We start from the raw sequence: 57,671 nt of genomic DNA on the forward strand, positions 1-57,671 counted from the left end.
TGAACGCCTTCGCTGTTGCGGGTGCAAAAGTACCACACTTATTCAGTTAAACAATACTTTTAAACCCCTTTTTTTATCCTTTTTTTGAATTATTTCTTAACTAACTGATAACTCCTTATTTACAAAACAACTTTTTTTAATATATTGTAAGTATTTTCCTTAACCACACGCCCTTTTGATAGTTTTTAGCCTTTTTGATATCTTGATTTTGTCAAGTTTTTCTGGTTTGGGGCGCTTTGATCAACTTATATCAAATTATAAAAAAACCTTTTCTTCCCTTTTTACCTATTTATAACACAGCAAACATCCAAAAGTTATCTTCTTTCATCGTTTTCTTCCTGAAATAATCTTCTATTTAACAAAATCTACCTCCGAAAAAACATACCATAGCAACGATAGAAGCCTAAATCATTTTCTACAGGGGTTCGGCACTAAAGATTCTAGCACATAGAGGGAGTAAGCTTCTTATTAAATTCAAAATTTTTAAAATCCAAATCTTAAAAAAACTTTGAGTTCGCTATGCAGGACAATTGACTTTTAAAACATCAATGAAACTTCGTTTAAATTTACCCTTAAATATTATAGTATGCTTTTCTACTTTATATATATGTACAAAAAAAATAAACCCCGCAAGTTTTCTAAAAAAAACTGCCGGGGTTGAGTCCTATATATCATAGTAGAAAACAAAAAACCGACAAGCTTCGAAACTTATCGGTTTTGTTTTTATTTTTTAAGGTTTATTTCTTAACAGGAAACTTCCAGTCAAATTCATCTTTGTCATTAATGATAGCTCCAATTTCAAATTTCACTACTTCATCAAATTCCGTTTGTAAAATAAACCAGTTCTCTTCGTTGAAATAGTTTTCGAAAGTATCAAAAGTTTCCTGATTGTATTTCGTAATTCCTTTAGTCGCTAGATCTTTTTTTACATCTGCAATTTTTCTTCCTATTAACTTAAATCCGAAAACCTCTAAATCAGTACTGGAAGCAACAGCATATCCTAATTTTAATTCTTCTTCCTGATAAAAGGTCAATCTAATTTTTTGCGCATTGTACACAAAAATCACATTATCATCTTCATCCTTGTAATTCTTATCAGGTTTTCCTAAAGCTGCTGTTACATCATTTTGCTTCATACCGAAAAGCAATTTATCAATTCCTGATTTTAGATTTATTTTCATATTTCGTTATTAATTTTAAAAATGTAAATTTCGTGAAGTTTTTTATAAACTCTTCATTTTTTGTTTTAGTTTTTCTTTGACTTCTTCAAACCATTCGTTTCTAAGAATACTTAAGACGATAGAATCGCGGCGAATTCCATTTTCTATAGTTGGCATATGACTTCGCAAAACGCCTTCTACTTTACAGCCAATACTTTTCATTGCAGCAATACTTCGCTCGTTATTATTATCAGCACGGAATTCTACGCGTTCCAATCCGAGAGTTTCAAATGCAAATTGAAGCAATAAAAATTTACAATGTTTATTAAGTCCGGTTCCCCTAAATGCAGAACCGTACCAGGTATATCCTAATTGGAGAGTTTTAAAATCTAAGTTTATATCGTAAAAGCGGGTTGAACCTGCGTATTTTTGGGATTTTTTATCGAAAACTATAAAAGGAAATTCTTTTTTGGCTTTTCTTGCTTTTACAGCAGACTGAATATAATTGATCAGATTTTCTTTTCCGTCAGCGCCTACTAAAGAATATTTCCAGGTTTCGGGTTCGTTGATGGAAATTTCTAATAAATTTTCAACGTCTGATTCCTGCAAAGGACGCAAAAGAACCAAATCGTCTTCTAGAATAATATTGTCTGAGAAATTGAAATTCATTCAAAAATTAGTTATAAATTGAAGATATAATTTTAGATTAAAAAAAACTAAAAATCAATTAAGATATTTATCAATTTCTTTTGTTTTATATTTTTGAATATTATCTAATTTCTGAAAGTAATCCAGAAAAATTGGTTCAAAATTAGTTAAATTTTGATTTTGAAAATTTCCATTACTAAACAAACTAATATTATTAAATAAAATACATTTATATAATTCATTCAAAAGTGAGGTCAGTTCAGCATCTATGAGAGCAGAGTTTTTAAAAATCAGATCAATTTCTAATTTTGCCTCGTTAGATTGCAAAAACAGATGTTTAAACCAATTGGTTCTTCCTAGTACAATATAAAGCTGATTTGGAAAAATATCGTTAGGATTAATCTTCATTAAAACTTCCTTTAAATCATCTAAGATTAAACTATCAAAATTTTCCTTTTCAGATATTTTATTTAATGTAACAGATAAAGACTGTCCTTGATTCAATAAAAAATTTAAATTTTTACTCAAAACTTTATAATAATTTCTTTTTTCATTTTGTCTTTTAAAATGAACAACTAAATAATAAAATATTAATGCCGAAATGTATGAATAGCATAATCGAAGTATAATATTGCCAATTATATTTGCTTTTGGAAATATCTCAGGTATGTCAAATAAAATAAATTCTATTAGAAATATGAAAAAAAAACATAAATACAATAACCATTTTAATTCAGATCTTAAGGTCTTATAATTTTCAAAATAAACTTTCATAAAAACAATTATTGTAAAAATTTAATTAAATCAAAAACTACTCGCTCATTTCGTCATAGCGTTCCGGAACTTGCGGATCATATAAAGGACATTTGAATTCTTCCAGTACATCTACCAGTTTGTTCATTGTTTTACCTTCGGTTCCGTAACAGTCTATTTTAATGCTTTGTGGTGTAGTGATAATTTGAAAAGCACCTTTTCCTGTATTATTTTGCCAGCTGTTTTCATCCACTTTTTCCCATTCTGAGAAAACAGAACTAATTCGGTTAAGGATTACCTGTATGGGAAGAATTTCAAGACCTTCAACTTCCTTCTTTTCAAGTAAAGCTTCATAAACTTCCTGATTGTTCAGGTAAATTTCGTCTAAATATCTCCAAAAAAGCAGTTCATACATATCTTTAAATTAAAAGATTAAAACATTGAAAGATTTAAAAATTCAGATCCTGAAAATTACGGATAACCACTGTAATTCTTATGAAACTATAATTTTAGCCCCGATAGAAGTGAAAATCCTTTTGCTTTTTTCTTTAAAAAGCAAAAGATTGTAACGAATAGCGGGATTAGCTCCTGAAAAAGCTAAAATTATTATATATTCTAAATGTAATCTGAAGGAGAGTTGAGGCTTTAAGAAATAAAGAGCTTCGACTCCGCTCAGCCTGACAAATTATATTTTAATATTCGAAAGTTCCGTATTCGCTGGTGATGGTCAGTTTTTTAGCATCAGCAGCTTCTACTCTTCCTACGATTTGTGCATCAACATTGAATGATTTTGAAATCGCAATAATATCCTGAGCAATATTTTCAGGAACGTAAATTTCCATACGGTGACCGCAGTTGAAAACCTGGTACATTTCTTTCCAATCTGTTTTTGATTGCTCCTGAATCAGTTTGAACAATGGCGGAACCGGAAATAAATTATCTTTTATAATATGTAAATTTTGAACGAAATGTAAAATTTTAGTCTGTGCTCCTCCACTGCAATGCACCATTCCGTGAATATCGTCTGGCGAGTAAGTATCTAAAATTTTCTTGATGATTGGGGCATAGGTTCTGGTTGGCGAAAGCACCAATTGACCTGCGTTTATTGGACTGTTTTCAACTTCATCAGTCAAATTAACCTGACCTGAATAAATTAATTCTTCAGGAACAAGTGCATCAAAACTTTCAGGGTATTTTTTAGCTAAATATTTTCCGAAAACATCGTGACGTGCAGATGTTAATCCGTTGCTCCCCATTCCGCCGTTATAGCTTTTTTCGTAAGTTGCCTGACCAAAAGAAGCCAAACCAACGATTACGTCTCCGGCTTTAATGTTTGCATTGTCTACGACATTGGAGCGTTTCATACGGGCTGTAACAGTCGAATCTACAATAATAGTACGAACTACATCCCCGACATCAGCAGTTTCGCCTCCTGTTGAATGTATAGTTACTCCAAAAGATTTTAATTCGTTGATTAATTCTTCGGTTCCGTTGATAATTGCAGAGATAACTTCTGCAGGAATTAGGTTTTTATTTCTTCCAATAGTGGAAGAAAGCAGAATATTATCGGTTGCTCCAACACACAATAAATCATCAATATTCATGATCAAAGCATCCTGAGCGATTCCTTTCCAAACTGAAATATCTCCGGTTTCTTTCCAATACATATAAGCCAAAGACGATTTTGTACCGGCTCCGTCAGCATGCATAATCAGGCAGTGTTCTTCATCCTGTGTTAAATAATCAGGAACGATTTTACAGAAAGCCTGCGGAAATAAACCTTTATCAATATTTTTTATGGCGTTGTGTACGTCTTCTTTTGATGCCGAAACACCTCTTTGTGCGTACCTTTTGCTAGAATCTGAACTCATGAAACTTAGTTTGTGTTGAATGTGGTGCAAAGATAATCTCTTTTTTTAATTCTGTGTGCAATTCGAAAATTGATTCACAAAAAACTTCTAACCTATTACTGTATTACCAATCTATTTCTTTCGATCCTTTCACTTTCAGGAAAGCATTTGTCTGGCTAAAATGTTTGTTCCCAAACCAAAACCCTCTGTTAGCACTTAAAGGCGAAGGATGTCCTGATTTTAAAATATGATGTTTAGAAGCGTCAATCAAAGTTGCTTTTTTCTGAGCAAATCCTCCCCAAAGCAGGAAAACGACATTTTCTTTTTCGGCAGAAATTTGTTTGATAACGGCATCTGTAAATTTCTCCCACCCCTTTCCCTGGTGGCTTCCGGCCTCAGATTGTCGAACTGTCAAAGTTGCATTTAAAAGAAAAACACCCTGATCTGCCCAACGTTCTAAATTCCCAGTTTTAGGAAGCGGTTTATTTAAATCGGTTTCAATTTCTTTAAAAATATTATGCAAAGAAGGGGGAAATGGAATTCCGTTATTTACAGAAAAACACAATCCATTTGCCTGATTTGGACCGTGATAAGGATCTTGTCCGATAATCACCACTTTTACCTGATCGAAATGACAATGATCGAAAGCGGAAAATATCTGACTTTCTTCCGGATAACAAACTTTTGTCGTGTATTCAGATTTTACAAAAGAAATCAATTCGCTAAAATAAGGTTTTCCGAATTCTTCATTCAAAACCGGCTTCCATGAATCATGTATTTTAACGTCCATACTTTTTTTATGCGAATTTCAGATTTTTTTTATTGAAATCATATTTACAACTAATAAAATTAGATCAAAACTTTACCGTTCTCAATGCTACTATTTTTTGTATTTTTGCCTTCACTTTCTTAAAGAAATTAAATGATCAGTATTACCGAAAAAACATTACAAGACTTACAATTTCCAACTGTTCTCGAAACCATTTCAGATGGATGCAATACCGATATTGGAAAAGAAAAAGCTTTACAAATAAAACCATTTAGAGACAAAGAAACTTTGATGCAGGCCTTAATGCAGACCTCTGAATATGTTTCGTCTTTTGAAAATAACAACGCCATTCCGAATCACGGATTTGACGCCATCACGCATGAAATTAAGTTTTTGGCAATTGAAGACAGTTTTCTTGAAGTAGGAAGTTTCAGAAAAATTGCCAATCTTTCTGCAACGACAAATGTCTTATTGAATTTCTTACGAAAGTTTGACGATTATTATCCAAACTTAAATGCAAGGGCGTCACGTGTAGAGCTGACCAAAGATATCATCACTTCGATTGACGCCATTGTAGACAAATATGGAGAAATTAAAGACAATGCTTCTCCAGCTCTGTTAAGTATTCGGCAAAACATGAATTTGGTTCGCGGAAAAGTAAACCAAAGTTTTGGTGTTGCATTAACCCAGTACAATGGTTTAGGTTATCTGGATGATATTAAGGAGAGTTTTGTACAAAACCGTAGAGTTTTAGCGGTTTTGGCTATGTACCGCCGTAAAGTGAAAGGTTCTATTTTAGGAAGTTCTAAAACCGGAAGTATTGCTTATATCGAACCTGAAGCTACACTGAAATATTCTCGTGAATTAGCTAATTTAGAATACGAAGAGAAAGAAGAAATTACGAGAATTTTAAAGAATTTATCGAATGTGATTCGTCCGTACCTTTCTTTATTAATTGAATATCAGGATTTTTTAAGTGATATTGATGTCGTTGCAGGAAAAGCAAAATACGCTAACAGAATTAACGGAATCTTACCAACAATTACAGAAGAAAGAAGATTGTTCTTTAGAGAAGCGTATCATCCAATTTTGTATCTAAACAACAAACAAAAACAAGAAGTTACGCATCCGCAGACCATCGAACTGAAACAAGAAAACAGAATTATTGTAATTTCAGGCCCAAATGCGGGTGGAAAAACAATTTCACTAAAAACTGTCGGCTTACTACAACTAATGTTGCAATCCGGGATTTTAATTCCGGTTCATGAAAGAAGTGAAACCTTCTTATTTGACAGAATTTTAACTGATATTGGAGATAATCAGTCCATTGAAAATCATTTAAGCACTTACAGCTACCGATTAAAAAACATGAATTACTTTTTGAAGAAATGCAATCATAAGACCATGTTTTTAATTGATGAATTCGGTACAGGTTCTGATCCCGAACTGGGAGGTGCTCTGGCTGAAATTTTTCTTGAAGAATTTTATCACCGGGAAGCTTTTGGAATCATTACAACGCATTATTCTAATTTAAAAATTCTCGCAAACGAATTGCCATACGCAACCAATGCGAATATGATGTTTGATGAAAAGTCATTGGAACCGATGTACAAACTGGCTTTGGGTCAGGCAGGAAGTTCGTTTACTTTTGAGGTTGCACAGAAAAATGGAATTCCGTTTGGATTGATTAATCGTGCGAAAAAGAAAATCGAAGTGGGTAAAGTTCGTTTTGATAAAACTATTGCAACGCTTCAGAAAGAAAGGTCAAAACTGGAGAAAACTTCTTTAAATTTAAAAGAAGAAGAAACCAGAGCGCGTGAGGAAAGTAAAAAGATGGAAAACATCAATACCAGAATCCAGCAGAAACTGGAAAGCTACCAGGAATTGTACGACAGCAATCAAAAGATAATTTACATCGGACAAAAAATCGATGATATTGCCGAGAAATATTTCAACAACAAAAACAAAAAGGAACTTATTGGCGAATTCCTGAAAATTGTTGAAATCGAAAACTCAAAACGTAAAAAAGCAACTCCAAAAGAAGTGAAGGCAAAAGTTGAAAAACAAAAAGAAGTCATTGCCGAAGTACAAGTAAAAGTGGAAGAAATTCGTCAAGAGAAAAAAGAGAAGAAACTTAAACCTGTTGTAGAAAAACCAAAACCAATTTTAAAAGTTGGTGACCGCGTGCGAATGCTTGATGGAAGATCTGTTGGAAGTATTGATGTTATTGAAAAAAATAAAGCAACCGTAAATTATGGCATTTTTACATCTAAAGTAAGCCTGGATGAATTGGAATTGGTTGAAGCTGTGAAGAAGTAACGTCCGCAAAGTCCTTGCGAGGAACGAAGCAACCACACTAACATGAGCAAACCTACATGACACTAAGTGAGATTGCTTCGTTCCTCGCAAAGACAAAATAAAATATGAAACCAGGATTTGTTTACATTCTTATTAATAAATACCAAACAGTTGTTTATACTGGTGTGACTTCAAATCTTCCTGAAAGAATTTTAGAACACAAAAGCAAAAAATATCCAAAATCATTTTCAGCTCGTTATAATGTAAACATTTTAGTTTATTATGAGCAATTTCAATGGATTGAAGATGCCGTTACAAGAGAAAAACAAATCAAAGCAGGTTCAAGAGAAACAAAAAATGAATTGATTCGTGCAATGAATCCAACTTGGAAAGATTTGTTTGAAGAAATAGAAAATATAATGTTTGAATAATGCAAATTAAAATGGAAGTACATAGTGAGATTGCTTCGTTCCTCGCAATGACTGCCGGGAACAAAAAAATAATCCTCTTTGACGGTGTTTGCAATCTGTGCAACGGAGCAGTTCAATTCATTATCAAACATGATAAAAAAGATATTTTTCGTTTTACAGCCTTGCAATCTGATTTGGGAAAAGAAATTTGCAGTTATATTGGTGTTGATCAAACTAAAATTGACAGTATCATTTTGTATAATCCCGGAGTTGCTTATTACTACAAGTCATCCGCAGCTATTGAAATTGCTGAGGAATTAGGCGGTATTTACAGTTTAATTTCAATATTTAAAATTTTACCAGAAAAAACTCGAAATTACATTTACGATTATATTGCTAAAAACCGCTACAAATGGTACGGTAAAAAAGAGAGCTGTATGATTCCGATACCTGAGTTGAAAGCTAAGTTTTTATAAAATTCCAAATCAAAAATTCCAAATTCCATTTTCACAAACTTGTTATTTCGACAAATTAGAAATTTTCGTAAGTAATTCTAAAAAGTTTTTCAAATCTTTGTCGAATTTCTAGTGTGATTTCTCCTTACGTCGAAATGACAAAAAACAAAAAATCCCAAATTTCAAATCTTTTACAATTTGGAATTTGGGTTTTTAAAAAATTGGAATTTATTTTTAGAAAACTATCTAATCAATTTTCTGTATTTCAAACGTTTTGGAGTTAAATCACCACCCAGACGTTTCTTTTTGTTTTCTTCGTAATCAGAGAAACTTCCTTCGAAGAAATAAACTTCAGAATCTCCTTCGAAAGCTAGAATATGCGTACAAATTCTGTCTAAGAACCATCTGTCGTGCGAAATAATTACAGCACATCCTGCAAAATTCTCTAAACCTTCTTCAAGCGCACGAAGGGTGTTTACATCAAGATCATTCGTAGGCTCATCCAGTAAAAGTACGTTTCCTTCTTCTTTTAAAGTCATTGCTAAGTGCAAACGGTTACGCTCACCACCAGATAGCATTGATACTTTTTTGTTCTGTTCACCACCGCCAAAGTTGAAACGAGATAAATAAGCTCTAGAATTAACTTGCTTTCCGCCCATCATAACCAATTCCTGACCGTCTGCAAAGTTTTCCCAAATAGATTTATTCGGATCAATGTTAGAGTGAGACTGATCTACGTAAGCTATTTTTACCGTTTCACCAACTGAAAATTCACCGCTGTCTGTAGCTTGTTCACCCATAATCATTTTGAAGATAGTCGATTTACCAGCACCGTTAGGCCCGATAATTCCAACAATTCCGGCTTGTGGTAAAGTGAAGTTCAGGTTATCGTACAATAATTTTTCTCCAAATGCTTTGGCAACATTTTTAGCTTCAATAACGTTCGTACCTAAACGTGGACCGTTTGGAATATAGATTTCCAGGTTTTCGTCCAGTTGTTTTTGGTCTTCGTTTAATAATTTATCGTAGTTCTGTAAACGTGCTTTTTGTTTTGTCTGACGACCTTTTGCACCCTGACGAACCCATTCTAATTCTCGCTCCAACGTTTTTCTGCGTTTAGAAGCTACTTTTTCTTCCTGAGCCATACGGTTTGATTTTTGGTCAAGCCAAGAAGAGTAATTTCCTTTCCATGGAATACCTTCTCCTCTATCCAACTCCAGAATCCAACCTGCTACATTATCCAAGAAATATCTATCGTGCGTTACAGCAATCACAGTTCCTGCATATTGTGCTAAATGTTGCTCTAACCATAAAACTGATTCAGCATCCAAGTGGTTGGTAGGTTCATCCAGAAGCAATACATCCGGTTGCTGCAATAACAAACGACATAAAGCGACACGACGACGCTCTCCTCCTGAAAGATTTTTGATTGGCGTATCTCCTTCCGGCGTACGCAATGCATCCATTGCAATTTCTAATTTGGTATCGATTTCCCATGCCCCAAGCGCATCAATTTTGTCTTGCAAAGCTGCTTGTCGATCCATTAATTTATCCATTTTATCCGGATCTGAATAGTTTTCTTCAAGACCAAATAAATCATTGATTTGATTGTATTCTTCTAAAACTGCCATAGTTTCAGCAGCTCCTTCACGAACAATTTCGATAACGGTTTTAGAATCATCAAGAATAGGCTCCTGCTCTAAATATCCAACTGTGTATCCTGGTTGGAAAACCACATCTCCCTGATAATTTTTATCAACTCCTGCAATAATTTTTAAAAGAGAAGATTTCCCTGAACCATTAAGTCCCAAAATACCAATTTTAGCTCCGTAAAAGAAACTTAAATAAATATTTTTAAGTACCGGTTTGTCCGCTCCCTGATAGGTTTTACTCAATTTTTGCATTGAGAAAATTACTTTCTTATCGTCTGACATTTTTTATGTTTTTTATTTATTATTTTTATTTATCTCTTAAAATTAATTTGATATTGAGTTTTGCAATTGATATTTTTTTTTAAACCCTTCCTTTCAAAGCATTGAAAACCCAGGCATTGGCAAAAAAACCAACTCCAACAGCGGCAAATCCCCAGCCAGAAACATCACTGTATCTAAAAATTCCAAGGCCTATAAGCAACAATCCCATAAGTACCATTATAAAAGTAGCCCATCCTAAAACGGTATTTTTATTCATTCCCATAATTGTGTAATTAATTTAAAGTGGTATTATTTTTAGAAATGCAAATATCGTTAATTTTAACGGCTTAATTAAAAATTTTATACAGCATTTCTTTTAACAAATCCGATTGGGGTAAAGCATTGGCTCCAACTCCTTTACTTTTTACATCAACATCTCTTAAAGCGCCAACAATCTGACTTACTTTTCGCATTGGATAATTCTTTATAGCCAAATCATATTCCTTAAGGAAATAAGGATTTACGCCAATTGCTGCGGCTACGTTTTTTGGATTTTTATCTTTTAATCCGTGGTATTTTAGAAGCTGAACAAAAAAACCAAAAACCAATCCGGTTGTCATTACTAAAGGGTATTCTTTTGGATTGTGAGCGAAATTTTCGGCAATTTTATACGCTTTTAATTGGTTACGTTCCCCAATTGCTTTTCGAAGTTCAAAAACATTATAATCTTTACTGAAGCCAATATTTTCCTCAATGTGCTGAGGCGTAATCATAGTTCCTTGCGGTAAAATGATTTGAAGTTTCTCTAATTCATTATTGATTTTACTTAAATCTGTTCCTAAAAACTCTACCAGCATGGCATTTGCTTTCGGGTCAATAGTATATTTTTTTCCTGCCAGAACTCGCTTGATCCAGTCTCCAACCTGATTTTCGTACAGTTTTTTACTTTCATAAACGATTCCGTTTTGTGCTAATAATTTGGTGACTTTTTTACGTTTATCAAGCGTTTTGTATTTATAACAAAAAACCAAAACCGTTGTTTCCATTGGATTATTAACATAGGATTCGATTTTGTCTATTGTTCTGGATAAATCCTGTGCTTCTTTTACAATAACAACCTGACGGTCTGCCATCATTGGATAACGTTTAGCTGTTGAAACAATATCTTCAACAGAAACATCTCTTCCGTATAAAACCGTTTGATTAAATCCTTTTTCTTCTTCCGAAAGGACATTCTGTTCAATATATTCCGATAATTTATCAATATAATAAGGTTCCTCACCCATTAAAAAATAAATTGGTTTTATATTTCCCGCTTTTATATCATTAACAATTTTTACAACTTCGTCCATTCAAATTCTTTTGTTTCAGATTTCAAGTTTCAGGTTGGTTCCAATTAACTTGAAACTTTAAACTTGAAACCTTAAACTATTTTAATATTTTTGCGTTATGCAGCGATTAAATTTTCCAATCTATAATTTTCGATTCAAAAATAGCGAAAATAAAGTGTCTATTTTTGATGAAATCAGAAAAAAATTTATAATTCTTACCCCGGAAGAATGGGTACGTCAGCATGTAGTTCATTATTTAATGAATGAAAAAAAATATCCAAAATCGCTCATAAACGTAGAGAAAGCTCTAACGGTCAATGGTTTACGAAAACGCTATGATGTTGTCGTTTTTAATTCGGACGGTTCTATACATATATTGGTAGAATGCAAAGCACCGGAAGTAAAAATATCTCAGGCAACTTTTGATCAGATTGCCCGTTACAATATGACAATGCAGGCACGGTTTTTGAAAGTTACAAATGGTCTGCATCATTATTATTGTCAGATGGATTTTGAAAACGAAAAATATGAGTTTTTAAAATCGTTACCGGATTACAAAGAGATTTATTAAAATTATAAAAAGATTACTTTTGGATAAAATTGCAGTTGTCATTTTAAATTGGAATGGAATAAAATTATTAGAACAATTTTTGCCATCAGTAATTCAATTTTCACAAGACGCTACTATATATGTAGCCGATAATGCTTCAACAGATGATTCAGTAAATTTCGTTCAGCAGCATTTTCCAACAGTTAAAATCATCAAAAATACCGGCAACCATGGTTTCGCCAAAGGTTATAATGATGCTTTAAAAGCTGTAAATGCCGAAATTTATGCCTTAGTAAATTCGGATATTGAAGTAACCGAAAATTGGCTTAAACCAATAATTGATACTTTCGAAGCAGAAAAACAAACCGCCATTATTCAGCCTAAAATACTTGATTTTAAAAACAAGGAATATTTTGAGTATGCAGGAGCTGCCGGAGGCTTTGTCGATAAATATGGATATCCATTTTGTCGGGGCCGAATTTTTGATACTTTAGAAAAAGACAATGGCCAATACGATGATAATTGTGAAATATTCTGGGCTTCAGGAGCCTGTATCTTTATCAGAAAAGAAGTTTATGATGAACTTGAAGGATTTGATGAATCGTTTTTTGCTCATCAGGAAGAAATTGATTTGTGCTGGCGTGCTTTAAACGAAGGACATATCATCAAATATAATTCTAAATCTGTTGTTTATCACGTAGGAGGAGCTACTTTACAACAGGGAAATCCTAAAAAGACTTATCTGAATTTTAGAAACTCATTGTTGATGCTGGTAAAAAATCTTCCGAAAAGAGGATTGTTTTTTATTATTTTCTTCAGAATGGTTCTGGACGGTATTGCCGGAATCCGATTTTTAACACAAGGAAAACTGAAACACACTTTAGCAATTTTACATGCACATTTTTCATTTTACTGCATGTCAATCGCTTATCTAAAAAAGAGAAAAGATTTTCAAATACAGAAATACTACACTATAAAAAGTATCGTTTTCATATATTATATAAAGAAATTGGTTTTTTTTAAAGAAATCTTTAACACTAATCAAAATATTAAAAACTAAATTTGTAAACAACGTCTAATTAAATTTAACATTTATGAGAAAAATAGTAATCGCACTATCCGTACTAATGGCTTTAACATCTTGTGTATCTAAAAAACAATACGCAGCATTAGAAGCTAAAAACAAAGAGACTCAAGATTTATTAAATTCTTGTACTGTAAAATTAAATGCTTGTCTGGAAGAAAAAGCTGGTTTGGCTGCTACAGCTGCAAGTTATAAAGAACATAATCAGGATTTAATAAACAGTTCTAAAGATTTAACTGTTTTAACGACTAAAGGTGCTGAAAATCTTGAAAAATCATTAGAAAGTTTAAAAGAAAAAGATTTAAAAATCTCCAGACTTCAAGATGCTCTTACTAAAAAAGACAGTGTAACATTAGCATTAGTTACAAGCTTAAAAGGTGCAGTTGGAATCTCGGATCCGGATATCGAAATCAACGTTGAAAAAGGAGTTGTGTTTATCTCTATCGCTGATAAATTGTTATTTAAAAGCGGAAGCTATGATGTAACTGATAAAGCAAAAGGTGTTTTGGCAAAAGTTGCAAAAGTGGTAAACGACAAACCTGATTTTGAATGTATGGTTGAAGGTCATACAGATAGCGTTCCTTACAAAAGCAACGGTGTTTTGTTAGACAACTGGGATTTATCTGTAAAACGCTCAACTTCGATCGTTCGTGTATTGACTAATGATTTAGGAGTGAATCCTGCAAAATTAATTGCTGCCGGTAGAAGTTCATACATTCCTTTAGTAGCTAACGATACTGCAGAAAACAAAGCCCGTAACAGAAGAACCCGTATTGTTGTTATGCCAAAAATCGATCAATTCTATGATATGATTGAAAAAGAAATGAAAAAGCAACAACAATAATATACATCGTATTTTTTATACAGAAAAAGCAGGTCAAAATGACCTGCTTTTTTAATTTCCTAACTAATGAAGGACAACACTATTTTAATTAACTAACTAAATTTAACTGGTATTAAAGTTACTTAATATTTTTTTAAAAATTACTCAGTTTAAGTTTTTTTTTACAAAATACCAACATCACCTTTTCCTTCTCTTACAATTATAGGTTCATGTTCAGAAAGATCAATAATAGTTGAACCTACATTATCTCCGTACCCACCATCAATAACCATATCAACAAGGTTTTGCCATTTTTCAAAAATCAATTCAGGGTCTGTCGTATACTCAATTACATCATCTTCATCCCGAATTGATGTTGAAACTACAGGATTACCTAATTGTCGGACAATTTCTAAAATAATATTATTATCAGGCACACGAATTCCAACTGTGGTTTTCTTTTTAAACTCTTTAGGTAAATTATTATTTCCAGGCAAAATAAATGTATAAGGCCCAGGTAATGCTCTTTTTAAAATCTTAAAAGTAGAAGTATTGATCTGACGAACATAATCTGACAGATTACTCAAATCGTGGCAAATAAAAGAAAAATTGGCTTTCTCTAATTTAACCCCCTTAATTTTTGCAATTTTTTCTAAAGCTCGTGAATTGGTAATATCACAACCTAAACCATACACTGTATCGGTTGGATAAATAACCAAGCCCCCATTCTGAAGTACTTTTACCACTTTTGCAATAGCAGCTTCACTTGGTTTATCAGGATATATTTTTATAAATTCGGCCATTTTCGTTTTGGTTTCAAGTTTTATTTGTTTCAGGTTTCAAGTTTTACGCTTCAACAACTTGAAACTTCAAACCTGAAACTTTATTTATCCTACAACATCTAATTTAGCAAATCTCAGCAACAATTTTTTGATTCCGCCTACCTCAAATTTTATTTCAGCCTTTTTATCTGCTCCAACACCTTCTAAATTTATCACCTGCCCTTTTCCAAATCGTTCATGCATTACCACATTTCCTATTGTCAATTTGTTATCAAATAAATTTGGAGCCCCTTCATTAGGATTAGTTCCTGTAACAGGTTTTAGCTTTCTGATGTTTAAATCCGGCTTTGGACTATTATCTGTAATATGTTTTGGAGGTGTTCCTCCTACTGGTTTTGCCAGTCTTAATTTGGATTTATCAACATCTCCAAAAATATCTCCATCAATTGGCGATTTATAGCGATAATTACTTTCTGAAGGCGTTAAATATTCTAAATATTGACCGTCAATTTCTTCAATAAAACGCGACGGTTCACTATCTGTCAGTTTCCCCCAGCGGTAACGTGATTGTGCGTAGGTTAAATAAGCCTGATGTTCTGCACGTGTTAAAGCTACATAAAATAAACGACGTTCTTCTTCCAATTCACTTCGGGTACTCATACTCATGGCACTCGGAAACAAATCTTCTTCCATTCCGACCACAAAAACGTGTGGAAATTCCAACCCTTTTGCTAAGTGAATCGTCATTAGAGCCACACGATCTTCATCAGAAGTATCCTTATCCAAGTCTGTAGCCAGCGCAACATCTTCCATAAATTCAGATAAAGCGCCTCTTGCACCGTCAATTTCTTTTTGCCCTTCGGTGAAATCTTTGATACCGTTTAAAAGTTCTTCAATATTCTGAATCTTAGCCATTCCTTCAGGAGTAGCATCTTTTTTCAGTTCCTGAACTAAACCGGTTTTTTTGGCAACGTGATCTGTAATATAAAAAGCATCCTGATTTTGATCGATAACCTGAAAACTCTGAATCATGGTTACAAAATCTTTCAGTTTATTTTTTGTACCTGCATTCAGTTTTAAATCAATTTTATCGATATTTACCATTACTTCCCAAATCGAACGTTTGTAATGATTGGCAGCAATGGTTAATTTTTCAACAGTTGTATCTCCAATTCCTCTTGCCGGATAATTGATTACACGAATCAGTGCTTCTTCATCCTTTGGATTAATTACCAAACGCAAATAACACAAAACATCTTTTATTTCTTTGCGCTGATAAAATGATAAACCACCGTAAATTCGATACGGAATATCACGTTTTCTTAAAGCATCCTCCATTGCACGTGACTGTGCATTAGTACGATACAAAATCGCAAAAGCTCCATTATGAAGCTGATTCTGCATCTTTTGTTCAAAAATTGTACTCGCTACAAAACGTCCTTCCTCTGCATCAGTCAAACTTCTGTGAACTTTTATTCTGGGACCAAATTCATTGGCTGTCCAAACTACTTTGTCTAGTTTGGTTTTGTTGTGCTCCATTACCGTATTTGCGGCTTCCACAATATTTCTTGTCGAACGGTAATTTTGCTCTAAACGATACATTACCACACCTTCGTAATCCTTTTGAAAATTCAGGATATTATTAATGTTTGCACCCCGGAACGCATAAATACTCTGTGCGTCATCACCAACGACACAAATATTTTGAAATCTGTCTGATAAAGCCCTAACAATCAAATACTGCGAATGATTGGTATCCTGGTACTCATCAACCAAAATATAACGAAAACGATCCTGATATTTCGCCAAAACCTCCGGAAACCGAGTCAATAATTCATTGGTTTTCAACAACAAATCATCAAAATCCATTGCTCCGGCTTTAAAACAGCGTTCTACATACTGCTGATAAATTTCGCCCAAACGAGGTTTTTTTGCCATTGCATCTGCTTCCATCAATTCAGGATTGTTGAAATAAGCTTTAACAGTAATCAAACTATTTTTATAAGTCGAAATTCTTCCTAAAATCTGTTTCGGTTTATAAATATCACGATCCAGCTGCATTTCTTTTATGATGGAAGAAATCAGTCTGGCTGAATCCTGAGAATCGTAAATTGTAAAATTGGAAGGATATCCTAAATGTTCTGATTCTGAACGAAGAATACGTGCAAAAACAGAGTGAAAAGTTCCCATCCATAAATTCTTCGCTTCACTGGCTCCTACAATTGAAGAAATCCTGTGCTTCATTTCACGGGCAGCTTTATTGGTAAACGTGAGTGAAAGTATGTTAAAAGCATCGATTCCCTGATGCATCAAATAAGCAATTCTGATTGTTAAAACACGCGTTTTACCCGAACCTGCACCTGCTATAATAATCATTGGCCCGTCTTTTTGTAAAACAGGCTGGCGTTGTGCTTCGTTGAGCTGGTCAATATAATTCTGCATGAAATTGTTCTCCTTTTATGCAAAAATAAGAATTAAACTCTTAGAATCTTAATTCTGTAAAAATCAAAATTATTTTAAGAAGAAAAAGCCCTAAACAAAAAACCACTTCATAGTAGAAGTGGCTTTTCGATTTAAGAAAGTGGTTTTATTTTTTTTTATTGCACAATTACTTTTATCGATTTTTTTATTCCTTCCGATACGATCGTAAGAATATACAAACCACTGGTAATGTTGTTTTTGCTTACAGAAATAGTATTTATTCCTGAATCTAAATACTGTTTTTTTGAAAACACCAACTGTCCGGTTAGATTTGTCAACGCAATATTTGCTTGCTGCACCTGAAGAGAATTGACAAATAAATTAATAATCCCAACCGCAGGGTTTGGAGAAACATAAGCTTCAAAAACATTCTGTTCAAAATTATCTGTTGCTAATGTTGCTGTCTGGCTGGCACACGATTCTGCCAACGGAGTTTCACCTGTTATTTCTACCCAGTCAATATCTGCAAATGCAGAAGCCACAGTTGTCTCTAAACGGATTATATTTACCCCCTGACCTAATGTGATATTGGCAGCTGCTGTTAATGCAAAAGTTGTAGTACTTGTTGTTTTTGGAAATGATAAAGCCGCAATTGCATCTGAACCATTTACTTTTAATTTTGCTGTAGTTGAATTTCCTGAACTGCTGTTTACATATCTGAAAACGACACTGTAAACACCTGCTGTTGGAACTTTAATAGTGTAGCTTACCCCTTTTCCAAGACTGTTCGAAAAATTAGTAACATACCCGTTATCTGCACCTGTATTTGTAGATCGAGCACCTTCAAAACCGCAATAACCAGATGTAAATGTAGCCGAGTCTTCAATTCGTAACGTTTGTGTTCCGGTAACCGGCAATGTAAACAATGCGCTGATTGCTACATCGCTGTTCATTGTAACCGTTGTTGTTGCAGTTGTAACGTTATTACTCCATTTATCAAAAACATAACCTGTAGCAGGAGTTGCTGTAAGCGTTACTACCTCTCCTTCTGAATAAGTTGATTTATTTGGCGAAATTGAAACTGTTCCTCCATTTGCCGGACTTGAACTTACAGTTAAAACATAAGCTGCTGCAAGTGTACTCTTAAAGTTTGCCGTAATGGTTTTACTAGCATCCATAGTAACAGTTGTGGTTGCTGTTGTAGCTCCGTTACTCCATGACAAGAATTCAAAATTTACAGCAGGAACTGCTGTTAATGTTACGATAGTTCCGGCGTTGTAAGTTGCATTATTCGGATTTACAGCTATTGTACCACCTGACAGAGGACTTGCAACTGTTGTCAGAACAAAATCAGTTGTCTGAACCGGTCCGGTTTCTCTGGCTCCTAAATCAGGAGCGATTCCGTTAAAAGTAATTCCTGTTGCCGTAACTCCTGCGTCAATAAAATCACTATTTGAACTTAGGGTAGCAAAAGTTCCTAAATTTGGACTTCCATCAGCATTTTTAAGAACCGCAGGAGGTGTCAAAGTCACAAAATCGGCAGCACTGGAAACAATGGCAGGCGTTCTTCCGTTGGTACTCTTTTTACTGATCCACCAAACATTTGAAGAACTTACGTCAGTTCCTGAATTTTTATCGCTGGTACCGGAGTTAAAAGAAACATTATTACGAAACTGATGTGTTCCTCCTGTCCTGAAATTAAAATTCGATTCGGCATTATTAACCGAAGTATTATTAGACATTTCGATTGAACCTAAATTATTATTATCCGTAAAACCGTGCTTTCCGTTTCCAAAAGCAACACAACGCCTTACAATATGATTTACCGGAATTCCTTCTCCTCCTAATTTAAAACCATTTTTATCTCCGGTTCCTGAAGTACTGCTGGTTGATAATGTTCCGTTATTATAAGCAACACAATTCTCAAACAAAATAATTCCGATTGGCCCAGTTTCTGTCTTAGTGTACAAATCCCAGCCATCATCAATATTATTGTGTGAAATACAGCCTCTAAAGATATTCCCTTCTCCACAGGTAAGTTTTGCAGCAAAACCATCTGCGTTTTCAGCTCCGAGATCTTTGTTATCGAAAGATTCACAGTTTAAAATTAAATTGTTTGATGGCCATTGGCTGATGGTTGTCGCATTCACATCATAACGGCTTAACTGAAGTCCGGTATCTCTGTTTTTTTCAAAAATACAATTGTCGATTGTATTGTTACTTCCCGAAAGCAGCATTCCGTTATCGCCTGAATTACGAATGGTAATACCTTTAAAATACCAATAGAAACCGTCAAGGATAATACCTCTGTTGGCAGGAAGTTCAGCCTGCGCCGAAAAATCGATTATGGGAGTTTCTCCGGAATATGCTTCGATTCTTTTCAAATTTCCGGCTGTACCGCTATTGGCTCTTGCAATTAAAATTGTAGAAGTCATTGCATAAACCCCGCCCCGCATGTAAATTGTTTGCCCGGGACTTACCGTGCTAATAGCGTTAGATAATGTTGTTGGATTACCAATGGTACCATCGTTTGCGGAAACTCCTGTTGGTGAAACATAAATTTGGGAAAATACGCAAAGCGGAAAAAACAGCAATGCAGAAAATAAAGTGGTTAGTTTTTTTTTCATGTAATAAAATTTGGTTAAGATAGTTAATTTTCAAAGTGGTTAATTTTAAAAAGTTTGTATTTATGGACAAGAATCTGCCACTGGGGCTTCTCCGGTAATTTCAACCCAGTCAATATTTGCAAATGGTAAAGCATCAATGGTCTCTAATCGAATTGTATTTACACCCTTATTCAATCTGACAGTAGATGATTCAGTAGTGGCAAATTTAGTTGTACTGGATGTTACCGGAAATGATACCTCAATCGTATCTGCTGCGTTTATTTTTACTTTTGCTGATGTAGTTTTTCCTCTGTGTACATATCGAAATAACACTGTATAAAGTCCTGATACCGGCACTTTCACCGTATAATTTATTCCACTGCCTGAAGCATCTGTAATATTGGTTACTTTTTTATTGTCAGCACTTGAATTAATTACAATAACTCCGTCATAAGTACAAAATCCCGGGGCAGCTTCTTCAATTCGCAAAGTATGTTTACCTATAAGTTTTTCTCCAAAAGTTGCTGTAACTCCTGTATCGGCAGTCATTGCAATTGTTACAACATCTGTACTTTCTCCTGAATTCCATGATTTTAGTTCATTCCCTTTTGAAGGAACAGCAGTAAGGGTCACTATTTCCCCTTCTGAATAAGTGGCTTTATTTGGATTTACAATAATTTCACCTCCTTCAATTGGATTCGCTAAAGTTGTCAAAACATAAGCGGCTGGTAACGTACTTTTAAAAGTAGCTGAAATGGTTTTATTGGCATCCATTTTTACAATTGTCGTGGCAGTTGTCTCTCCATTACTCCATGATTTAAATATATAATCTGGAGATGGTATTACAGTTAAGGTTATAACATCACCAGCATCATAAGTTGCTTTAACCGGACTAACGCTTACACTTCCTCCTGCAATTGGTTTTGCTATCGCTTTTAACACAAAATCAGTTTTTTGCTGAGATCCCAATTCTCTGGCGCCTAAATCCGGAGCTGTTCCGTTAAATTCAATTCCGGTAGTCTGTACACCCGCATCTATAAAATCACTATTGGATTTCAATGCTAAAAAATCGCCTAAATTTGGGCTTCCGTCTTCATTTTTAAGAACAGCAGGTACCGTTAAAGAAACAAAATCATCATCACTGATTACAAGCGCAGGTGTTCTACCATTTGTACTTCCTTTTATCCACCAGACATTTGAATTTTCGACATCTTTCCCGAAGTTTTTATCCTTAAATGATTTGTATGAGATATTATTCCTAAATTGATGCTTTCCTCCTTCACGAAAACCAAAACCGTTACTTTTGTTATTGTAAGAGGTGTTATTGGTCATCTCAATGGCTCCTAAATTATTATTGTCCGTAAAACCATGCTGGCCATTTCCAAAAGCGATACAACGACGCAGAATATGATTGACAGGAATTCCTTCGCCTCCTAATTTAAAACCATTTTTATCGCCCGTTACTGTTGTGCTTCCATTTGTTAAAGTTCCATTATTGTATGCCACACAATTTTCAAATAAAATTGCTCCAATAGGTCCTGTTTTCTTTTTGGTATACAAATCCCATCCATCATCACTGTTATTGTGAGAAATACAACCACGGAAAATATTTCCCTGCCCACAAGTCAGTTTTGCTGCAAAACCATCTGCGTTTTCTGCCAATGAATCTTTATTGTCAAAAGATTCACAATTCAGAATCAAATTATTCGAAGGCCATTGGCTAATTGAGTTGTAAGCAGCATAATATCGGCTAATCTGCAATCCGCTGTCTCTGTTTTTTTCGAAAATACAATTATCAATAGTGTTACTATTACCTGAAAGGAGTATACCGTTGTCTCCGGCTTTTCTAATTGTAATTCCTTTGAAATACCAATAAAACCCATCCAGAACAATGCCTTTGTTTTCATTGATTTCCCTTTGTGACGAAAAATCAAGAATTGGAGTTTCATCAGCGTAAGCTTCTATTCTTTTTAGTTTTCCTGCTATACCGCTATTTTCCCGTGTAATAAAAATGGTTGAAGCTATTGAATAAATACCTCCACGCATAAAAATAGTTTGTCCTGGAGTTACAATTTTAATTGCATTTTGTATCGTTGTAGGAGTATCAATAGCACCGGAATTGGTTTCTTTTCCTGCCGGTGAAACATAAATCTGAGCATTTATCCAAAGAGGAAGAAGCAAAATTATAAAAAACAGATAAGTTAACTCTTTCTTCATATTAATAACCTCTTATAGTAATAGATGTAATTTTAATTTTTCTCAAAATTATTTCACTTCAAAAAGCTTTCCTGAAGTAAAAATATGTCAATACAAAAATGTAATCGATTACACAAATATATAATTTTATTATCAATAAACAAGTTAAACGTTAAAAAAATCACAAAAAACAAATATTTACATGTAAAAACTACACTATACATAAATTCATTATTCATAATTAGTGTAAAATAGACACTTTTACACTAACCAATGTAATCGATAACAAAACAAGGGAGTTAATAAAAAAAATCAAAAGATTATTTATAGAAAACGTCATAAGCAAATCGGATAAGGGTTCCAATTACCACAACTAAAAAGAAAATCCTGATAAAGCCATTTCCTTTGTTGATAGCAAGCTTTGCACCAAGCCATCCCCCTATTCCATTGCTGACAGCCATTGGAATGGCAATGCTCCAGATGATTTTTCCTTTTATCATAAACAAACAAATCGAACCAAAATTGGTCGCCAGATTTACCATTTTGGCATTAGCAGAAGCATGCAAAAAGTCAAAACCCAATAAAGCTATAAAAGCAACCACGAAAAAACTGCCTGTTCCCGGACCAATGAATCCGTCATAAAAACCGATAATAACACTAATTACAACAGCATACATAATCTGAACTGTTGGAGAATGATCTTTAGCAACATGCTGTCCGAAGTTTTTCTTTGCATACGTGTACACAAACAATAAGGACAGAACAATCAGCAAAAGCGGTTTCATAAAATCGTTGCTTACAAGAGTTAAAATTGTTGAACCTAAAAATGCAGAAGGAACCGCAAGACACATCATAATTAATAACAATCGCCACTGTATTATTACATTTTTCAGATATTGAAAAGCCGCAAAAGCAGTTCCGCTAAAAGCCGGGATTTTTAAAGTTCCAACAACAGTAGAAACAGGCAGATTGGGTAATAAAATCAATCCCATTGGGGTTTGAATCAGTCCGCCTCCGCCTACAATTGCATCAATAAATCCTGCGGCAAAAGCAGCAAGACAAAGTAAAAATATAATATAAGAATCCATTAAAATTGATTTTGAGCTGTTCAAAAAAACAAGCTGCAAAAGTACGCCTTCCATTTTGTTTATTAGTAAAATTTAAAGTGGATTTCTCCTCAAAAAGTATATTTTTGCTAAAAAATATTGAAATGGATTTTACCCGAATTATAGAATTAGCAAGTTATACTTTACCAGCCATTGTTACCGGATTTGTGGCTTACAGTTTTTTTGAACTGCATATTAAAAACAATGATAAAAAACGTGCTTTTTTACTAAACAGAGAATACCAAAAACAATCTTTGCCAATACGTTTACAGGCATATGAGCGCATGACTTTATTTTTAGAGCGTATCAACCTGACTAAATTATTGATTCGTGTTGCACCAATTTCACAACTAAAACACGATTATGAAAATTTCATCATTGACCAGATCGAACAGGAATTCGAGCACAATCTGACACAGCAAATTTACATGTCTGACGAATGCTGGACAATTATCACAACTGCCAAAAACTCGACTATCCAAATGATTCGTAAAGCAGTCATGAGTGATAGAGTTGACAGCGCTGATAAATTGCGTGAAGTAATTTTGAATGATTTATTAGAAAAACAATCGCCTAGCAATGCGGCTTTGGGATTTATTAAAAATGAGGTGGCGGAGCTTTGGTAAATAATGAATCTTTTACCAATTCTTATTTAAGACTATTCAGGACAACCTGCACCCAATTTTGATTCTTTTCAGAAATTATTATGGTTTTAAATCCATATTTTTCTCCTTCCATTTCAACACCAACTGAGTCATCAATATGAATATCAATATTGTACATCGGAGGGAATTTTGAGCAATTAATATTATGCTTTTTAATTTCCTTTTGATGTTTCTGTTGGTTTATGACAAAATCGACAGGAATTCCATAAGAATAGAACGTCCATTTAATTCTTGTTTCACTTCTATGGGAAGTAGTGTAAATATATATTTTATAATTACGCTTTTTTATTTCTTTAAATAAATCTATTGTTCCTTCTCTTAAACTTTCGATTCCAAAAAATTGCTGAAATAAATTTATCTTTTCTAGTCTAAATTTATTTTTTGCAATTAAAGTATCGTCCAGATCAAAAGAGATTATCATATATAGAGGTTTTACAAACTACCTATTATCACTCATAATTTCAGACTTATTCTGAGCGTATTCATATCCCTGCTCCCACCATGTTTTCATAACTTCTTTATTAAAAATCAAGGCATTATTGGTTAGTTTTGTCGGAGTATAATATAAATTAAGTTTCACATTCTTATTACTTGCTATTAGTTTTCCTATAGCAATATCGTGTTTTTCAACCTGATCCAAAGCAATTCTGAATAAATCAATCATCAAAGAAAAAGGATTTTTCCCGATAACATTTTTTTCCATATTGACTTCTGTTTCCAGAACGATTACGTCAATTTCTGTAGCTCCGCGGTTGATTGCTTCACGAATAGGAACCAGACTTGAAAACCCGCCATCTCCATATTCGCAATTGTTTTTTTCAACAAGACTCATAAAAGGCACATAATTACTCGAAATCCAGGACCAGTCACAAAATTCTTCGTAAGTACACTCTTTTATCGATTTATATTCGGCTTCGTTTTTTGTAAAATTGGTTACTGTGATTACAACATCCTTATTTAATTTCTTTAACTGATTGAAATCAGATAAAGAAAAATTCTTTTTAATATATTTCTGCAAGCCTTTACTTTCTCCAAACGTTCTTTTTCCTTTAAAAAACTGCCGAATTACATTAAAGTGATTAATGGTCACAATATCTACGCCATCTTTAACTTTGACCACAAATGGACAAATATTAAAAATTTTAGCCATATTGACATTGGTGTAAATCGAATGAATTTGATCAATATTTCCGAGTGCCAGATGCGGAATCAATAAACTTCCGGTTGAAGTTCCCAGAAATAAATCGTATTGATATTTTTTTACTTCTAATAAATATTGTGCAACACCGCCGGCAAATGCGCCTTTACTACCGCCACCGGAAATAACCAATGCTCTCATAAATTAATTGTAGGTTTTGTTGTTTTAGAAGAAAGAAAATAGAATAAAGAATAAAGACTTTTCTATTCTTTTATCTGGATTCTTTCTTCTATATATCTATGCTTCATTACTATTTACTCTTTCAACAAACGATTCAACTGAAATTGTTCATCGGGGGTCAAATTAGGCAAAATTCTTTCAAACGAAGCACGCATTTCAGATTTTTTTAACAACAATCGAATGGTTTCTCTACCAAATTTCGAAAACTGCCACATGTGATGGGTTGTAGCATTCACTAAATTACTCAAAACCTGATCGTTAATAATTTTAAATGCAATTAGTTTTTCTAACGCATTTTGCCTGGTTGTAGCTTCATATTTCGTTGAAGAAAAAGCAATTAATTCTGAAATTAAAGTTTCAGGATCATTGCTGTAATTTGGTGTGGACAACGCCAACGAAAGCCATAAGGTACGGAGATTGTAGTCGTTGAAACCAATCCATGTTTTTGTTTTATCAAGATATTCAGCTCTGTGTTCAGGGAAATCTTTCCACAAAAAATATAGGGCAATTTCCTGTGTCTGATAAGACTTATCATCTAATAATGTTTCGTATTGTGTTCTAAAATCTTCCGGAATTTTTGATGAATTTTCGGCCACGGCCTTACGGACTTTAACATTATTTGTTTGCAAGGCAGCTGTTAAAAGTCTTTTTTTAGACTCGTATTTTTCAGATTCAATTTGATCTATAATTGATACTTTTACAGACTGATACACATCGGAATTTAAAATTTTCAAAAAGTAATCCTCTTTTTCTGCCAAAGGTGTTTTTTTCAGTTTATCAATTTCAAGTCGCTGCTGAATCGTTTTGTTTTTACTCAACAGAGCATTAGCTGTCGGTGTATCAAAAGCTGTGGTTTCCAACCATGTTTTCTGAAACTTATCCAAATCAAAATCAGATACTTTTTTAATTTCGTTAAAGAAATCCTGTGTATTGACCGTTTTATAGGCATATTTTTTTAAATAGCTTTTTATGGCCTTTTTAAACGCCTTATCACCAATAGATTCATGCAAAACAAATAATGTCCAGGCTCCTTTTTCGTAAAAAGTCAGTGAACTGGCTTTGGCATTCAAAACCGGAATCGAATCAGTTCTGGAAGCAAATTTAAGTTGTTGTGCCGTATCGTATAATTTTGAATAAAAATAATCTTCGCCATAAATTTCTTTTTCGGCCAATAAAGCATAATACGTTGCAAAACCTTCCTGAAGCCAGTGATGGGTACTGCTTTCAGCTGTAATTAAATCTCCAAACCAGTGATGTGCTAATTCGTGTGCATCCACATTGGTATAATTACGGTCTTCAAAACCAATCGAATCTACCACATAACGTGTTGCAAAAAGCGTTGTGGTAGTGTTCTCCATTCCGGCATACAAAAAATCCCGAACCGGAATTTGTCTGTTGATTTTCCATGGATATTTCACACCTATTTCTTTCTCTAAAAAATCAAAAATACGTTTTGAATAACGGTAAGTTGGTTCAAAACGATCTGCATCTTTAGACTCCAGATAATATTCTAACGGAATTTTAGATTTTGATTTGAATTCTTTTCTTTCAAATTTTCCAATCGCAAGCATCAATAAATAAGAACTCATTGGTTTTCCCATCTGATATTGCCAGTGAAGCTGATTGTTTTCTTCTACCTTTTCTTTTAAAATTCCGTTTGAAACAACCTGATAATTTTTGTCGTACGTAATACCTAAATTAAAAATCAGTTTTTCATTCACATCATCAAAACTCGGAAACCAGTTACTCGTATATCTTCCCTGCCCCTGCGTCCAAATTTGTACCTCAGCGTTCTCGATATCTACAAAATACAAAGCCTGTTTTGGTTTTACTGCATATTCAAAAGTTAATTGATTTTCACCTTTCTGAAAATGATCAACGATTTGCAATTGTTTTCCTGTATTAATAAAAATGGCTTCTTTTTGATTGATTTTAACCTGATGAAATTCCATATTTTTAGCATCAATCTTCAGGGTGTCAAGCGATTTTAAAACCTCAAACTGAAATTCAACCGAACCGGAAACCAATTTTTCATTTGGATTCAGTTTTAATTGACCTGAAACCGATTTAAAATCGACAAATTGGGTTTGTTGCGCAAAAACGAAAGTGGTGAAAAATAATAAGACGTATTTCATTGAAATAAATTTGAAGGCAAAATCCAAAGTTACAAAGGTTTCATCAACAAATCGAATGAAATTTGTAAGTTTACATTAGAAAATTTTGAAAACGTGTCAACACCTAAAAAAGCCTTATTTAACTGGAGCAGCGGAAAAGATTCTGCTCTGGCTTTATATAAAATCCTTCAGAATCCAGATTATAAAATTGAATGTTTACTGACCAGTGTTAACCAGCAATATCAGCGAATTTCAATGCACGGTGTACGCGTAGAATTACTCGAAGCTCAGGCTAAAAGCCTTAGTTTGCCTCTTAAAATAATGCATATTCCGGAAATGCCAACCATGGAAGTGTATGAAAATGTCTTGAATGAAACATTATCTGAATTGAAAAAAGAAGGCATCACACATTCCGTTTTTGGAGATATTTTTTTGGAAGATTTACGCAAATATCGTGAAGATAAATTAGCAGAAATAGGTTTTGAAGCTGTTTTCCCAATCTGGAAAACCCCTACGCATGATTTGATTCAGGAATTCATTCGTTTAGGATTTAAAACAATTGTGGTTTGTGTAAATGAACGTTATTTGGACAACAGTTTCGTTGGCAGAATTATCGATCAGGATTTTATTAACGATTTACCTGAAAATGTGGATGTCTGCGGGGAGAACGGCGAATTTCATACTTTTACATTTGATGGGCCTATTTTCTCCGAACCTGTTAATTTTAAAATTGGTGAAACCGTATATCGCAAATATGAAAAACCAAAAACCGAATCCGGCAATACCGCCTGTGATACTAACGCATCAGATGCTTTTGATTATGGATTCTGGTACACTGATTTGATTCCGAAATAATTTTATTTGACCATGACCGTAAAAAATCAAACTGCTGAATTAGAAAAAGTTCTGTCGTTTTTAAACGAAATCGGAATTGATGTTGTCGAAAAACAACTGGAAACCTCATTCCTGCCGGGATTGAGCCTGGGACCAAACTGTCTTTATATTGATTTTGAAAAATTATTATATCCCGGAGATATTCTTCATGAAGCCGGGCATCTGGCTGTAACAACTTCAGCCGAAAGAAAGATTGCAGGTACAGATGAAATGGCTACTGACTGGCCTTCTCAGGGCGAAGAAATGGGCGCTATTTTATGGTCTTTTGCAGCAGCAAAATACTTAGAATTACCTGTTGAATTTGTCTTCCATCCCAACGGATATAAAAATGAATCGGAATGGCTGATTTCTAATTTTACCAATGAAAATTATATCGGATTGCCTTTCCTTGAGTGGGCAGGGCTTACCTTAGGAAAAGTAAATGCGGTAAAAGAAGGCAAAGAAGCTTTTCCAAAAATGCTAAAATGGCTAAGAGATTAAATTATGGATAAATTAGTACGCTCAATAAAGTTTCCGATGTTTTTTGATCCTGAAAAGCTCAAAAATGACGTTCGTAAAATCATCAATAAAAACTGGACCAATCATTACAACACAAATGATTATACCGGAAAATGGACTTCTATTGCCCTAATGTCACAAAATGGAAAGTCAGATTCTATTTTTGCACAGCCAAAAGGTGATGAAAAACTAGTTTCTACCGAAATAATGGATTCATGCACTTATTTTCAGGAAATTCTGAACAGCTTTTTATTTGAAAAAACAGCTGCCCGTTTATTGAAATTAGATGTTGGTGCCGAAATAAAACCGCATACCGATAATTGTCTGGGATACGAAGACGGCTGTTTCAGATTGCATATTCCGATCATTACAAATAGCGAAGTTGAATTTATTTTAGATGGAAGACGTTTGATCATGAACGAAGGCGAATGCTGGTATATTGATGCCAATTTTACTCATTCTGTAGCCAATCGAGGAACCGAGGACAGAATCCATCTGGTTGTTGACGGACTTCGAAATGACTGGACGGATGATTTATTTTATAAAGAAGCCAGTCAAAATGAATTTGTACGCCCCGCTACAGAAGCTTCCGAAAAAGAAAAACAACTTATAATTGCTGAACTGAAACGCATGAACCCGCCAAATTTAGATGCGATTTTAAAAGATCTGAAGTAACTACTTTTCAATTACATAGTTTTCCATAACCAAAATATCCAAAGCTGTAATTTCGAATAAATAAAGCGCCTCTTCAGGAGTTTCAACAATTGGCATTCCTTTTTTATTGAGGCTTGTATTAAGTAAAACGGGTATCCCGCTTTGCTTATAAAATGCACTAAGTAATTTCGCAAACTTTGGGTTCCAGCTTTCTTCAACTGTCTGAACACGTGCAGAACCATCCTGATGCGTAACGTTTTTAAGCTTTTCAAGATGTTCCTGTCTTGTTTTATCTACCAAAATCATGTACGGACTATTTCTTCCATACAAAAAATAGTCATTCACTTTTTCCTTTAAAACTGCCGGTGCAAAAGGGCGAAAATCTTCTCTGAATTTTATATCCAGATTAATATGGTCTTTCATGCCCTCAATTCCGGGATGTGCCAAAATACTTCTTCGTCCCAAGGAACGAGGACCAAATTCTGATCCCGACTGAAACCAGGCAATCGTTTTTCCCTGATTTAATTTTTCTGCGCAATAATCTGCCAGATCATTTTCATCCGATACCTTTTTAAGACTGTATTTCTTATACTCTTCTTTATCCAATGCTTCTTCAATTTCGGCATTGGTATATGTTTTGCCAAAACAGGTACTTCCGTCATGGGGCACTTTTGCCTTGTTTAAATATTCCAGCCAGCCATAAAATGCACAGCCAAGTGCCAGTCCATTATCTGCGGCAGCGGGTTCAAAATAAATATTTTCGACTATTTTGCTGTCCTGCAGTTTGGCATTTGCCACAGCATTGAGCGCTACCCCGCCTGAATAACACAAATTTTTATGAGGAAATTTTTCTAATCGGTTTTGAATACATTTTAAAACTGTTTTTTCAACCTGTTCCTGAGCCCATTTGGCTACATTGGCGTAATAATCAAAGTTATTTTTGAAATATTCATATCCTTTTGACGGATTCGTAAATTGGTTTTTCCAGTGTTCATTTACAAACAAATTACCTGATTTAAATTCGAATGCTTCAAAATCATAAACACCTGATTTTCCAAATGGTGCAAGCCCCATTAATTTGCCCACATCATCCATATCTCCAAAAACATAATGGCTTACGGAAGCATAAAATCCTCCGATAGAATGCTGTGTAGTAGGAAGCGAAAATAAACTGCCTGATTTTTCGGCCATTTTACTGAAATTCTTAATCAAAGGAGTTAATTTTTGCCCGTCAAAATGATAAAAACTGTCTTTTTCGCAAACCATCTGAACTTCATTCAGGGTTTCCGGACTTACATATTGTTTCTGTTCGGGGTGTAATTTGAGAAACTGATCGAGCGGGCTTCCACATCCATCAATCACCATTACTGCACATTCTGAAAATGAGCAGGTTCCAACGGCGCTGTAGGCATGTGCCAAATGATGCGAAATATCAATAATTTTCAAATCCGGTACTTCTGCAAAAAGTCTTTTCCCTTTGTATTGATTGCGATCCGGAATATCGAAATTTGCGCATTGTACTACTAGAGAAATATCCTTTAACCGAATTCCTTCAGCATCCAGACAATACTGAATTGCCAGATTATCATTTCCTCCATCATGTTTAATCCGGGTTAACCGCTCTTTTTCGATACCCACACAAACACGTCCATCTTTTAATAAAACTGCAGATCCGTTGTGCGAAAGTCCGGTACCCAAAACATAAACAGGTGAATTCATTAAGTCAATATTTTTTTGTAGTTTACTTTTTCTAAACTACTAAAATAGTTAAACTTACTTATCAATCGAAAGAATATACTGAAGAATTTCCTGAATATTTAAAACATAATCAGGTGTTGTATTTTGAATAGCATGATTGGGCATAAAAGGCATTTCGGCAGAATTTGGGTCCTGAACAATTATAGTTCCACCTTCATTTTTAATTGCTTTTAATCCTGCTGTACCGTCTGCATTTGAACCTGACAGTAAGATTCCAGCTAATTTACCTTTGTAAACCTCAGCGGCTGATTCGAAAGAAACATCAATACTTGGCCTGCTGTAATTTACTTTTTCGGAAGTATCCAGTGATAAAACATTATTTTTTTCAAATAACAAATGATAGTTAGAGGGCGCTATATAAATGAATCCGGGTAACAAAGGAACTTTATCTTCTACCGGTTTTACATTGCTGCGTACCTTTAATTTTATAAGTTCTTCTAAAGTCTGATCATCCGTGCTTTTTCGGTGCAGTACAATTACGACAGCCAAAGTTTTAATTACCGGCAATTGGGGCAGAATTTGCATTAATGCATTTAAACTTCCCGCAGAACCGCCAATAATTAGGACCTTAAAATCTGGATTTATTTGATCTTTCTCCATATTTTTTCTTTCTCCACTTGTTTGTATTTGCTTTGTGATATAGAATACTTTATGGTTTCTTTTGTCCCCAAAGCCAAAAAACCTAACATCGAAAGGCTTTCATCAAATAAATTGATTGCTCTTTTTTGCAAATCATTATCAAAATAGATTAAGACATTTCGGCAAAAAATCAAATCAAATTCATTAAATGAGGTATCTGAAACTAAATTATGTTGTGAAAAAACCATTTTTTGAGATAGTTCTTCGTTAAATTTTGCAATTCCATAATTGGCTGTATAATAATTCGAAAAATCTTCTTTACCGCCTGAATCTCTGTAATTTTCTGAATACTCTTTCATCATTCGCAATGGAAAAATCCCTTTTTTGGCAGTTTCCAAAACTTTTGCATTTATATCGGTAGCATAAATCAGGGATTTGTGCAGTAATCCGGCTTCTTTTAATAAAATGGCTACCGAATAAACTTCCTCACCTGTAGAACAGCCTGCATGCCACAAACGAATAAAAGGTTTGGAGCCCAGTAACGGGAGAATCTGATTTCGGATTACAGTATAAAAAGAAGGATCCCGAAACATTTCGGTAACATTTACCGTAATTTCATCAACCATGTGTTTATAATACTCCGAATCAGATCTTACTTTTGACAAAAACTCTTCAAAATGGGTAAACCCGTCCAACTCATAGATTCTGTTTACACGTCTTTTTAGGGATGCCCTGGAATAACTGCCAAAATCAAAACCGTAATATTCATATACTTCATTGATTAGGGATTCCAATTCAATATCTTCAATCATAACCATTTCCTATTTTGCCCAACAATAAAAGTAATTTATCTACATCAACCGGTTTAGAAATATAATCATCTGCACCTGCCTTCAAACATTTTTCTTTATCTCCTGACATTGCCTGAGCCGTTACTGCTATAATAAAAGTTGATTCATGCGAAGGTATTTTTTTTATTAAAGGAATGGCCTCATAACCATCCATTTCAGGCATCATCATATCAATCAAAACCGCATCTATATTTGCATCATCATTTAATATTTTCAAGGCTTCTTTGGCACTTAAACATGAGACACAATCGAACAATTTGGCACGCATTGTGTTTTCCAAAGCAAAAATATTTCTGGAATCGTCATCTATAATCAAAAGTCGTTTTTTATCCATTTTTTGTTTTGTTAATTAAACTTTATCATATAGCCACACACGTAATAGAGAAAGTAGCTGATCAATATCAACCGGTTTTGTGATATAATCTGAGGCTCCCGCTTTAATGCATTTTTCACGATCTCCGGTCATGGCTTTTGCCGTTACCGCAATCAAAGGCAAAGTAAGGAATTTTGGATTGCTTCGTATTTTTTCTGCCGTTTCATAACCGTCCATATTGGGCATCATCATATCCAGTAAAACAATATCTGTATTTGGATTTTCTTCAAGCATTTTAATCGCTTCTTTACCATCAAATGCCGTAATGACATTCATTTTAAATACTTCAAGAGCTTTTGTCAGCGAATAAATATTACGAACATCATCGTCTACAATTAAAACTGTTTTATCCAGTAAAATATTATTGAGTAAATTCAGTTTTTTGTAATTCTCTTTTTTTCCTTCCGGTCCTTTGTTTTCTTCGACCAAATGCAGGAAAAGTGATACCTCATCGAGCATTCTCTGATACGAATGTGCCGTTTTAACGATTATCGAATCGGCATATTTTTTTATTTTTACTTCTTCTTTAATAGATAAACTTTTTCCGGTAAACACAATTACAGGAAGGTTTTCAAGTCCCGGATTTTTTCTGATCCCATCCAAAATTTCATACGATTGCTTGTCCGGTACTCCCATGTCTAAAATTACACAATCAACTTCGCTTTTATTCAGTGCCTTTAGCCCTTCTGCAACTTCGCTTTTTATTTCGGAATTGATATTGTACGTTTCTAAAAAATAAGCTAATGCCTTTGCGTGTTTAGGATTATCCTCAATAATCAACACTTTTTGGGCTTCTTTGCTGATGATGTGTTCTATTCGCATAAAAACTTCGGGAATTTTTTCAAATGCAACCGGTTTATCCAGAAAGTCAACAGCTCCTTTTAATAAACTTTCCTGTTTTAGTTTATGCGATGACATAATATGCACCGGAATATGTTTGGTCTGTGAGTTATTTTTAAGCTCTTCCAAAATTTCCCAGCCGCTTTTTACCGGAAGTTCAATATCCAGCAAAATACCAATTGGCTTATACATCAAAGCAAAATTCAATGCATAATCGCCCCGTACAGCTACAATTCCTTTATAACCGTTTTTCCTGCTGAAGGTCAACAATGATCTGGCAAAATTGATATCGTCTTCTACAATTAAAATTACCTTATCATTTTCTGAAATTGAATTCCTGTCATCTTCTATTTCATCGGGAATAATCTCGCTGATATATTTCTTTTTTTGATTTTCGTTTTCAGCGGTTTCAACCGGATCAATTTCTATCGGAGGTGTTTTTTCGATTGTCACTTTTTTGATTTCCGAACCAAAAACGGGCAGGCATAATGTAAAAGTACTTCCCTCGTTTACCTTACTGTGCAAAATAATTTCTCCTTTAAGCAATTTTGCCAGTTCCCTGCTGATTGATAAGCCTAAACCGGTTCCGCCATATTTTCTTTTGGTTGAGCCGTCTGCTTGCTGAAAAGCTTCAAAAATTAAAGGTTGCTTGTCCAGTGGAATTCCGATTCCGGTATCTTTTACAATAAAACAGATTATTTTATCATCGTCATCATTTACCTTAATTTCTACACTTACAGATCCTTTTTCGGTAAATTTGATGGCATTGGAGATTAAATTTTTAAGTATCTGCTCCAGTCGCATTTTGTCTGTTTTCATGACCACCGGAGCTTCTTTATCAATAATTTCAAAGTCTATTTTTTTCTCTTTTGCAACTATCGAAAATAAATTAGACAGATTATCTGTGATTTCTTTGGTTGAAACATCTAAAAACTCCAGTTCCATTTTACCGGCTTCAATTTTAGATAAATCGAGAATTTCGTCAATTAAACCCAACAAACTGTTACCTGAACTCTGAATTACTTTTGCAAACTCAATTTCTTCGTTATTCATGCTTTTGTTATTGTTCTCGGACAATAGACGGCTTAACAACAAGATAGAATTCAAAGGAGTCCTTAGCTCGTGTGACATATTCGCCAGAAACTCCGATTTGTAACGTGTGGTTAGTTCCAGCGCTTCTGACTTTTTCTGAATTTCAGTATTTCTTTCTTCCAGTAAAACACTGCGTTCAGAGAGTTCTTCATTGGTTTGTTCCAGTTCTTCCTGCTGCACTCTCAATTCTTCTTCTGATGCCTGAAGCTTTTCGGTCTGAGTTTCTAACTCGGCATTCATTGCTTCGAGCTCGCTATGCTGAATTCTTAACTCTTCTGATTGTGACTGGGTTTCTTCCAGCAGTTCCAAAACGCGTTTTTTGTCCTGAGTTGATTTTATGGCAATCGCAATATTATTAGAAACAGCCTGCAAAAATTCTAAATCAATTTCAGTAAACTCCTTTACACTTGCTATTTCAAAAGCCCCTTCGGTTTTAGTATCAATCAAAGGTACTGCAATAATGTGTTTGGGTTTTATTTCTCCTAAAGCATAAGTAATCTGAACATCATCTTCAGAAAAAGATTTCAATTCGAGCATTTTCCTGGAAAGGACACATTGTCCAATTAATCCCTGACCTATTTTAATATGCTCTCTGTTTTTATTCGGAAGATAGCTGTAACCAGAAGTTGCATACAGTTCGTCTCCGTTAACTGCATAGATAACCCCTGCGCTGCTTTTGGTATATTGGCATAAAAATTCAATAACATCTTTTGATAATTTTTCGAGTTCTTTATCCCCAATCATCACATTATTTAGTTGTGCGATTCCGGTTTGCAGCCATTCTTTTTGAGACAATAAATCAAAAGATGATTTTAGGGAAGCCCCCATACTATTTAGTGATTCTCCTACACTGCCCAAGGCATCCGATTTGGTATCATCGACCCTGATATCGTAATTCCCTCTTGAAATATTACCCGCAATAGTACTTATTGCATCAATTCTCTCGGCAGTTTCTCTGTCTTTTCTTTCTAATTCTTGCTGAAGAAATGAACGTTCATTATGATCTTTTAAAATACGCAGTAAGAAGACAATGGTTATGATAAAAGAGATTATAAAAGCTGCAATAATTAAAATGAAGCTGTAATTACCGTATTGTTCAGAGTTTTCATTTCGGTTTTTTAAAAGTAACTGTTCCGAACTTTCAATTTTCTTATAATAACTTCTCAGTTCATCCATCATTTTTTTCCCATTATTGAGATCAAAAGCGACAGTTTCCTTACCAAGGCGTTTTTTAACTACCTGATTATTTAAATACTTATAAAAAACAGCTGTACTCGATTTTAGTTTTCTTAAGTTTTTTTGCTGGGAGGGATTGTCTGACGTTAATTCATCGAGTTTATCAAACAAATTATTCGATTTTTCTTCAGCATTATTATACTGATCCAAAAAATGTTCATTCCCGGTTATTAAATAGCCACGCATGCTCGTTTGGGCATCCGTTATTATGGACACACCTTCATTCAGGTTATAAATTACCTCCTGAGTGTGGTTTACCCAATAGTTACTGTTCAGCAGACTTCTTATACTTAAAAATGAAGCAGTTGAGCTTATCATTAATATTAATAACGAAACTAATGAACTGATTAATAAATTTCTTTTAAAGTTATTTTGTTTCATATTTTGGTACTATTTCTTTTTATCTTTCATATATAATTCACTAATGTTCATTATCTTATAAATTATTTTGTTTCCTGATATTCTAATGGTAAAATCATAATAAAACTTGCTCCATTACCTACCTGACTTTTCGCAGTAATTAATCCATTATGTTTTTCAATTATTTTTTTTGCAATAGCCAGTCCGATTCCGGTTCCTTCGTAGCTTTGTCGGTCGTTTAAGCTCTGAAAAATGATAAAAATCCTGTCCAGGTAAATTTCATCAAAACCAATTCCGTTATCTTTTACTGTAATCCGGCAATACTTTCCATTTGGCGAAGGTTTACCATCGAAATCTTTGATTTCAATCAATTCTGAAGTAATCTCAATTAAAGGATTTTCTGTATTATTTGAAAACTTAAGTGCGTTTCCGATCAAATTTTGAAAAACCTGTCGCAACTGACTCGGAATACTGTCAATAGTTGGCAAAACATTGGTTTTTATTATGGCGTTTTTACGCTCAACCAGATAATCAAAGTCTGATATAACTTCCTGTAATACAATATTCAAATCGGTTTTTTCGGGCTGTACTTTTGATGACAATCTTGAATACGCAAGCAAATCCGTAATTAAAGTCTGCATTCTTTCTGCCGATTTAATTGTTCGGTTTACATAATCAACCGCCTTGTCATCTTTGGCAAGATAAAGATCTTTGATGATTTTTATAAAAATCTGAATCTTTCTGACGGGTTCATTCAAATCATGCGAAACTGCCCATGAAAACTGCTGCAGTTCATGATTCTTAAGTTCCAGTTCTTCGTTTTTTGAGAGTAATTCTTTTGTCCTTTCTATTATTTTTGCTTCGAGATTATCCTGCGCTTCTTTTCTGATTTTAACTTCTTTCGAGAGCAGCTCTTTCATTTCTTTCAATTGATTTTGCTGTTCGTAAATCTTGAGGAAAGTTTTTACTTTTAAAATAAGCAAATCAGTATCAACGGGCTTGGTTATGTACTCTACGGCTCCGGTTTCGTAACCTTTAAAAATGTATTTTTTGTCAATATTAAGTGCCGAGAGAAAAATAACCGGAATATCTTTGGTCTTTTTATTGCCTGAGAGAATTTTTACCACCTCAAAACCATCCAGCCCGGGCATCTGGACGTCCATGATAATGAGGCAATATTTAGTCTGTAAAATTTTCTTTAAGGCCTCTTCTCCCGATTCTGCTGTATCTACATCAATATTATGCAGCTCTAAAGTTTTTTTTAAGGCAATTGTATTTGCCCTTATATCGTCTACAATTAATATCATGTGTTTTGGGACTAAGGCGTTATGGTTTAAAATTTTTATTTTTTAAAAATATTATAAACTCTCAAATCTATTCAAAAAAAAACAAATAACCCTTATTAGCAGAAACAAAATTCCTTACATAATTTCCATGTTTTTAGTCTGTAAGATTATTATTTTTTTGCAAAAATCTTTAAGAGCCTGTGTAAAATAAAAGAGTCATAAAAAAACAGCTTCATAAAAAGCTGTTTTTTTCAATATATGAGGCTCCGTTAGCTAACTAATTTCTGATTATATGATTTACTGAATGTCAGATGATATTTTTCCTTAAGCATTCTTGACAAATAATTCCGGCTTACCAAATTAACTCCTGAAAACATCGCTGAAATACTTAGATTTGAAACTCTTTTCAACTCTTCTATTTGTTTATTTGCCAGCGCAATGATTGGTTTTATATCTTTTAAATATCCATAGCTGTATTGTTCCAGTTCAATCTCCAGAATGCTTTCCAGAATTCTTTTTCTCAATAAATTTTTAACCATTCCTTTTTGTGGAACTGCTTTAAATTCTTTTATCTTTTTGGCAATTAAAAAATTTTGCGTTGCAACAGTGATGTAATTTCCGTTTTGATTGCGAAATACTTTATCTAAACCAGAAAATAAATCAGTGTTTTCTATATTGGATGTATTGCAGCTTAAAATTGAAAACCGAATGTGTTTAAATCCTTCAAAATAAAAAATACTATTAATCGCAGAAGTATTTCTCACAATCCCGGTTTGATCAGATTTCACCTTTTTTATTTTTCCGTTAATTCCAAAACTATGCCTTAGATTTCCTTCAAAACAGTAAGTAAACCAAATAGGCGAATTGATTCCGGATTCCATACTTAACATGGTATCTTTATGAAAAACAATATCAAATTCCATGTAAGAAATCTGTTGACTAAGCATTATACCTCTAATAACGCCCTTTGCATTTTTGGATTTGACTGTCAAATTATATTGATTGTTCTCTAACGTCAAAGTACCGTTCAGGCTATCTTTAAGATCATTAAAAATAGTGTTCATTCTCCCTGTATTTAAGTAAAGTTTTTTCATCTGATAACGGTTTAAAATAATTAAAAACTCAAAGCGTTCAAAATTCTAAACTTTCATAAATCAACGATCATTATCACTTTTGAACAATTCAAATTTCGTTATTGAATGAATGAATCCTGTTATATAATTTTTAGTACTATTTTCATAATTAATACTTTACAAAAATAAACTCGTTGGGCGAAATTAAAAATGAGTGTCAGGCTGAGTCCGTTCGTCTTCGCTCAGGATAAACTTAGTCCAAGCCCTTTCGTGTTCAAAAGCCTTCGACTCCGCTCAGGAAGAGATCAATTACTTAAGTTATAAATGATGTTTCACTCTCAATTTTTATACTTTTTATAATCAAATCAATCTTTTTAATCTATTTCACCCAACGGGTTAAAAAAAAACAAAAACAGCTGCTCCAAATTCAATATTTGAAACAGCTGTTTTTCAGCAAAATAAAAAAATCCTAAACCTATCCACGTAAGTCGAAAGTTGTAAAATCAAAAGAAGCAATGTTGTAAATAACAATTGAATACCAATTCTACATCATTTAATTTAACTTTAAAACATGACATTATGTATGTTTGTTTGTTATATGATTATTTAAGAAAGTTCTTTTTACGTTATATAGATTGAATTAAAAGCACTGCATAAACTGTCTTCTTAAATATTTTTTAAAAATTAATGTGCTTCTGCAGCTTCAGGATTTACTGCGTTTACAGCAACTTCTGTAAGTTTTTTATCAGCACCTTTTTCCTCATCAAGCGTTAATTCTAATATACTTGCTGCCTCTGCTAAACCTAAGGTTTCTGCAAATTGTCTCAGGGTTCCGTAAGTAGCAATTTCGTAATGTTCTATTTTTTGACTTGCCGCAATTATTCCGGCATCACGCACTACTCCTTTTTCTGTTTCTTCCAGAATTCCTTTTCCTTCTTGTATTAAACCTTCCATGGCATCACATTTTTTTGCTGTTGCTTTTTTGCCTATCAGCTCAAAAACTTTTTCCAGACGAATTACATGTTCTTCTGTTTCGGTTAAGTGAGAATTTAATGTTTCAATTAAATCAGCCGATGTAGCGTTTTTGGCCATTATCAGAAGCGCTTTGGTCAATGCTTTTTCTGCCCAATAAATATCTTTAAGACCGTCTTCAAACAATTCTGTTAAACCGGATGGCGCATCTGATTTTGGTTTTGCTGTTCCTTTTTTGATTTCATTTTTTTGAGCTGATTCTTTATTACTATCTTCAGGTTTCATGATTATTTTTTTTATGTGATTATTTTTTTTTTCAAAATTAACCTGTTAATCAACACTTTAATTACACTATTCAACCTCAAAGTTTCAAAATGAGCACCTGTATATTATGAAAAGAGATTAGTAAATCCTGTAAGATGTTTCTTTTTAATGATGAATAGCTTTGTAATATCAAATCATTAAAAAATAAACATCATGAAAACTCATATAACAAACATTCCTAAAAGATTTAACTATTACGAAAACGCACAGCTATACTTTGCACAAAAATTTCAGGGAGGCTTTTTAGATCCGGATACGGCTGTCTTAATCGAAAAAGCAATTGATAAACTTCTTAAAAGGGATAATATATTTCGAAATGAAAATATCCCGAAAGATGGGGAAACAATTAGCGAAGAAGAATATGTAAAAAAACATCAGGAAGATGATAATTTTTATAAACCTGAAAATACTGAAAAAGAAGAAGACATACAAAATGATGATAACTTAGATTATGATGAGTTACAGCAACGAAATGACTAATTACAAACAACTACCTTAAAATAAAACAATTGCATTTAAAACCTTGCAATTATTTTACAATACTCCACAACTAGATTTTTATAATTAAGAACACTAAAAACTACCATTATGAGCATTATAGATCAAAATACTACAGATAAAAATATCCTTATGAATGAGGAACTGTATCAAAATAGTGAACAGAAACAAACCAATAAAGAAATCGCCGAACAAGGATTTACGGTTCGAAACGGCTACGATCCAAATAAACCAAATCCTGATCATGAAAAAATCACGAATGATGAAGAAGATCTGGACGATCTAAACGATGATTTTCATACCGACAGAGATCTTGATGACGATGACGAATTGGACAAAATCGACATTGACGGAAATGAAAAAATTTTGAATGACGAATTTGATAATCCAACAGATGACTTTGATGAAACCGAAGAAGATTTAGAAGATATCGATCAGGACGAAGATGAGGAAGAATACAAAGAAGATGATATTCAGGAAGAAGATGAGGAAGAAAATTATCCTGACAATGATCCCCGAAAATTCTAGCTTTTCTGCTGGATTACTGAAAGAAAAAACCGTTATTTTTTATATAACGGTTTTTTTATGAAAAAAGTCTAAATCACTTCAATATGTTAATCCCCAATTTTTTCCAAAACCGGAATATCATCCATTTTTTTCAGACGTTTGGCAAGACCTGCCCTTGCTTCTATGAGTTCTTCCTGGGCTTTAATAAGTTCTTTATACAATTTGTCTTTTTCAAAACTGTCTGAGTTTTCAATTTTACGTATGATTTCATAAATTTCACCTTCCGTTTCCATCACTTTTAATCTTTTATAATAAGTAAGGCTTTCTGTCATGTGCGCAAGTGCAATCATGGCCGTTAAAAAAGGATGGTTATTCGTCACATTGACATCCTTAATTTTTCCATGTTCCAATTCAACTTTAAGGGCAAAAGCAAATTCTTCCATATTAAATGCTTCATGTTTACTCTTCGGATTCAAATAGGCTTTTATCGATTCGACATTGTTCATGGTAGAAAGATCAACGTCGGTTTCTTTTTCATCACTCAAATCCTTAAAAACCAGTCTCCCAATTACCCTTGCCTCTTCAATGGTTGGATCATTATCCGGATTTTCAAAATCGCGAACCGACCAGTCCCAGTTTTCAGGATGAACAGGTTTTATGTATTTTTCGCAAAAATCTGTCACATCATTTTTTAAGCCGACCATTTTATCTTCTCTTTTAATGTAAATATCCTGATAAACGCCACTTTTTGTTCCCATGTTTTTATGTTTTATTATAAAATTACAAACGACACATTTACCAAAATAAATGTGCCGTTTTTTACATTCCTTCTGAAGTTTTATCTAAATCTTTCTTCTGCCGCTAATTAATGACAGCAAAAACAATACAATGAATATAAAGAATAAGACTTTAGCGATACTTGCGGCTCCGGCAGCGATACCGCCAAAACCAAATATCCCGGCTACTATTGCCAGAATAATAAAAATGACTGTCCATCGTAACATAATCTTGATTTTTTAGTTAATACTGATTTTGTTTGTTATACCAAATTTCCCTCTTTAACACGAATTAGATTAACTCAAAACGTTATTTTTTTATCGCTATCGAATGTTATTCTTAATCTGGATTAAGTTGGTTTTAGCTTTTAAGAACTATTTTTGTAATGAAAACTATGGCATTATGAAAAAATATGACTTTTTAATATTAGGTAAAAATCAACCGATACTTGAAATTTTACTTCGGTTAGTAAATGCCAATGAAAACTGGAGTGCAGTTGGATTTAATGATGAAAAATTAGCTCAGGATTACTTTTTACAGCATAATGTTGATTTTGTTTTGTTAAGTTCTGCTATTGAGGATCATATCGAAAAAGAATTTACCGCATTTTGTTTAAAAGCCCATCCCGGAGTTGAGATCATAGAACATTTTGGTGGCGGAAGCGGATTGCTTCAGTCTGAAATTTATGACCGTTTGCATAAAAAAGGAGAACTTTAAGATGGAGAAAAAGTATTCAGTTGCGATTTATCCTTCGCAGGATGTTATTGATTCGGTCAAAACAATGAAGGAATGTTTAAAAAGCAAAATCAACTGGTACAACAGCTGTAACTCTACTGCACATATTACAATCTGCGAATTCAACCTTGACGATTCACAAATCGATACATACAAACAAAAACTTTTTAAAACCTGCGATACTTTTACGCCTTTCCCCGTTTATCTGGATCATTTTTCGTTTTATGAAAACAGCGGGGCCTTTTTTATTGCTCCCAATGAAACTTCGAAAAATAATCTGAAACCAGTCATGAAAAAGATTCAGGAAACTTTGAAATCTTTAAAACTAAAAAAAAGCGACGATCCGCACCTGTCGATTGGCAGAAAACTTACATCAGAAAATCTTAAAATAGCATCACAGCTTTTTACTACTATTGAAATTGATTTTTTGTGTAAAGAAATTGTTTTGCGGGAATTAGATCCGGTTAAAAAACAGTTTTTTGTTATTGATACTTTTTCATTTAACGGAAATTCACAGCCTGAATTTGTTCAGGGAAGTTTGTTTTAAACCGCTAAGTCCGCTAAGGTTTACGCAAGGTTCGTAATTTTTTTTAATCTCGCAAAATCGCAGAGTCTATTTTTTCGTGACTTTGCGTCTTTGCGTAAACCTTAGCGGACTTAGCGGTTAAATCACCACAAAGTTTAGTAACCTGAAACAAAAAAGCAGAAACCTTAAACTCTAATTTGATTCTGATTTAATCCAAAAACAAAACCCGATAAGCTAAAACTTATCGGGTTTCTCGTTTAAATATCTGAATTAGTAAGTAAGCTCATTTTTAATTTTTTTCGATACTCACATCGAACCCTCCGTTTTTATCAAAAATGAGATCGTAAAACTTTGAATCTTTTTCAATCCCAACTTCATAAGTCGTTTTGTTTTTGTCATCCACTACTACTGCAATTTCTTTTATCGCCTTCGCTGGATAATTTTTTTTCAGATAAGTTTGTGCTTTAGCAGGCAGCTGATTTAAAGGAATCTGTAGTTCATACGCTTTCATATTGCCCAGATTATCATAAATCGCCAATGCTTTTGTAGTATTGTTTACATTGTATTTCCCTTCATAACGAATTTCATCATTATCATCGCCCACATATTCTTCAGACCAGACCACTATTTTTCCAGGGTATTCTTTTTCAAAAGCAATTCTTACCAGTTCAGGAGGAATTACAGTTTTTTTCATATTCGTTCCCTCCTGTGCCATTAAAAAACCAAAGCTTAACAGAGCGAAAACTAAAAAGACTCTTCTCATTTTTTTATCATTAAAGAATTAATAAACTCAAAAAAAACAGTAATAAATTTACTACTTATAAATGAATTAAAAATGAAGTTTCTAATAAATTTTAGAATCTTAAGGAAAATTAAAGAATGTTTAAACTGAAAATTAATGAATCAAAAAAGCCTGCAGGAAATAAATCTTAGCAGGCTTCTTTTTTGAAATAATTGAATTAGTAAGCATTTATTTCTGAACTTTTATATATGGTCTTTATTCTTCAGTCTTTCTGTCAATTCTCTTCGATAGGTAATACCAACCGGAAGTTTTTCATTCTTTATCACAACAAAATCTTTTTCGCTTTCTTCAATTTTATCCAATGCGACGATATACGATTTATGAATACGCATAAAATTCTTCTCTGGCAGGCATTTTTCAAATTCAGCAGTTGTGATAGAAGCCAGATAGATTCTTTTTAAAGTGTACAGCTTCACATAATTGCCAAAACTTTGTGCAAACAAAAGCTGGTCTAATTCGATATCCATAAAATACCCATCGACTTTTACACTAACCGAATTGATTACTTCCTCTTCCCTGCTTTTTACATTTTCTGTTGCAAAAAAACGGTCAATAGCTTTTAAAAACCTTGGAAAATAAATAGGTTTCAAAAGATAATCAATCACACCGTAATCATAGCTTTCCAAAGCAAATTCAGAATAGGCAGTGGTTAAAATCGTTTTGGGATGTGTTGGAATAATCTTCAGTAATTCCATTCCTGAAATCTCTGGCATATTGATATCCAGAAACATCAGATCGACTTTATTTTCACGAAGATAATCCATAGCCTCTACTCCATTGTAGCCCTGAAAAACAAGCTCCAGCTGTGGATTCTGTTTGATGTAATTAGCCAGAACATAATGCGCTGCCGGCTCATCATCAACGATAATGCATTTTTTAGTCTCCTTCATCATACAAACTTTTTCAGTTGTAATTTCAAATCAATGATGTAGGTATTTTTATCTTCCTGAATATTCAATTTATATTCTTTTCCATAAATCAGGTTCAGTCTTTCAATCGTATTTTTTAAGCCAATTTTAGTAGAAACCACATCGGTTTTCTTTGGAATAGAGTTGACGACATGCAGATGCAGCAGTCCGTTTTCAACGGTAATAATAATACGCACAAAACATTTTTCGATGGCACAGGTTCCGTGTTTAAAGGCATTTTCTATAAAGGCAATCAGCAGCATTGGCGATACTTTATAGGCATTTTCGTTGTCAATTTTACAATCGTACGTAATGTCACAACGATATCCTACTCGCTCTTTTTCGAGTTGAATGTAACTGTTTATAAATTCCAGTTCATCTTCAAGTGATACACATTGTTTGTTGTTGCTTTCGAGCTGATAACGCATCAGTTGTGATACTTTCATGATCAGATCCGGCGTTCTTTCGGGAAATTCTAAACTAATCCCGTAAAGCGTATTGAAGGTATTGAATAAAAAATGCGGGTTCAGCTGTCCTTTCAGTGAATTCAGCTGCATTTGATTGAACAACAGCGTTTCGTCTGTCTGTTTTTTATTGATTCTGTAAAACTTAAAAACAATTATCGGACTTAAAATACAAACCAAAGTTCCTAATACGCTCGCCAGCTGATACACATAACTGCGTTGGTGCGAATTCTGATATAGATGACAATTAGCAAACATACTTAATGATGTAATCTGATATAAAACAAGCGAAAAAAGGAATACCGCTACAAGAGTCAGAAATACATAAGTCAATGGTCTTTTGCCTTTAAATAAAACCGGAAGTATAAAAAACCGGTTAAACTGGGCATGCATGTATAAAATACAGTAGAAAAAAATCCCCATTAAAATGGATATGAAAGAACTGAAAAGCATCCAGTCATTTTTTAGGGTATAAACCGTGAATGAAAAAAGAACGACGGCAATTTCCTGCCACCATTTGTTTTCCATCATGTTGTTTAACTTTTTATTCATTTTCTGCACTTAAATAGTTTACAAAGTACGAACAATTATTCAAATACTATTTCCAAAAAATGACAAATTCAATTGGTCATTTATTAGTGCAGTACATCACTTAACATGACTTTTATCAATAGAAGAGAAATAAATTTGGGCTATAATTTCACACTTTGGTTTATGTATTTCAAAAAAATTACTTTACTATTTTTCCTGATTTTTGCCATAAACGGTCATTCTCAAACCTTGTCTTTAAAGGACGCCATAAAAACAGGGCTTGAAAATTACGGTTCAGTCAGAGCAAAAAACAACTATACGAATGCTTCTCGCGAGACTCTAAAACAATCCAAACGCGATTATTTACCTAACTTAAATTTATCAGCGCAGCAGGATTACGGAACCGTAAACGGGCAAAACGGACCATTATATGGTTTTGGAGGTCTGGGCGTTGCTTCTTCAGGGCTTCCGTTACCAGAACAAAACTGGAACTCGGCTTTTGGCGCACTTTATCTGGTAAACATGAACTGGGATTTTTTCACTTTCGGAAAAGCAAAGGAAAAAATCAACCTGTCTAAAATTGATGTTCAGACCAAAGAAAAAGACCTGAATCAGGAGAATTTCCAGCTGGAAATTAAAATCTCAGCCGCTTATCTCAATTTATTGGCAAGCCAAAGATTACTCATTTCACAACAGAAGAATTTAAACCGTGCCGAAGTTTTCAAAAGAACCGCCGCAGCAAGAGTCAAAAACGGATTACTGGCCGGAGTGGATTCGACTTTGGCTACAGCCGAAGTTTCGAAAGCCAAAATGGCTCTGAATCTGGCTAAAAATTTCGTTAAGGAACAAAACAATAAACTGGTCGATTTAATGGGCGTTGCGCCTCAGGATTTTGTTACTGATACGATTTTTGTTACACAGATTCCAAAAGAACTTGTACAACAAAATAGTGTAACTGATAGCCTTCACCCATTATTGCAATTGTATAAAACGAGAATTGATTACAGCAACCAGCAGGTCAAATTGTACAAACGTTTTTATTATCCTACCATGAGTGCGTTTGGTGTGTTGCAAACCCGGGCTTCAGGATTTGATTCCTCTTATGCGACTGATCAGACTGCTTTTAACCGAAATTACTGGGATGGCGTCAATCCGGATCGCACTAACTATTTATTAGGAATTGGAATTACGTGGAATTTGACGACTCCTTTCAGAAGCAGTAAACAGGTCAGCGCACAAAAATTTGTTTCTCAGGCTTTGCAGGAAGAATACAATCAGGCCGACAGGGAATTGAAGTCGCAATTGAATTTTGCCGAAGATAAAATAAAAATTACGTTGGAGAATTATTCCGAAGCGCCCATTCAGGTAAATGCAGCGCAAAGAGCATATCTGCAAAAATCGACTTTATACAAAAACGGATTAACAGACCTGACCGATCTGACCCAGACGATTTACACACTAAACCGTGCCGAAATCGACCGTGACATTGTCAATAATAATGTATGGCAGTCCTATTTGCTAAAAGTAGCCGCAACAGGCAATTTTGACTTATTTATAAATGAATTTTAATTATAGCGCCTAATGAATTTAATACGTTTTGCACTCCGCAAACCCATCTCGATATTGGTATTGGTGGCCGGTTTATTTTTCTTCGGAATTGGTGCCATCAAAGACATCAAGGTAGATATTCTTCCGAAAATGAATTTGCCTGTAATTTATATTGCGCATCCGTTTGGAGGATATACTCCGGATCAGATGGAGGCTTATTTTGCCAAAAATTACGTAAACATCCTCCCTTTTGCCAATGGTATAAAATCGGTAGAAACCAAGAATATCCAGGGGTTGATGATTATGAAATTAACCTATTACGAAAATACCAACATGGCGCAGGCTGCTGCCGAATTAGGAGCGCTTTCGAACCGAATTCAGGCGGCTTTTCCTCCGGGAACACAGCCTCCGTTTATCATTCGTTTTGATGCTTCGTCATTACCGATTGGACAATTAGTTTTAAGCAGTAAAATACGTTCCAACAACGAATTGCAGGATTTGGCCAATGTTTATGTAAGAGCTTCGTTTACTTCGATTCCGGGTTTATTATCTCCGGCTCCCTTTGGCGGAAGCCCAAGAACAGTAGAGGTTAACGTTGATCCTGATTTACTGCGTTCACACAATATGACGCCCGATCAGATTGTGGAAGCGATTCGTATCAACAACCAGACAGCGCCATCCGGAAACGTGAGAATTGGCGACATCAATTACATTTCGCCTACCAATAATACGATTAAAGAAATTAAGGATTTTGAACAGATTCCGTTGTTTAAAGGCGGTGTTCAAAACCTGAAATTAGGCGATGTTGCCACTGTAAAAGACGGTGCCGACGTGACCAACGGATATGCTTTGGTTAACGGAAAACGTTCGGTTTATATCAGTATTGCAAAAGCCGGAGACGCTTCGACCTGGGATGTGGTTCAGAAATTAAAATCGGAATTGCCTAAAATTCAGAGCACGCTTCCCGAAGACGTACAATTATCATACGAATTTGACCAGTCGGTTTATGTCATCAACTCGGTTAAAAGTTTGATTACAGAAGGAATCATCGGAGCGGTTTTAACCGGATTAATGGTTTTATTATTCTTAGGTGACAGGCGTGCAGCGTTAATCGTAATTCTGACGATTCCGATTTCGATTATTTCGGGAGTTTTATTTCTTAAACTATTCGGGCAGACCATCAACTTAATGTCCTTAAGCGGACTTGCTCTGGCCATTGGAATTCTGGTGGATGAAAGTACCGTAACGATAGAAAATATTCACCAGCATCTCGATATGGGTAAACCAAAAGCACTCGCGATTTGGGATGCCTGTCAGGAAATTGCGTTGCCTAAATTATTGATTCTGCTTTGTATATTGGCGGTTTTTGCACCTGCCTTTACGATGGTCGGAATTCCGGGCGCCTTGTTCTTACCGTTGGCTTTGGCGATTGGATTCTCGATGGTTATTTCATTTTTATTGTCGCAGACTTTTGTACCTGTAATGGCAAACTGGCTGATGAAAGCACATCCGAAACACGATCATACACCTGAAATTACAGACGATGAAGCCGAATTTAACGCCTGCGGATTAACTCCGGAATCTGAGAAACAACTGATTACTCAGAAAAAAGATTATGTTGAAAGAACGGATACGGATGGAAACGGAAAAATCAGTGCTTTCGAACGTTTCAGAATTCGTTTTATGCGTACACTTGAACGATTGTTCCCATACAAAAAAGCAGCTGCTTTAACGTATTTGATTCTGGCTACGACGCTTGCTATTGTATTTATTTCGTTCATCGGGAAAGATGTTTTTCCGAAAGTAAATTCAAGTCAGTTTCAATTGAGAATGCGTGCTCCCGACGGAACTCGTCTGGAACGTACCGAAGAAAAAGCCATTTTGGTACTGAAAGAACTGAAGAAAATGGTAGGCAATGAACACATCGGAATATCTTCTGTTTATGTGGGCCAGCACCCATCGCTGTTCTCGATTAACCCAATTTATTTGTTCATGGCGGGCTCGCATGAAGCTGTCTTTCAGGTGAGTTTAAAAGAATATCATGCCGACATGGATGATTTTAAAGATGAATTCAGGGCGAGAATCAAAAAGGTGCTGCCTGATGTGAAACTAACTTTTGAACCGATCGAATTAACGGATAAGGTTTTGAGTCAGGGCTCTCCTACTCCAATCGAAATTCGAATTGCAGGAAAAGACAAAAAACGAAATGAAACCTATGCGAATCAAATCGTTGAAAAATTACAGAAAATAGATTATTTCCGTGATGTACAGATTGGTCAGCCGATACATTATCCGGCAATGAACATCGATATTGACAGAACCCGTGCTGCCGAACTGGGTGTTGACATGAATGATATTTCGCGTTCGCTGATTGCTTCGACATCATCGTCAAGATATACCGAAAAAAATACGTGGATTGACGAACGAACCGGTTTATCTGTAAACGTTCAGGTTCAGGTTCCGTTAAACCAAATGAAAAGCAAAACCGATATTGGAGAAATTCCGGTATTGAAAAACTCGCTTCGTCCTGTTTTAAGCGACGTAGCCAAAATTACACCCGGCTTTGTGAGCGGTGAAAATGACAATTTAGGGGCAATGCCATACATTACAGTTACAGCAAACATCAGTCAAACCGATTTGGGGACGGCGACTAAAGATGTGGCTGCAACTATCAGTACATTGGGCGAACTACCACGTGGCTTATTTGTCACGCCTATTGGACTGAGTAAGGTATTGGAGGAAACATTAAGCAGTTTACAGGTAGGGTTGTTGGTTGCTATTTTTGTAATCTTCTTAATGTTGGCCGCTAATTTCCAGTCATTCAAAGTATCATTGGTGATTTTAACCACAGTTCCTGCAGTAGTTTTGGGAGCGCTGTTAATGCTGACCATTACAGGTTCAACGCTGAATTTACAATCGTACATGGGAATTATCATGTCCGTTGGGGTTTCGATTGCAAATGCTGTTTTACTGGTTACCAATGCCGAACAGTTGCGAAAAATAAACGGAAACGCTTTAGAGTCGGCCCGCGAAGCGGCGGCACTGCGTCTTCGTCCGATTATCATGACTTCGGTGGCGATGATTGCCGGAATGCTGCCAATGGCAATTGGTCATGGCGAAGGAGGCGATCAGGTTTCTCCATTGGGTAGAGCCGTAATTGGCGGACTGTTGTTTTCGACCTTTGCCGTATTATTAATTTTACCGTTGATTTTCGCCTGGGCGCAGGAACATACCACAACACAATCTGTTTCCCTCGATCCTGAAGACGAAGAAAGCATTCATTATATTTCATCATTAAATAAGCCATAAAGTCGAAAGCCATAACCCGTTGAGTGTAATTATTTTTTTAACACATAGAAACAATAGATTTAAGTTATAAATAAAAAAGGTAAAAGAAAAAACTAGTTTTCACACATAGCTATGTGTATTGAAACAAGTGAAACGCCTTTACCCGTAAAGAAAAGCTATGATTCTATGTGTTAAATTAAATTTTATTCACTTTCACCCAAAAGCTTAAAACATATTCATTATATAAAACCAAAAAATGAACACTAAAATTATAAAATACAGCCCGCTGTTTTTTGCAGCATTATTTTTTCTTAACAGCTGTAATTCCAAAAAGGAAGAAGTTGTTACGGCAGCAATCGAACCGAAAACGGAAACCTTTCTTCTGGAAAAAGAAAAACTGACCACCGAATTGCGTTTACCGGCCGAATTAACCGGTTTCCAACAGGTCGATTTGTATGCCAAAGTGAGCAGTTTCGTAAAAACACTGAAAGTAGATATTGGTTCAAAAGTAACCAAAGGACAGCTTTTGATCGTTCTGGAAGCACCGGAAATCAGTTCACAACTGGCAGCAGCCGAATCAAGACTGAAATCTATGGAAGCGATTTACGCCACCAGCAAAAGCACCTACAACCGCTTGTACGAAACGAGCAAGGTTGAAGGAACGATTTCTAAAAACGATCTGGAAATGGCAAGCGGAAAGAAAAATTCTGATTACGCACAATATCAGGCTGCGATTGCGGCTCATAAAGAGGTAAAAATCATGAGAAGTTATCTTGAAATCCGTGCGCCTTTTGATGGTGTCGTGGCATCCAGAAATGTGAATTTAGGAACCTTTGTTGGTCCTGCTTCAAGTTCGCCTTTATTGACAATTCAGCAGCAAAACAAACTGCGTCTGGCAGTTTCAGTTCCGGAATTGTACACCGGATATTTACACAACGGTGACGAAATGAGTTTTAATGTAAAATCATTGCCGGAAACATTTAAAGCCACAATCACGAGAATGTCCGGTGCTTTAGATTTGAAATTACGTTCTGAAAGAGTCGAAATGGATGTACACAACACCAAAGGAAATTTATTACCCGGAATGGTAGCCGAAGTGCTATTGCCGCTTAACGCAAAAGACAGCACTTTTGTAGTGCCAAAATCGGCTTTGGTGAGTTCTGCCGAAGGTTTGTTTGTGATAAAAGTACTGAACCACAAAGCCACAAGAATAGATGTAAAAAAAGGAAGGGAAATCGAAGATAAAATTGAAATTTTCGGTGATTTGAACCGCAAAGACAGACTGGTAAAAATCGCCAGCGAAGAAATTAAGGAAGGCGATGTTATCAACGAATAACCTGTACTCATTTAATTAATTATTGATTTGTTCGAAAGTGCTGTAAGACTTAGGTTTTATGGTACTTTTTTTTGTTTAGGAGCCGTTTCCTGCTATTCGCTTGTATCTTTTCCCGGCTAAAGGAGCCAGAAAAAGGATACCGCTTCTATCAGGGCTAGGGGTTTAGGAATTTAGCAAATGGTTTTTAAAATAAAGATTTACAGATAAAACTCATTAATAATTTATAAAAGTTTTTCTTATATTAGTAAAAATGAATATTAGTGATTTTGTCACACATATCTACAGAGATTAGGATTGCTTTGTGTAATTTTATCACACATATAAACAAGTTAGCAGTAACCTTAACAAAAATTATGGAAAGAATTGACAAAACTATTGACTATAAAGGATACAAAGTTCATATTTTTAGAGGTTTGGCTGATAGTAATGATTCAAATTTTAATCAAGAAATTAAAATTAAACTATCTAAAACAGGAGAAAATATAAAAGGCGAATTAATCTTAAGTCCATTATGGATATTTGATGAAGATGAAATAGATGATCCCAATTTTGATTACAAACTTCAATATCAAACTGGAGATTATTTTCAACAAACCTTTTCGTCTAATCCAAAGCGTCAGGGCATTGGCTCTACTTTGCACGATTTTATAATTGATCATAAAGATGATTGTGATTTAAATAATGTTTTTTCAACAAATTCAGATGAAGATGATTACGGAATTACAATAGAAGCAAATAGTTTTTGGGAGAATAGAGTTGATCTTGATAAAGCAGAAAAAGATGAAACTTTGAATCGTTTTAAAATTAAATTCACTTAAAAAAGGCTACTGCTAACAGCCTTTAGTAGCAAGCACAAAACAGAGTCGGAGAATTCAAGAATCTAACGCAATTTTATAACCAAAATTCTTAATCAATTTATATGAGCTTATTTTATAGGTTGTTCATTGAAAACTTTCACGAAACATTATTGTATAATCTCATAAAAGACTTTTTATTTCCCCTTTTTTTGGCCTTAATAAGTGTAATTACTGCATACTATTTCTTTTTTCGTCAAATTTTAAATGACAATCAAAAAATGATTGAACGCAAAAAAGAAGAACTTAAAGATAAATTAACTTATTTCTCATTAATCATCCACAATGCTATTCAGAATTCTAAAGAACAGAATGAAAATGTTAAAACTCTTATCACTGAATTAGAAGGAATTGAAATTGACTCTCGACCACAATTTATTGCTCCAATTACAGATTTAAAAAATATTGCTAAAAAAATAGATATTGAAAATTATCTTCTGTCTTTTTTAGAATATTATTCATCTGGAAATAAAATTGAAAATGCGGGTAAGTTCAAAACTATAATTGATAGTTGCGGAATGATATATCAAATATTTTTGCAAAATGACAAATTTCTTAAAGATAAATTAAAGCTTGATTCGGAAGGCAAAATTAAGCTTTCTGCAATTATAAATGACTGTGCGAATCTCCTAGGGAAATGTCTACATAAAATGCACGAGGAAAAAAATCCATTATTTCCTGAATTCATAAAAATTAATGATGATGCTAATAAAAAAATGAATTTATATGGAGATGAATTTCTCCGTGGTCAATACTATTTAATTTTAAAACCCTGCTTAGAGCTTTTAGACTCATGGGATAGACGGCATATTGTATTTGATGAGGATTTAGGAAATCTTTGGATTACTTCAAAAGATGGTGTTGAATTATACAATAATATGTGTCGAAATAACTTTCTCCTTTTAAATCACTTAAAAATGAATTTTAAGGAAGTGGAAAATTTACTCATTGATATTGAAACATCGAGCCAACAATTACGCAAGGACTTCTTATAAATGCCTGCTACACCTGCTCTACGAAGTGTTCCCTGCTCTTCGAAGTGTTCTAATGAAAAGCTGCGCAAATGTCTTTGACTTTGCGCAATTTTTTTAATGCTGCTATAATCCTAAATCTCTCAAAAGTCTCCTGACTTTTACAAAAAAGTTCTTAAACGACAATAAACACAAATACACTATATTTATAAAAAACTTAAAATGAAAGAAGGATTTATTGATATAAACTACTTTCAACTTTAGTTTAAAAGTCGGAGACTTTTGACAAGTTTTCGTTTATAACAAAATTTTAAAATGACGCAAAGTCAGAGACATTTGCGCAGCGCTGAGAAGAAAAATATATAAATCAAAAAAACTAGCTCATACTACCATAATGAAAAATAAAGAAGTTATAAAAACATTGTTTTTTTCAATATTCACAGCGTTTATATTAAGATATATCGGCGTATCTATTGTTTGGGAAAGTCTGAAAATTACCAAAGATAATTTTCATAAAAATCTAATTGATATAACCGAATATCAGAAAAAGATAGCTCAACATCTTTATCTTGAAATAACGGTTATGTTTGTTTTACCCTTTGTTGCAGCAATACTATTTTATTTTTTTGCCAGAATTAATCTAAGATCTAAATATAATTTTTTAATATTTATAGTGCTGTTTACAATTTTATATTCTTTATCGTACATACTGATAGGATACGTCAATAAACTTTCAAATTAACAGCCCCTGCTGTACGAAGTGTTCCTTATGAAAAGCTGCAAATGTCTTTGACTTTGCCTATTCTAAACAAATATATTTAAAAACGAAAACTTGTCAAAAGTCCCCGCTCTACGAAGTATTCTCATGAAAAGCTGCGCAAATGTCTCTGACTTTGCGCAATTTTTTTAATGTTATTATAAAACCTAAATCTCTCAAAAGTCTCCTGACTTTTTTCAAAACGTTTTTAAACGGCAATAAACACAAATACATTATATTTATAAAAAACTTATAATGAAAGAAGGATACGTAGTTCGTGACCAAACTTTACCACATTTTATAACTGCTACAGTCGTAGACTGGATTGATATTTTTACAAGGCAAACTTATAGAGATATTGTGATCGAAAGTTTAGATTATTGTATCAAAAACAAAGGAATGCTTTTGTATGGCTATGTAATTATGAGTAATCATATTCACTTAATCATACAATCAGAAGATGGAAAATTATCTGACTTGATTCGGGATTTTAAAAAATTTACAGCAAAATCTATTTTAGAAAAAATACAAAACTGTCCCGAGAGCAGAAAGGAATGGATGTTGGAACGTTTTAAATTAGCAACTCAAACCCATAGCAGAAATAAAGATTATCAATTCTGGCAATACGGAAATCATGCAGAAGAAATTTATTCAAACGATTTTATGTGGTCTAAGTTAGATTATATACATTTAAATCCTGTCAGGGCAGGTCTTGTGGCAAAAGCATCAGATTATATTTATTCAAGTGCAGGCAATTACGTGAATAATTCGGGATTATTAACTATTGAAAAAGCAGATAATCCTGTCGTTGATGTTTTAAATTCGAAATCATTTACAAAATATAATCTTTATTAAATTTAGTTTAAAAGTCGGAGACTTTTGACAAGTTTTCGTTTATAACAAAATTTTAAAATGACGCAAAGTCAGAGACATTTGCGCAGCACTGATAAGAAACACTTCGAAAAGCGGAGACTTTTGACAAGTTTTCGTTTATAATAAAATTCAGAAATGGCGCAAAGTCAGAGACATTTGCGCAGCGATAAAAAGAACACTTCGAAGAGCCGAGTAATTGCACGAGCAAGATGCTCGCGCCAGCAAAAATCAGCGCTTCTAATATGAATTGTATTCATTTTGCCTTAGATGCAGTTCGTCTGGCATGAATTGAAATCAGTTTGCCTCAGATGCAGCGCTTTTAGCATAAATAAAACCCGGTTTGCCCTGGAAGCAGTGCTTCTAACATGAATTACACTTATTTTGCCTCAGATTCAGCGCTTCTGGCATGAATTGAACTCAGTTTGCCCCCGCTCCCGCACGAATCCTTTGGTGTGGGCTTTTGAAACCAGAATTTCTTATATTTCAAGCATCCCTCGTGCAGATCTACTGAACGATAGCGTAGAATTGATTCTACCCTATCAGTATCATTTATTTTTTATACTTTCACGATTAGAAAAATACTGAAGTTAAGAAAGTGCTTTACGTAATTTTACTAAATTAAATAATAAGTAAAACATTAAAATGAATAACAAATTACACTTATCAGCAATATTAATTTTATTCTCACAATTTTTTTACAGTCAAGTTGGAATCATTAGCAATATTAATGAAAACATGGGTTATTTTAATTCTGATAAGTTAAGCAAGATTAAAACTAATGTTGAATACTCGTTAGATTTTAATATAAAAGATCTAACTGTGAAAATTTTGACCGAAGAACAAATCAATTATAAATTTTTAGAATATGATTTTGCTAATATTGAAAAGTTGAATGATTTAAGGTCAATTGATAAAAATGTTATAGAAACCATTTCAAAATTTTGTAATGAAAACTCAATACAAGATTTACTAATCTTCAGAAAAATAACGCATTATGATGCGTTTTACGCAACTGACCTTTTTTTTAACACAGAACATAATTTTTCAATTTTTACTATTAATTCATATAATGCCAATAAAGGTTTCTTCTTTTCAAATTTTAGAATTTATCATTTTAATAATTTGACAAAAGAATTCATTCTACCCACTATAAAAAGCAAAATAAAACTCAACACGCTTCAACTTGAAAAATTTGAAAACCCTGTTTATGATTTAGAAAGCAAAAAAATAATTAATGAAAAAGTATCTGAATATTATATAAATGAATTTCAAAATAGTATTACTGATGCTTTAAAAAGTTTCAAGTTAAAATAAGAATACTCGATTGCCCCGCTCCCGCACGAATCCTTTCGTGTGGGCTTTTGAAAACCAAATTTTCTTATACCTCAAAAAACATTCTAAATATTACTATATCATCATAAAAGACTAAATTTCTTATCTAGCCCCGATGGGAGGGAAAATCCTTTTATTTTTTCCTTTAAAAAATAAAAGATTGGAAGGACAGCGGGACTAAAATCAATTATGAAAACGAATTCTCTGCTTCTAAAAATCATAAAAATACATAACCAAACTAGTGAAGTGAGAAAAAAATATTTGAAGAAAAACAGCTATACCGCTTTTTTTATTTGAGTATAATTCTTTTGTTATATTTGCCGACCATCAAACGGAAGTTTTCATAAACTGAAGTTGACAAAAACCTTAGGAAAACGAAAAAAATAATTTGAAAACAAAAAAATACCTTCTATTAATTTTAAGTATAATACTATTTTCCTGCAGTGAGAGTGATGATAGTCCTAATGAACAATCAAATTTACAACCTGGCGTAATTATAACTTTTGATGACGATTATGTAGATGAATGGCATGATGTTAATCGTATTTTACAGCCATACGATTGGAAAGCAACATTTTTTGTAACCCGATTTAATCAGTTGTCAGCTGATAAAATTCAAAAATTAAAAGATTTTAAAAGTTACGGACATGAGATTGGTGCACACGGTTTAAACCATTTAAATGCAACAACATTTATTTCAGCAAATGGAGGAAGTGCATATCTGAATCAGGAGATTTTTCCAATGGTTACTTTAATGAATAATAATGCCTTATCAACTACTTCATTTGCATATCCATACGGTTCAAGAAACACAACAACCGACAATTTACTGCTTAATGAATTTCAAATAATCCGGGGAACA

Annotated in this window: 52 protein-coding genes (1 of these 52 running past the window's edge); 22 read left to right on the forward strand and 30 right to left on the reverse strand. The window is 34.0% G+C overall.

All coding sequences use genetic code 11. The annotated features are described in order from the left end of the window. Positions 1-737 precede the first annotated feature (737 nt). The 6 genes from FLV_RS08460 to FLV_RS08485 all read right to left on the reverse strand — a co-directional run bounded on the left by FLV_RS08460 (position 738) and on the right by FLV_RS08485 (position 5,201). Entirely contained in the window at positions 738-1,181 is a 444-nt protein-coding gene (locus tag FLV_RS08460) for a hypothetical protein (RefSeq protein ID WP_243232881.1), read from the reverse strand. Between the two features lie 42 nt (positions 1,182-1,223). After that, positions 1,224-1,829: a GNAT family N-acetyltransferase gene (locus FLV_RS08465; RefSeq protein ID WP_243232882.1), complete on the reverse strand. Its 606-nt coding sequence runs from the start codon at positions 1,827-1,829 to the stop codon at positions 1,224-1,226. A 54-nt stretch (positions 1,830-1,883) separates the two neighbouring features. Beyond that, positions 1,884-2,582: a hypothetical protein gene (locus tag FLV_RS08470; protein WP_243232884.1), complete on the reverse strand. Its 699-nt coding sequence runs from the start codon at positions 2,580-2,582 to the stop codon at positions 1,884-1,886. A 37-nt stretch (positions 2,583-2,619) separates the two neighbouring features. Continuing rightward, positions 2,620-2,976, reverse strand: a complete 357-nt coding sequence (locus tag FLV_RS08475; protein WP_243232886.1) for a hypothetical protein — start codon at positions 2,974-2,976, stop codon at positions 2,620-2,622. A gap of 277 nt (positions 2,977-3,253) precedes the next feature. Beyond that, positions 3,254-4,432 carry an AIR synthase related protein gene (locus FLV_RS08480; protein WP_243232888.1) on the reverse strand — a complete coding sequence of 393 codons (1,179 nt, stop codon included), beginning with the start codon at positions 4,430-4,432 and terminating at the stop codon, positions 3,254-3,256. A 103-nt stretch (positions 4,433-4,535) separates the two neighbouring features. Further along, positions 4,536-5,201 carry a uracil-DNA glycosylase gene (locus FLV_RS08485; protein WP_243232890.1) on the reverse strand — a complete coding sequence of 222 codons (666 nt, stop codon included), beginning with the start codon at positions 5,199-5,201 and terminating at the stop codon, positions 4,536-4,538. 132 nt (positions 5,202-5,333) lie between these two features. Between FLV_RS08485 and FLV_RS08490 the strand changes: the two genes are divergently transcribed. The 3 genes from FLV_RS08490 (at position 5,334) to FLV_RS08500 (ending at position 8,364) form a co-directional block, all read left to right on the forward strand. Then, positions 5,334-7,499 (forward strand): endonuclease MutS2, encoded by a 2,166-nt coding sequence (locus FLV_RS08490; protein ID WP_243232892.1) that lies wholly within the window; start codon positions 5,334-5,336, stop codon positions 7,497-7,499. Between the two features lie 104 nt (positions 7,500-7,603). After that, the gene (locus tag FLV_RS08495; protein ID WP_243232894.1) at positions 7,604-7,909 is read left to right on the forward strand and encodes a GIY-YIG nuclease family protein; all 306 of its coding nucleotides are present in this window, start codon (positions 7,604-7,606) and stop codon (positions 7,907-7,909) included. An 11-nt stretch (positions 7,910-7,920) separates the two neighbouring features. After that, the gene (locus FLV_RS08500; RefSeq protein WP_243232896.1) at positions 7,921-8,364 is read left to right on the forward strand and encodes a thiol-disulfide oxidoreductase DCC family protein; all 444 of its coding nucleotides are present in this window, start codon (positions 7,921-7,923) and stop codon (positions 8,362-8,364) included. A gap of 221 nt (positions 8,365-8,585) precedes the next feature. Here the strand turns inward: FLV_RS08500 and ettA are convergent, their stop codons facing one another. From ettA to holA, 3 genes are all read right to left on the reverse strand, one after another. After that, complete coding sequence (ettA, locus tag FLV_RS08505) at positions 8,586-10,277, reverse strand: energy-dependent translational throttle protein EttA (RefSeq protein WP_031454670.1); 1,692 nt, start codon at positions 10,275-10,277, stop codon at positions 8,586-8,588. Between the two features lie 79 nt (positions 10,278-10,356). Next, positions 10,357-10,539, reverse strand: coding sequence for a CAL67264 family membrane protein (locus FLV_RS08510; RefSeq protein ID WP_095951261.1), 183 nt, complete (start codon positions 10,537-10,539; stop codon positions 10,357-10,359). Positions 10,540-10,603: 64 nt separating this feature from the next. Then, complete coding sequence (holA, locus tag FLV_RS08515; protein ID WP_042567053.1) at positions 10,604-11,608, reverse strand: DNA polymerase III subunit delta; 1,005 nt, start codon at positions 11,606-11,608, stop codon at positions 10,604-10,606. Between the two features lie 97 nt (positions 11,609-11,705). On the opposite strand from holA, the gene FLV_RS08520 reads away from it, so the two are divergent. Genes FLV_RS08520 through FLV_RS08530 form a run of 3 tightly spaced genes read left to right on the forward strand, consistent with a single transcriptional unit; the run spans position 11,706 to position 14,065 of the window. After that, on the forward strand, positions 11,706-12,158 hold the full coding sequence (locus FLV_RS08520; protein WP_243232898.1) for a type I restriction enzyme HsdR N-terminal domain-containing protein: 453 nt from the start codon (positions 11,706-11,708) through the stop codon (positions 12,156-12,158). 19 nt (positions 12,159-12,177) lie between these two features. Then, positions 12,178-13,197: a glycosyltransferase family 2 protein gene (locus FLV_RS08525; protein WP_243232906.1), complete on the forward strand. Its 1,020-nt coding sequence runs from the start codon at positions 12,178-12,180 to the stop codon at positions 13,195-13,197. Between the two features lie 34 nt (positions 13,198-13,231). Further along, positions 13,232-14,065: a flagellar motor protein MotB gene (locus tag FLV_RS08530; protein WP_243232907.1), complete on the forward strand. Its 834-nt coding sequence runs from the start codon at positions 13,232-13,234 to the stop codon at positions 14,063-14,065. A gap of 161 nt (positions 14,066-14,226) precedes the next feature. Here FLV_RS08530 and FLV_RS08535 read toward each other — a convergent pair whose 3' ends face one another. The 5 genes from FLV_RS08535 to FLV_RS08555 form a co-directional block, all read right to left on the reverse strand. Then, a complete protein-coding gene (locus tag FLV_RS08535) occupies positions 14,227-14,847 on the reverse strand; it encodes an L-threonylcarbamoyladenylate synthase (protein WP_243232908.1) in 621 nt (206 codons plus the stop codon). Between the two features lie 84 nt (positions 14,848-14,931). Further along, positions 14,932-17,268, reverse strand: coding sequence for an ATP-dependent helicase (locus tag FLV_RS08540; RefSeq protein WP_243232909.1), 2,337 nt, complete (start codon positions 17,266-17,268; stop codon positions 14,932-14,934). Positions 17,269-17,423: 155 nt separating this feature from the next. Beyond that, positions 17,424-19,874: an InlB B-repeat-containing protein gene (locus tag FLV_RS08545; protein ID WP_243232910.1), complete on the reverse strand. Its 2,451-nt coding sequence runs from the start codon at positions 19,872-19,874 to the stop codon at positions 17,424-17,426. A 60-nt stretch (positions 19,875-19,934) separates the two neighbouring features. Next, positions 19,935-22,070, reverse strand: a complete 2,136-nt coding sequence (locus tag FLV_RS08550; protein ID WP_243232911.1) for an InlB B-repeat-containing protein — start codon at positions 22,068-22,070, stop codon at positions 19,935-19,937. Positions 22,071-22,369: 299 nt separating this feature from the next. Next, positions 22,370-23,137, reverse strand: a complete 768-nt coding sequence (locus FLV_RS08555) for a sulfite exporter TauE/SafE family protein (RefSeq protein ID WP_243232913.1) — start codon at positions 23,135-23,137, stop codon at positions 22,370-22,372. Positions 23,138-23,259: 122 nt separating this feature from the next. On the opposite strand from FLV_RS08555, the gene FLV_RS08560 reads away from it, so the two are divergent. After that, a complete protein-coding gene (locus FLV_RS08560) occupies positions 23,260-23,781 on the forward strand; it encodes a hypothetical protein (protein ID WP_243233444.1) in 522 nt (173 codons plus the stop codon). Positions 23,782-23,803: 22 nt separating this feature from the next. Here the strand turns inward: FLV_RS08560 and FLV_RS08565 are convergent, their stop codons facing one another. The 3 genes from FLV_RS08565 to FLV_RS08575 form a co-directional block, all read right to left on the reverse strand. Continuing rightward, entirely contained in the window at positions 23,804-24,241 is a 438-nt protein-coding gene (locus FLV_RS08565; protein ID WP_243232914.1) for an HAD family hydrolase, read from the reverse strand. Positions 24,242-24,259: 18 nt separating this feature from the next. Next, complete coding sequence (locus FLV_RS08570; protein WP_243232915.1) at positions 24,260-25,159, reverse strand: patatin family protein; 900 nt, start codon at positions 25,157-25,159, stop codon at positions 24,260-24,262. Positions 25,160-25,272: 113 nt separating this feature from the next. After that, entirely contained in the window at positions 25,273-27,333 is a 2,061-nt protein-coding gene (locus FLV_RS08575; protein ID WP_243232916.1) for a M1 family metallopeptidase, read from the reverse strand. 93 nt (positions 27,334-27,426) lie between these two features. On the opposite strand from FLV_RS08575, the gene FLV_RS08580 reads away from it, so the two are divergent. From FLV_RS08580 to FLV_RS08590, 3 genes are read left to right on the forward strand one after another with little or no spacing between them, the layout of a single operon-like run. Then, complete coding sequence (locus FLV_RS08580; protein WP_243232917.1) at positions 27,427-28,167, forward strand: diphthine--ammonia ligase; 741 nt, start codon at positions 27,427-27,429, stop codon at positions 28,165-28,167. Between the two features lie 12 nt (positions 28,168-28,179). After that, positions 28,180-28,686 carry a hypothetical protein gene (locus FLV_RS08585; protein ID WP_243232919.1) on the forward strand — a complete coding sequence of 169 codons (507 nt, stop codon included), beginning with the start codon at positions 28,180-28,182 and terminating at the stop codon, positions 28,684-28,686. Positions 28,687-28,689: 3 nt separating this feature from the next. Continuing rightward, positions 28,690-29,379 (forward strand): aspartyl/asparaginyl beta-hydroxylase domain-containing protein, encoded by a 690-nt coding sequence (locus FLV_RS08590; RefSeq protein WP_243232921.1) that lies wholly within the window; start codon positions 28,690-28,692, stop codon positions 29,377-29,379. On the opposite strand, the gene FLV_RS08595 is transcribed toward FLV_RS08590, so the two are convergent. From FLV_RS08595 to FLV_RS08630, 8 genes are all read right to left on the reverse strand, one after another. Further along, the gene (locus FLV_RS08595) at positions 29,380-31,077 is read right to left on the reverse strand and encodes a carbamoyltransferase (protein WP_243232923.1); all 1,698 of its coding nucleotides are present in this window, start codon (positions 31,075-31,077) and stop codon (positions 29,380-29,382) included. Between the two features lie 54 nt (positions 31,078-31,131). Next, the gene (locus tag FLV_RS08600) at positions 31,132-31,716 is read right to left on the reverse strand and encodes a chemotaxis protein CheB (protein WP_243232925.1); all 585 of its coding nucleotides are present in this window, start codon (positions 31,714-31,716) and stop codon (positions 31,132-31,134) included. Next, positions 31,698-32,507 (reverse strand): CheR family methyltransferase, encoded by an 810-nt coding sequence (locus tag FLV_RS08605; RefSeq protein ID WP_243232927.1) that lies wholly within the window; start codon positions 32,505-32,507, stop codon positions 31,698-31,700. Before FLV_RS08605 ends, FLV_RS08600 begins: the two co-directional genes overlap by 19 nt. Beyond that, positions 32,500-32,880, reverse strand: a complete 381-nt coding sequence (locus FLV_RS08610; protein WP_243232929.1) for a response regulator — start codon at positions 32,878-32,880, stop codon at positions 32,500-32,502. The genes FLV_RS08605 and FLV_RS08610 overlap by 8 nt, the downstream gene beginning before the upstream one ends. A gap of 15 nt (positions 32,881-32,895) precedes the next feature. Beyond that, positions 32,896-36,468 (reverse strand): response regulator, encoded by a 3,573-nt coding sequence (locus FLV_RS08615; protein ID WP_243232931.1) that lies wholly within the window; start codon positions 36,466-36,468, stop codon positions 32,896-32,898. A 62-nt stretch (positions 36,469-36,530) separates the two neighbouring features. After that, positions 36,531-37,754, reverse strand: a complete 1,224-nt coding sequence (locus FLV_RS08620) for a response regulator (RefSeq protein WP_243232933.1) — start codon at positions 37,752-37,754, stop codon at positions 36,531-36,533. A 248-nt stretch (positions 37,755-38,002) separates the two neighbouring features. Then, positions 38,003-38,827, reverse strand: coding sequence for a hypothetical protein (locus tag FLV_RS08625; RefSeq protein WP_243232936.1), 825 nt, complete (start codon positions 38,825-38,827; stop codon positions 38,003-38,005). A 663-nt stretch (positions 38,828-39,490) separates the two neighbouring features. Further along, a complete protein-coding gene (locus tag FLV_RS08630; protein ID WP_243232938.1) occupies positions 39,491-40,063 on the reverse strand; it encodes a ferritin-like domain-containing protein in 573 nt (190 codons plus the stop codon). 192 nt (positions 40,064-40,255) lie between these two features. Between FLV_RS08630 and FLV_RS08635 the strand changes: the two genes are divergently transcribed. Next, positions 40,256-40,582 carry a hypothetical protein gene (locus FLV_RS08635; protein ID WP_243232940.1) on the forward strand — a complete coding sequence of 109 codons (327 nt, stop codon included), beginning with the start codon at positions 40,256-40,258 and terminating at the stop codon, positions 40,580-40,582. A 108-nt stretch (positions 40,583-40,690) separates the two neighbouring features. Next, entirely contained in the window at positions 40,691-41,128 is a 438-nt protein-coding gene (locus tag FLV_RS08640; RefSeq protein ID WP_243232942.1) for a hypothetical protein, read from the forward strand. An 86-nt stretch (positions 41,129-41,214) separates the two neighbouring features. Here the strand turns inward: FLV_RS08640 and FLV_RS08645 are convergent, their stop codons facing one another. Both FLV_RS08645 and FLV_RS08650 read right to left on the reverse strand, forming a co-directional pair. After that, complete coding sequence (locus FLV_RS08645) at positions 41,215-41,865, reverse strand: DUF5661 family protein (RefSeq protein WP_243232944.1); 651 nt, start codon at positions 41,863-41,865, stop codon at positions 41,215-41,217. An 84-nt stretch (positions 41,866-41,949) separates the two neighbouring features. Continuing rightward, positions 41,950-42,111: a DUF1328 domain-containing protein gene (locus tag FLV_RS08650; protein WP_078230027.1), complete on the reverse strand. Its 162-nt coding sequence runs from the start codon at positions 42,109-42,111 to the stop codon at positions 41,950-41,952. A gap of 175 nt (positions 42,112-42,286) precedes the next feature. On the opposite strand from FLV_RS08650, the gene FLV_RS08655 reads away from it, so the two are divergent. Then, on the forward strand, positions 42,287-42,601 hold the full coding sequence (locus FLV_RS08655) for a hypothetical protein (protein ID WP_243232946.1): 315 nt from the start codon (positions 42,287-42,289) through the stop codon (positions 42,599-42,601). 1 nt (position 42,602) lies between these two features. Continuing rightward, positions 42,603-43,166, forward strand: a complete 564-nt coding sequence (locus tag FLV_RS08660; protein WP_243232948.1) for a 2'-5' RNA ligase family protein — start codon at positions 42,603-42,605, stop codon at positions 43,164-43,166. A 268-nt stretch (positions 43,167-43,434) separates the two neighbouring features. Here the strand turns inward: FLV_RS08660 and FLV_RS08665 are convergent, their stop codons facing one another. The 3 genes from FLV_RS08665 to FLV_RS08675 form a co-directional block, all read right to left on the reverse strand. Next, entirely contained in the window at positions 43,435-43,908 is a 474-nt protein-coding gene (locus FLV_RS08665; RefSeq protein WP_243232949.1) for a PepSY-like domain-containing protein, read from the reverse strand. 221 nt (positions 43,909-44,129) lie between these two features. After that, positions 44,130-44,837, reverse strand: coding sequence for a LytR/AlgR family response regulator transcription factor (locus FLV_RS08670; protein ID WP_243233446.1), 708 nt, complete (start codon positions 44,835-44,837; stop codon positions 44,130-44,132). Then, positions 44,837-45,871: a sensor histidine kinase gene (locus FLV_RS08675; protein WP_243232950.1), complete on the reverse strand. Its 1,035-nt coding sequence runs from the start codon at positions 45,869-45,871 to the stop codon at positions 44,837-44,839. Before FLV_RS08675 ends, FLV_RS08670 begins: the two co-directional genes overlap by 1 nt. Positions 45,872-46,033: 162 nt before the next feature. Between FLV_RS08675 and FLV_RS08680 the strand changes: the two genes are divergently transcribed. The 8 genes from FLV_RS08680 to FLV_RS08715 form a co-directional block, all read left to right on the forward strand. Next, complete coding sequence (locus FLV_RS08680; RefSeq protein ID WP_410745956.1) at positions 46,034-47,419, forward strand: TolC family protein; 1,386 nt, start codon at positions 46,034-46,036, stop codon at positions 47,417-47,419. A 12-nt stretch (positions 47,420-47,431) separates the two neighbouring features. Then, the gene (locus FLV_RS08685; RefSeq protein WP_243232952.1) at positions 47,432-50,707 is read left to right on the forward strand and encodes an efflux RND transporter permease subunit; all 3,276 of its coding nucleotides are present in this window, start codon (positions 47,432-47,434) and stop codon (positions 50,705-50,707) included. A gap of 235 nt (positions 50,708-50,942) precedes the next feature. Next, the gene (locus FLV_RS08690) at positions 50,943-52,022 is read left to right on the forward strand and encodes an efflux RND transporter periplasmic adaptor subunit (RefSeq protein WP_243232953.1); all 1,080 of its coding nucleotides are present in this window, start codon (positions 50,943-50,945) and stop codon (positions 52,020-52,022) included. A gap of 353 nt (positions 52,023-52,375) precedes the next feature. Then, positions 52,376-52,840, forward strand: a complete 465-nt coding sequence (locus FLV_RS08695) for a hypothetical protein (RefSeq protein WP_243232955.1) — start codon at positions 52,376-52,378, stop codon at positions 52,838-52,840. A 257-nt stretch (positions 52,841-53,097) separates the two neighbouring features. Continuing rightward, positions 53,098-53,871, forward strand: coding sequence for a hypothetical protein (locus FLV_RS08700; protein WP_243232956.1), 774 nt, complete (start codon positions 53,098-53,100; stop codon positions 53,869-53,871). A 988-nt stretch (positions 53,872-54,859) separates the two neighbouring features. Further along, positions 54,860-55,459 (forward strand): REP-associated tyrosine transposase, encoded by a 600-nt coding sequence (locus FLV_RS08705; protein WP_243232957.1) that lies wholly within the window; start codon positions 54,860-54,862, stop codon positions 55,457-55,459. Between the two features lie 660 nt (positions 55,460-56,119). Beyond that, positions 56,120-56,791, forward strand: coding sequence for a hypothetical protein (locus tag FLV_RS08710; protein WP_243232958.1), 672 nt, complete (start codon positions 56,120-56,122; stop codon positions 56,789-56,791). Positions 56,792-57,197: 406 nt separating this feature from the next. Beyond that, positions 57,198-57,671, forward strand: partial view of a polysaccharide deacetylase family protein gene (locus tag FLV_RS08715; RefSeq protein ID WP_243232959.1) — the 5' portion only. It continues 303 nt past the right edge of the window; the window shows 474 of its 777 coding nt (coding positions 1-474); its start codon is at positions 57,198-57,200; the stop codon falls past the right edge of the window.

This window comes from Flavobacterium pectinovorum (genome assembly GCF_022802975.1).
In the GTDB taxonomy this organism is placed as follows: Bacteria; Bacteroidota; Bacteroidia; order Flavobacteriales; family Flavobacteriaceae; genus Flavobacterium; species Flavobacterium pectinovorum_B.

Excerpts from the sequence above, each read along its gene's own strand:
- FLV_RS08460 (WP_243232881.1), bottom strand. The coding sequence starts at position 1,181 with ATGAAAATAAATCTAAAATCAGGAATTGATAAATTGCTTTTCGGTATG.
- FLV_RS08465 (WP_243232882.1), bottom strand. The coding sequence starts at position 1,829 with ATGAATTTCAATTTCTCAGACAATATTATTCTAGAAGACGATTTGGTT.
- FLV_RS08470 (WP_243232884.1), bottom strand. The coding sequence starts at position 2,582 with ATGAAAGTTTATTTTGAAAATTATAAGACCTTAAGATCTGAATTAAAA.
- FLV_RS08475 (WP_243232886.1), bottom strand. The coding sequence starts at position 2,976 with ATGTATGAACTGCTTTTTTGGAGATATTTAGACGAAATTTACCTGAAC.
- FLV_RS08480 (WP_243232888.1), bottom strand. The coding sequence starts at position 4,432 with ATGAGTTCAGATTCTAGCAAAAGGTACGCACAAAGAGGTGTTTCGGCA.
- FLV_RS08485 (WP_243232890.1), bottom strand. The coding sequence starts at position 5,201 with ATGGACGTTAAAATACATGATTCATGGAAGCCGGTTTTGAATGAAGAA.
- FLV_RS08490 (WP_243232892.1), top strand. The coding sequence starts at position 5,334 with ATGATCAGTATTACCGAAAAAACATTACAAGACTTACAATTTCCAACT.
- FLV_RS08495 (WP_243232894.1), top strand. The coding sequence starts at position 7,604 with ATGAAACCAGGATTTGTTTACATTCTTATTAATAAATACCAAACAGTT.
- FLV_RS08500 (WP_243232896.1), top strand. The coding sequence starts at position 7,921 with ATGGAAGTACATAGTGAGATTGCTTCGTTCCTCGCAATGACTGCCGGG.
- ettA (WP_031454670.1), bottom strand. The coding sequence starts at position 10,277 with ATGTCAGACGATAAGAAAGTAATTTTCTCAATGCAAAAATTGAGTAAA.
- FLV_RS08510 (WP_095951261.1), bottom strand. The coding sequence starts at position 10,539 with ATGGGAATGAATAAAAATACCGTTTTAGGATGGGCTACTTTTATAATG.
- holA (WP_042567053.1), bottom strand. The coding sequence starts at position 11,608 with ATGGACGAAGTTGTAAAAATTGTTAATGATATAAAAGCGGGAAATATA.
- FLV_RS08520 (WP_243232898.1), top strand. The coding sequence starts at position 11,706 with ATGCAGCGATTAAATTTTCCAATCTATAATTTTCGATTCAAAAATAGC.
- FLV_RS08530 (WP_243232907.1), top strand. The coding sequence starts at position 13,232 with ATGAGAAAAATAGTAATCGCACTATCCGTACTAATGGCTTTAACATCT.
- FLV_RS08535 (WP_243232908.1), bottom strand. The coding sequence starts at position 14,847 with ATGGCCGAATTTATAAAAATATATCCTGATAAACCAAGTGAAGCTGCT.
- FLV_RS08540 (WP_243232909.1), bottom strand. The coding sequence starts at position 17,268 with ATGCAGAATTATATTGACCAGCTCAACGAAGCACAACGCCAGCCTGTT.
- FLV_RS08545 (WP_243232910.1), bottom strand. The coding sequence starts at position 19,874 with ATGAAAAAAAAACTAACCACTTTATTTTCTGCATTGCTGTTTTTTCCG.
- FLV_RS08550 (WP_243232911.1), bottom strand. The coding sequence starts at position 22,070 with ATGAAGAAAGAGTTAACTTATCTGTTTTTTATAATTTTGCTTCTTCCT.
- FLV_RS08555 (WP_243232913.1), bottom strand. The coding sequence starts at position 23,137 with ATGGATTCTTATATTATATTTTTACTTTGTCTTGCTGCTTTTGCCGCA.
- FLV_RS08560 (WP_243233444.1), top strand. The coding sequence starts at position 23,260 with ATGGATTTTACCCGAATTATAGAATTAGCAAGTTATACTTTACCAGCC.
- FLV_RS08565 (WP_243232914.1), bottom strand. The coding sequence starts at position 24,241 with ATGATAATCTCTTTTGATCTGGACGATACTTTAATTGCAAAAAATAAA.
- FLV_RS08570 (WP_243232915.1), bottom strand. The coding sequence starts at position 25,159 with ATGAGAGCATTGGTTATTTCCGGTGGCGGTAGTAAAGGCGCATTTGCC.
- FLV_RS08575 (WP_243232916.1), bottom strand. The coding sequence starts at position 27,333 with ATGAAATACGTCTTATTATTTTTCACCACTTTCGTTTTTGCGCAACAA.
- FLV_RS08585 (WP_243232919.1), top strand. The coding sequence starts at position 28,180 with ATGACCGTAAAAAATCAAACTGCTGAATTAGAAAAAGTTCTGTCGTTT.
- FLV_RS08590 (WP_243232921.1), top strand. The coding sequence starts at position 28,690 with ATGGATAAATTAGTACGCTCAATAAAGTTTCCGATGTTTTTTGATCCT.
- FLV_RS08595 (WP_243232923.1), bottom strand. The coding sequence starts at position 31,077 with ATGAATTCACCTGTTTATGTTTTGGGTACCGGACTTTCGCACAACGGA.
- FLV_RS08600 (WP_243232925.1), bottom strand. The coding sequence starts at position 31,716 with ATGGAGAAAGATCAAATAAATCCAGATTTTAAGGTCCTAATTATTGGC.
- FLV_RS08605 (WP_243232927.1), bottom strand. The coding sequence starts at position 32,507 with ATGATTGAAGATATTGAATTGGAATCCCTAATCAATGAAGTATATGAA.
- FLV_RS08610 (WP_243232929.1), bottom strand. The coding sequence starts at position 32,880 with ATGGATAAAAAACGACTTTTGATTATAGATGACGATTCCAGAAATATT.
- FLV_RS08615 (WP_243232931.1), bottom strand. The coding sequence starts at position 36,468 with ATGAAACAAAATAACTTTAAAAGAAATTTATTAATCAGTTCATTAGTT.
- FLV_RS08620 (WP_243232933.1), bottom strand. The coding sequence starts at position 37,754 with ATGATATTAATTGTAGACGATATAAGGGCAAATACAATTGCCTTAAAA.
- FLV_RS08625 (WP_243232936.1), bottom strand. The coding sequence starts at position 38,827 with ATGAAAAAACTTTACTTAAATACAGGGAGAATGAACACTATTTTTAAT.
- FLV_RS08630 (WP_243232938.1), bottom strand. The coding sequence starts at position 40,063 with ATGAAACCTGAAGATAGTAATAAAGAATCAGCTCAAAAAAATGAAATC.
- FLV_RS08635 (WP_243232940.1), top strand. The coding sequence starts at position 40,256 with ATGAAAACTCATATAACAAACATTCCTAAAAGATTTAACTATTACGAA.
- FLV_RS08640 (WP_243232942.1), top strand. The coding sequence starts at position 40,691 with ATGAGCATTATAGATCAAAATACTACAGATAAAAATATCCTTATGAAT.
- FLV_RS08645 (WP_243232944.1), bottom strand. The coding sequence starts at position 41,865 with ATGGGAACAAAAAGTGGCGTTTATCAGGATATTTACATTAAAAGAGAA.
- FLV_RS08650 (WP_078230027.1), bottom strand. The coding sequence starts at position 42,111 with ATGTTACGATGGACAGTCATTTTTATTATTCTGGCAATAGTAGCCGGG.
- FLV_RS08655 (WP_243232946.1), top strand. The coding sequence starts at position 42,287 with ATGAAAAAATATGACTTTTTAATATTAGGTAAAAATCAACCGATACTT.
- FLV_RS08660 (WP_243232948.1), top strand. The coding sequence starts at position 42,603 with ATGGAGAAAAAGTATTCAGTTGCGATTTATCCTTCGCAGGATGTTATT.
- FLV_RS08665 (WP_243232949.1), bottom strand. The coding sequence starts at position 43,908 with ATGAGAAGAGTCTTTTTAGTTTTCGCTCTGTTAAGCTTTGGTTTTTTA.
- FLV_RS08670 (WP_243233446.1), bottom strand. The coding sequence starts at position 44,837 with ATGAAGGAGACTAAAAAATGCATTATCGTTGATGATGAGCCGGCAGCG.
- FLV_RS08675 (WP_243232950.1), bottom strand. The coding sequence starts at position 45,871 with ATGAATAAAAAGTTAAACAACATGATGGAAAACAAATGGTGGCAGGAA.
- FLV_RS08680 (WP_410745956.1), top strand. The coding sequence starts at position 46,034 with ATGTATTTCAAAAAAATTACTTTACTATTTTTCCTGATTTTTGCCATA.
- FLV_RS08685 (WP_243232952.1), top strand. The coding sequence starts at position 47,432 with ATGAATTTAATACGTTTTGCACTCCGCAAACCCATCTCGATATTGGTA.
- FLV_RS08690 (WP_243232953.1), top strand. The coding sequence starts at position 50,943 with ATGAACACTAAAATTATAAAATACAGCCCGCTGTTTTTTGCAGCATTA.
- FLV_RS08695 (WP_243232955.1), top strand. The coding sequence starts at position 52,376 with ATGGAAAGAATTGACAAAACTATTGACTATAAAGGATACAAAGTTCAT.
- FLV_RS08700 (WP_243232956.1), top strand. The coding sequence starts at position 53,098 with ATGATTGAACGCAAAAAAGAAGAACTTAAAGATAAATTAACTTATTTC.
- FLV_RS08705 (WP_243232957.1), top strand. The coding sequence starts at position 54,860 with ATGAAAGAAGGATACGTAGTTCGTGACCAAACTTTACCACATTTTATA.
- FLV_RS08710 (WP_243232958.1), top strand. The coding sequence starts at position 56,120 with ATGAATAACAAATTACACTTATCAGCAATATTAATTTTATTCTCACAA.